Genomic DNA, 57,671 nt, shown 5'->3' with positions numbered 1-57,671 from the left:
TTTGCAATTGTTGGCCTGATAGCCGATTCAGTCGAGGCCACACAACTAACCAATGGAACAAATGTCAGCGACGTGACCAACAGTGCAGATGATCCTTATCACAGGGACTTTTACCGGGGATTACTCTGGCGTAGTCCATGGCTGGCGAGCTGTCTTGCTCTAATGCTGCTATCTCTAGCTGGAATTCCCTTAACTATTGGATTTATTGGGAAGTTTTACGTCTTTACCGCAGGTGTTGAAGGAAAAATGTGGACTCTTCTCGCTGGTGTGGTTATTGGTAGTGCATTGGGCCTCTTCTATTACCTTCGTCTTCTACTTACGATGGTACAAAGAGATGCCATTGACACTAGCAGTAACAGCGAAACGTTACAAATTACCACTTCAGGGCAGTTTTTAATCGCAACTCTCGCTGCTGTACTGGTTTTTTTCGGAATATTTCCACAGATCCTTATTAACTGGATAAATGCTATATAAAGTAGAGAGCGAGTGCTGATGTAAAAATATTTTAAAGCCCAGGCAATAGCCTGGTCATCAGAGGGTACTTACTATGAAGACTTTCAAACAAGCATTTGAAGTCATCAAGGATGCTGAGAGATTTCACCTGGAAATGGCAGCTGTTTACGAGACCTTACTGGATAAATCAGAGGACTACCGAACCCAATTGCTATTAAAACACATGCTTGAGCATGAGCAGAGAATGGCGAAAAACCTACAGAACTACAATGATGTAGCGCAAAATAAGGTGATGAAGACATGGCTGCAATACACCCATGAAGAAAGTGCCAATGACTTTATTCGCCGCCTCAACCTGAGTGATCCACCCACAATTCGTGAAATTAATAATATGGGACGAGAGGTAGATCGCTATTTCTCAGAACTCTATCAGGCGGTGTATGGGGCAATTGAGTCGATGGAGGTGAAAGAGGTGTTTGAAGACCTAAAGCAAATACAAGATAAGGAAAGAATTACCTTATCTATGGCCACAAATTCACTGTGGGATATGTAAAAATCCCGCTACTTACAGCGGGACCTAATCGTCACATAATTCTGCAGTCGGCTAACCCGGTATTAAGAAACACCAGGTTAGCCAGCTACAAAATGCCAGCTACAGCTGGGATTACTTAGAACTCATACTGCGCTCTTACGTAGTACAGAGCTCCATTGAATCCCATAGGTGCCGTTTCCGGATATTCCGCTCCGGCAACACCGGACCAGGGGTTTTTATCTGGATAGTTGTTGAATACGTTTTCCGCACCTGCGATCAAGGTCATGGAATCATTGAAGTCATAAGCAGCCTCAATATCCACAGTCCACTCATCACCGGCATCAATGGGCAAGCTGTAATCGTCCAAATGTGCTTCCCAGTAGCTACCGTAGTAGTTGAGTCGCACTAAGCCTCGCCAATTATCTCCTGTGTGATTAAAAGTGGCATTACCACGAACATTTGGCAATCCGTCTTCCAGCTGCCTAAGACGCATATCACTTATAGTCTCTTCCCTGAAATCAGTTACTTCAGTATCAGTCCAATTCCAAGCGAAACTAAGGTCCGTAGCATCGCCTACTGGATAGGTTGCTACTACGTCAACACCACGAGTTTTAGTGTCAAAATCATTAGTATAGAAGCGGAAAAAGGTTAAAGAGTCAGCGCCGCTGATACCATCAGCCACTAACTGAGCGCGTTCGTCATCGGTCAGCAATTGATCCGCAGACTGGGTAATCCTGTCATCCACAGAAATCTGGAAATAGTCAATTGTAATTTCCCAATCACCTGCTGAGAATATCGCCCCCAATGTAAAGCTATCAGATTCTTCAGGCTGTAATTGCGTTCCGCCTCTTAACTGAGCAATTGGGTTTGTTGGTGGGATAGTGCCCTTGTTCTCTAACTGGCCATTAGTAAAAGCTGTTGTTACATTGCTGATATTAGATTGTGCTGGAGTTGGTGCACGGAAGCCCGTACTCCATGTAGAGCGCAAGGCAATAGCATCATTGATTGTGTAATGACCTGACAGCTTATAATTAAAAGTATCGCCAAAATCAGAAAAATCTTCCCAACGCAAAGCTGCGCCTAATCGAAGATCATCACTTACTTCAAGCTCAAAGTCAGAGTAAATCGCTATATTGTCGCGGTCGAAAGTGCCTACGGTTTCTGGGCCAAAACCAGAAAAGCCATTAGACCCAATCAAGAAACCCTGTTCTGCCAAATCGCCAATTTGCCAGGATGCGGTATCACCCTGTTTTACTTCAAATTCTTCTTCTCGCCATTCAAAGCCCGTCGCCATAAATAGCGGCAAGCCAGCAACTTCTGTGCTCTTAGTCAAATCAATATTGAAATTGGTTTCAGTTTGAGCATAACCACCAGGACTGAACTCAGTCGGAGTATCTGGGCCCAAAGTAGCGTTTACCGTATTATAAATATTGAAATCTACTTCATTATGACCTCTACTTGCACTTACATCGTAGCCAATCCCATTGGCAAATTCTCCCCGCATGCCGAAGACCACAGAATAATCCTCTAGATCTCCACCAAATCTTGGCGTAAATCCTCCAGGGAACATTTCTGTATAAGAAAAACACTCATCGAGATCATGAGCTTCTGACACGCTCACGTTCTGGCAATCATCAATACCGTTACTGGGATCTAAGTCACCAATTAGAGGGTGGATGAATACTTCGTCGTCATCTATAACGCCATTCCCGTTTACGTCTACTTTTTCCTCATATGTAAAAACCCCAGATCGGTTCTCGGGGTTTCGGAAATAGAATCCTCCATCAGTAGAACGACTCGCGTAGTTACCAAAGGCATACAGCTCAGCGGTATCATTTAGCTCTATGGCGCTGTTAACAAAGAACTTAGTGTCGTCATTAACTTCTGGCTGGCCCCAGATCTGTGCAGGATTAGCTACATAGGTATTGCCATCGGCGATCAACTGAGCAGCATCATCTCTCTGGACACTTCGACTGGTAGAATCCTGCTCACGGTACTCAAGGCTGACATTCACAAAGCCGGCGTCTGTCAATGGCAAGCCAAAGTTAGCTGCAACGGTGCTTTGATCACCATCCCCCTCAGCAGTGGTTGCGTGCTTGACTTCAACACTTCCACCCTCAGCTGCACCCTTTAACTGAAAGTTGATAACGCCGGCAATCGCATCGGAGCCATATTGGGCTGCGGCACCATCACGCAGGACCTCAACCTGTTTCAGAGCAATCGCCGGAATTGCAGAGATATCTGGCCCCTGGGCACCATCTGAAACACCACTTCCGAGGAAGGAAATGACGGCAGCGCGATGGCGACGCTTGCCATTCACCAGAACCAGTGTGCTATCGGGTGGCAGTCCACGCAGGTTTGCAGGGCGAACGATTGAGGCAGCATCAGAAATTGGCTTTGCATTCACGTTGTAGGATGGAACAACGTTTCTAAGCAGGTTACTTAGATCTCCATCACCCTGGTTTACAAATTCTTCTCCGGTCACGATATCGATGGGAGCAGAGGAATCTGTAGCGGAACGCCCTTCAACACGGGTACCGATTGTTATCACTTCCTCAAGGAGTGCATCTTCAGCAAAAGTGGGACTGCTTAATGCAGCAATCGAAGCTGCCAGCAGAGAGGGAGCGCCACAGGCCGTAAGCCAGCGCTTCTTTTTTTCATTCATAGGAGAAATACCCTGTTTTAGTTATCTCTTATTATCTTCCGAGCCAAATCAACCAGCTTTCACTTAAACCAACTTGTACGTTACAGCAAAAATAAATTGACTAATTAAGGTAGTGCTCCAGGAGATCAATAAAATTTTTTCACGCACTTGAAAGCTCGCTTATGCAGAGGGAGGTTACCACCAATACATTCACTGCAAGAAGTGTGACAACCAGAGAAAATGCCAGAAAAAACGTAATTTGCAAGAATAAAAAAGGCAGTTTTAAAATTAAGAACGACTAAAAATGTAGATACTGACAAAACTGACAAAAATAAAATAAATATAACTAGATGATTAAATTAAACTTTATTACAAGAGGAAGCAAACAGAGTGCTCATACACAAGCAGGGTATATCCCAAATAATAACTTCTACAGAGGACAAATGAAATTTATTTGATGATTTGAGGTAAAAAAATAACCTTAGCCTACCGTAATAAACATGATAAATATCATTTCCACAAACAAATACTGTGAAGATATTTTATCTTATCAGCTCTAACTAGCAGACAAACATCCACAGAAAACCCACTTAACAAAAGAGATTAATACTAAAAAACTAATGAATATGGGACAAGAAAGCCTAACAAGAGTAGACTTGTGTTATAAAAAAACCACCCACTGATACGCTTCGAAGCTAGTAGAGTGGCTTTAATGGATGTCACAGTGGAGCATCAGTCTAACTTTTGGTTGACAAAGATATCTCTAAGTAAACCTAGCAACACTATTCAACAATCAAGTGCGAACTTTATTGCGGCTTGAGCGTGAATCTCTGTGGAGTTCATCAGGTGAGTAGAGGTATCCTCTTGCGAAAGCAACATGCAAATCTCTGTACACCCTAGGATTACACCTTCGGCACCTCGATTGGATAGCAAATCCACAAAACGAATAAATTCCATTTTTGAACTGTTAAGGACTCTCCCCTTACAGAGCTCTTCGTAAATAACCCTGTGGACTATCTCTCTATCGCTGGGCTCCGGAATCAAAACCTCAATCCCATACTTTTCCTGCATATAGCCACGATAGAAATCTTGCTCCATAGTAAAAGCTGTCGCCAACAAGCCGACGGTCTTTATCCCTCTGTTCTTAAGTGCTTCAGCTGTAGCATCACCAATATGTAAAAAAGGTACATCAACAGTCTCGATAATATCTCCAGCTACTTTATGCATAGTATTAGTGCACAATAAAATGCCCTCAGCTCCAGCTTTTTCCAGGCATATTGCCGCCTCAACCAATTGCTTACTCGCCTGAGCCCAATCACCCTCCATTTGTAACCGTGCAATTTTTTCAAAATCGACGCTGTAAAGTAGAATTTCAGCCGAGTGCAGCCTTCCTAACTTTTGAGCAATTCCTTCATTAATCAGGCGATAATAAATTGCTGTACTCTCCCAACTCATTCCACCCAAAAGGCCAATCTTCTTCATCTTTGAGCTCATCTAATATCCCTTAATACATGTTGCGAATACTAACATGAGAGACTCGAAAGACTGATTGTAAATTGAGGGCATTCAGGAATAGCGACAACTTAATTAAAAGTACCAATTTATATAAAATCGGTACTCACTTATAAATTACATACGGACGTGATTTAATACTTTTCTTATTCTTAGTGAAAGATCAATAATCAGACACTTCTGTAGGATCAACCCGCATACAGGAAGCTATTAAGTTTCTCTTACTGAAGTTGTAACCGGACACGACACTCATCAAGTTTTCCCTTCCCAATAGCCGGTGGGTAATCTCACCAAGAGGCAATCCTTGCCGGTCCAATTCCCGTGCTTCAGTTGCAAGATTTAACAAATAATCATACTTGGCTTGTAAGCGAACTTTTCCTTTTTCTACAATCCCTCTATGAGGACAAAATATAATATCAAAATCATAGGTGAGCACTTTTTTGATACTGTGCATTAAAGTTGGAATACTTTCATCTTTACGCAATAGCTTTAACTTACTAGCTACATACAGATCAGCAGTGAATATCCACCCTCGATCCTGAACCAGATAACAGGTCATGTCTTTGGCATGCCCTGGTGCGGGGATAACAACTACCTTTTCGCCGGAGAACCTTAAATCTTCCGGTAGTGGCGCAGCTTCTGCACGCCCGGCCCTCCCCCAAATCAGCATCTGTATTGGCGGTATCCGAAAACCTCTCTTTAATATCTCTACTGTCGCCTTAGGGGCTCTTGGCTGTATACCAGTAAGCTTATAAATTGCGCCGGCGTTACCACTGTGATCTTCGTGGTGATGGGTGAGGACTAATTGCCGAAAAGGTTTATTTTTTACAAACCACTTGACGTATTTCCACTGGTTACTGGGGCCGGCATCGATAATAGTGTCACCCAACCGATATACAATAAAGGTTGTATTGATACCAAAGTCGAAACGGCCGACCCTTTGCGCATCCAGATCTTGATAGTCAAAAGAATCAATAACCGACACGCCACTCTCCAGCGCAAGAGACAGACCTTTAAGGAATTATAGAAGCATATCTATAAGGGCAGCCCTCCCCGGCAATTAGGAAATTTTAACGCCAACCACCCTAGGCTCAGGGAAAGAGAGTTTGATATAAGCTTAAATACGACGCAGTGACCTTAATAGTGACAGACTACTTTGTCATCTTTAAGCGCAGCTGCAGACCCAACTTGGATGTGGCGCCAGTGGTGACCCAGGCAACACGCCCGTCAGTATCGACAATCAGCAAGGTTGGCGTCACTTTCACGCCCCATTGGGCGCTTAAAACGCCATGTGGATCATTTAGAGAAGGAAAAGTAAGTTCGTGATTCCGCATATATTCGGTAACCACTTCTTCTGTACCAGACTGCATCGCAACACCAACAACCTGGTAATCCCGAGACAGGTCAGTCACAGCGGGGGAAACTATCCGGCAATAGGGGCACCAGGTTGCCCAAAAGTAAATTAATACTGGCCCTTTGGGATACATCTGTTTTAAATCAATTAGATTTCCCTGCAGCGATTGCCCCTCTAACTGAGGGGCCTGGTTCTCAGGGATATCTCTTTGGTGGAAATAACCCACGGCAGTAACCATTAGTACCGCCAAGGTGATAAATATCAACGCCTGAACCAGGTAGCTATAACGAGCTTTTTCCACCCCAAATAAACTCCTTTAGTACTTCACACTACACCCATAAGCCCGCGATGAAGACTTGGGCACAGCCAGTCCCTTCAGTGAAGCATCCAGTGCAGCAGAAACATAATTGTGTGAACTGCCTATAACCGCAGGATTGGCTGAGTCATTATCATCAATGGCTCCAGCATATACGACTTCCCCCTGAGGATTAATGATAAACATATGCGGAGTAGTTTTAGCCCCATAAGCACGCCCCATAACTCCAGAGGTATCCAGCAAGAAGGGTACGCTTGCGCCGAGGTTATGACTCTGTGCAACTGCCATAGCCTGCTCTGGCTCCAAATAGCCCTGCTTTCCTTTAGCTGAAGAAATAACCGTGAGCCAATTTACTTTCTGTGTTGTATACCTTTTTTGAAGGGACTGCATATTACCACTGCCATAGTGTTTCCTGACATAGGGGCAATCTTTATTAAACCATTCAATAACCAACCATTGGCCTGTGTAATCGGAGAGATTGTGAGTTTTTCCAGCAGCATCCACTACTGAGAATTCTGGCGCTTTTTGTCCAGGAACGGCTGCTGCCAACACAACACTCGGCAACATCAGGAATAAAAGCAAAACTCCTCTAAGTATCGAATTATTCACGTTGAAAAATAATTTCATAATTAACCATCCTCACTATTAACAGTTAAGTGCTTACTAAACAGTGCTGCAATTAAAGACTCTTGCAGCAGTGGTGGAAGTAACTCTGGTTTTTTCTCTCCTGCAGGATACCATGCATATACAGGTACAGAGTTCCTCCCTAAATCCTGCAAAGCTTGGGTAATTTCAGGGTTATAACGCGTCCAGTCGGCCCGAATAAGAAGCACGTTATTCTTTTTAAATAATGCTTGTACACTTGGGGTATCAAGCACCAGCTTTTTATTTACCTGGCAGGTAATACACCAGGCTGCGGTATAGTCAATAAATACAGGGCGCCCATTATCCAAGGCTTCCGTCAAAAGTGCCTTGTCATAACGATGCCAGTCATACGCCATTTCTGCAGGTTGCTCACCACCCTCCATACGGATTGCCGGTAGAGATATTAGCAAAATAGCAGCGACACAAATCAGACCCGCTGCTCCCCCCTTTTTGGAAAAATTTTTTACTAGCCAGATTGCAAGAGTAACAACGAGCAACAGGATTAAACCGGCCAACCAACCAGAGTCCCCAGCTAGGCGCCCTAAAATCCATAGTAGCCATATCACCGTTGCGTAAAGCGGAAATGCCAGAAACTGACGCAACTTCTCCATCCATGGACCTGGAGCTGGCAGATGCCTCAGTATTACAGGACTTGCACACATCAAAATAAATGGCGCAGCGAGCCCTAAACCGAGGCATAAGAAGATGAGTAGAGCCTGAAGTGGAGGAATCACCACCGCTGCTCCCAGAGCTGCTCCCATAAATGGACCGGTACAGGGGGCGGCAACAAAGACAGCTAAAACACCAGTGGTAAAGGAGCCACGGCTATTGGAGCTAGCAAGCCCCATTAATCGGTGCCCAAACTCAAAAAAGCCGCTAAAAGATAGGGCCATCAGCCAGAAGAGCATAATTAACCCAATTACCACAACCGGTGACTGAAGTTGAAAACCCCAACCAACGGCCAACCCTCCCCAGCGTAGCGCTAATAAAGCAAGCCCCAGGGCAAGAAAAGTCACCATAATGCCGGCGCTATATAGGAAAGATTCACGCAAACGTTCGGCTGGGCGATTACCACCGTTAATCAGTCCAAATAGCTTTATGGACAGCACCGGGAAAACACAGGGCATCAGATTCAATAGGATACCGGCAATAAATGCTGACAGAAGTAAAAGCCATATAGAGGTCGCGCTCTTCTCAATTCCCACTTGGGATAATAGGGGGGCAGAGACTTTCCAGGCCCGACTCGAGTCTGTAATCACAAAATCGCTGCTTTCACTAATCTCGGAGCCTGGCAGGCGCTTGAACTTGTAGAGGAGAGTTTCATCTTCGCGCTGAACTTCTGGTTCAGACGCAGAGTACAAATCACCATTTACGGGGTAAATACTAGGTATTTCATCGCTACGATTCCCACTGAGCTGCAAAGTAATATGCTCACTACCTCGCGCTGAAATGGATACTGGTTGCCACGGGCTCTCACTTTCTCCCCCTGGAAGCCTGTTGGCAAAGTAATTCCTTAACGCCAGATCTGCAGCTGGCCAAGCCGCCTGCTCTGCAACCGGCCGTACAAGAATCATAGTGGCAAAGCCCGGTATGCAATCCACTTTACAAACCAACCACTCCAGGTCTGCATGCAGGGTAACCTCTTGCGTGCGCTTATCTGGGAGGAGCTGGAACAGGTAGGCAACATTCCCGGAGTACCCCAGGTTAGTAAGATGCTCTACCCGGAGGCGCGTTGGGAATGGCCATTCGATCGGCCCTAATGAAGCACCCTGAGCCTCCATATCAAACCGTGGAGCCGCCCCTGAATCTCCAGCATTACGCCAATACACATGCCATCCAGGATCTACCTCAAAGTAGAATCCAACCGTCTCTCTCATTCCTTGGCGAAATGTATCAGGTGCCAGCCAACGCACCTTGACGTGATCACCAGATGCCGTCTCCTGTGCTACAGGGAGACCCGCAACCAACAGTAACGTTAAACAGCAGATGTTGATCAGCGTGGTCTTTATTTTCAATGTGATTCTCCTTCTCGCCTAATCAACTGGTACTCCCCCTTTGGGTCAGATACAAGTTACAACATTGGCCTCACCCATCACAAAACGAAGTCTCACTATACTCCGATCATACCTAACCTAAAGAAGCGCCCAGAATGCCTGCCTTGCAGATAAGTGACGGCCGTATCCTTACTTATGATGACTATGGTGATCCAAATGGCTGGCCTGTGCTTTTCAATCATGGCTTCTCAGATTCGCGACTAATTCGCAATCCTGATAAGGACCTTACCGCATCTCTTGGCGTAAGAATCATCTCTGTAGATCAACCTGGTGTGGGGGGATCATCTCCCCATAGAGGCCGGCGAATGGTTGATTGGGGATCGGATATCGAAGAACTGGTTAATCGTCTAAATATCGAGACATTTTCGGTAGTCGGCCATTCAGGTGGTGCCCCTCATGCACTTTCTATCGCTAACAAACTTCCCCACAGAGTCTCTAAAATTGCCCTTGCAGCCCCTGTTGCGCCACTGGACTACCCAGGAATGACTGACCTGCTAAAAAACCCGGATATCAGACTTATCGCAAAGATTCATCGTTGGCAATTTCTTACTCGTTGTCTGTGCCGATTAAGTGCATACCAAGCCAATAGCAATATACAAGATTATATTCAGCTCTTTGCAAAGAAAGACGCCTCTGATGCCGCACTGTTTATTCGAGACCCGGCTCTTAAGAAAATGTTTGAAGAATCATTCTCTGCTGGAGCAACGCAGCATGGGGAGGGTTTTTTTGAAATGATAATGGCGCTTTGGGATTGGGGGTTTGATCCTCGTGAAATCACCACTTCCACCAAAATATTTTATGGTGATGCCGACGATATAATTGATATTAAAATGCCAGAATATCTCTCAAGTATAATGCCAAATAGCTCAACTCAAAGCTGGCACCAGCTGGGACACTATGCCTTTGTTAACAAGTACTGCTGGGTTGAGTTGCTCAAGTCAGCTCGCAAGTAAGCCTTGCGAACTTTACGAGCAACGCTTTTATCTAGCCATCAACAGGCAAAGCCTCTACTGCACTTACCGGAACCAGGCTTGAAATAAAATCCTCAGTGGCCACATCCCAGGAATAGGTCCTGGCATGAGTAACACAGTCCGATCGGTCCAATAATAGTGCCTTTTCTATGGCTACTTGCAGATTGCTATCCAACGCTCCAACGGGGGCATCACCAATGATATCTTTCGGACCTGTCACAGGGTAGGCGGCAACGGGCAAACCACAGGCTAAAGACTCAAGATTAACCAGACCAAAAGTGTCAGTTACCGAAGGAAATACAAAAACATCTGCAGCGCTGTAGCATTCAGTTAAGTCTTTACCCTCTTTAATTCCCAGATATACCGCCTGTGGAAACTTCCTCTTTAATTCATTGAGTTGAGGACCATCCCCCACGATAACTTTTGTTCCCGGTAACTCAAGAGATAAAAACTTATCCAGTGATTTTTCCACTGCAACACGCCCTACATTGAGCATGATAGGTCGAGTTAGGCCCTCAAAAAGTTTTGTCTCAACCGGATGGAATTTTTCTAACTCTACGCCTCTTCGCCAGCGGGTGACACGGGCAATTCCCAAGGCTCGAGCTTCCGCTGCCATACCATCTGTAGTCACCATTGTTTGCGCTGCGGAATTATGAAAGCGACGCAGGAGACCGTGTAACCACTTCAGTGGAACTTTATAGCGAATCGATACATATTCAGAGAGACGGGATAGCCAAGATGTCGTAAAACGCAAATTATTCCGCTTGCAGTAGCCACGAACAGCCCACCCCACTGGACCTTCACTCATGATATGAATAGCGTCCGGTGAAAAATCCTCAATAATTCGGGCAGCTTTCCCACCGGGAAATACTGCAATTTTCACTTCTTTATAGCCTGGCCAGGGGAAATTAGTAAAATCAGTAGCAGAAACAATTTTTACTTGGTGCCCCCGTGTTGTGAGTTCTTTTTCAGTTTTTTCCAGCACTCTGGAAACACCATTTAGTTGCTCCGGATAAGTATCCGTAGCAATCAAAATCTTCATATTTTGCACTCTTCAGCTATAGACATTAAACCTCACCTTCCACAGGCAGCCTTGATTTCATATAAAACCAGGACCATTGAAGTATAAAAAAATCACCACTTCGACACACAAGGGATTTTAGTTTGGTCACATCGATGTGAATATTTTTTGGCAATACCCTCAACTTCAGTGAGAAGATTATCATTCAGGGTTATAGGCTTGAGCCCCATCTCGATAAGCTGATCATTATTTACCAACAAATCATTTTCTGCTGACTCTTTTCTGGGGTTGTCCAAGTAGGCGATTCCTACCCCTGTCTTGCTGGAGATTATATTTGCTAGATCCCTGATACGATGCGTCTCTGTCATTTGATTCAGAATTTTGACTCTATCGCCTATCTCTGGAGGATTTTCAATAGCTAACTGAATACATTGACAGGTATCCTGAATATGAATGAATGCCCGCTTCTGGCCACCAGTGCCATGAACGGTAAGTGGGTAATTAATCGACGCTTGCATCAGGAATCGATTGAGGACTGTTCCATAATCGCCATCATAATCAAATCGATTAATCAGAGATTCATCCCTCTGTGTTTGTCGGGTCTGGGTACCCCAAACGATCCCTTGGTGTAAATCAGTGACACGTACCTGGTCGTTCTTGTTATAGAAGGCAAATAACAATTGATCCTGTGCCTTTGTCATATGATAGATAGAACCTGGATTACTAGGGTAAAGAATCTCCTGTTCACTCAAATGCCCTTCAGTCTCTACCTGAATTTTTAAATATCCTTCGGGAATAGTGAGACCAGCTGTTCCATACCCGTAGACACCCATAGTACCCAAGTGAATCAAATGTATATCCAATCCGCTTTCTACTATAGCCGCCAGGACATCATTGGTAGCATTCAAGTTATTATCAAGGGTATAACGTCTATGCCGGACAGATTTCATCGAATAGGGTGCAGCACGCTGTTCAGCAAAATGTACAATCGCGTCTGGTTTTTCCTCTTTTAAGAGATCGAGCAATCGCTCAAACTCCTGTCCGAGGTTAATATAAACATGCCTGATGGACATACCGGAAACTTCACGCCATACACGAAGCCGCTCTGACAGATGCCTGATTGGTATCAATGAATCAACTTCAAGCTCAATATCAATTTTTCGCCGTGATAAGTTATCAACAATAATAACTTCATAACCCGCCTCTGAAAGGTGGAGAGATGTAGGCCAACCACAAAATCCATCACCTCCCAAAATCAATACTTTTCTCACCCTACCCCCTAAAAACTCTTAGGAATTTATACAATTCGAATACACTAATATTTTTATCAGCTTCGAATTAACCTACCTCATTCAAAAGTACCAGCCACAGTTAAACGAAGCCATACGGGCAAATTTATTCGATTTTTTGTGACATTGTCGTGACAATCCATATCACTATCCATGTTCCTTGTACGCCACAATGAGAAAAAACGAACCACTCGTTAAAAATATCTCTCAGCAGCTTTGTAGTTGATAGTAAGTTGGGGGCTTCCTCGCCTACAGGCGCAATGATAGAACTATCTCATTGTTTCTATATTGAAATATATGGCGACAAAGATCTTTATCGCGCCATTCAAATGAATAGTGCGCCAATTTTACTTTAAGCCTAAATACATTGAGCACTCGAACGGAAACACCATTGTTTTAGACCGATCACTCTATCCCTCTACTAGAAAGGAAAATACGCCAATAATGTTTTCAATAAAGCTAAACTTTTTTGACAGTTATACGGTTCACATTAGTCGCCCCCCCAAAGCACCTTTCTGTAAGTAAGAGAGCGATCAAATACCCTTCATCTCTGTATCTACGCTCACAAGCGCATGCTGAAATTTGATCTGGTATAACGAACTGGCACGCACCGAAGGTAAGAAGTGTTTCCATAAACCCTATCTACAAAGGTGATATTAAATTCCACAAACAGATAAGTTATTAGCCTCCAAACCATGTGTCACCTGAAGACAATACGAATTCACAATTGGGGAATTCACTCTCAATCGAAAATAATTATAAGTTTTTCAAAATATCCATTGCCTTCAATAACGTTAATAACCAGCACTTTTTCCTAAATCTAATGTCACAACCACCAGGAATAGGGACTTTCCGTGAAGTAGGAAAGCCTGTCACCGAAAGGCAAATATGCAAATACCTACCCTTTCAAAGGAACTTATTTATCACAAACGGCAACTAAAAAAGCCGAAAAACAAAAACATAGCCGCGTACTAGCGCGGTAGGTTATGGGCAAAATCGACACAATCGGGATCGCATTTTAGATCTTTAGGTCAGTTAATCTGAGCTTTAAAATCTGCTATCGCAATACTGTATCTCCCGTGGTCTTGACGCCTGCCATAAGTGGCAGAACAGGCACAGTTCTACCTATAAGAAGCTTGCAAGGATGCTGTTAAACCTTCACTGGATGCACTTTGCGAGATAAAAATGTTATTACCAAAATCTCTATCAATTTTTCCTTGTAGCACAACTGATAATCAGTTTTTTGGGGAATCGTGCTTAAAAGAAAAGTGTTCGAGTGTCTCCGCATCGAGTGCATTTTCGTAGAAAAACTCACCTTACGTCCGCTCAATATCAGTACCCGGAGATATAGCTGATGATACTTAAAAAACACCTGTTGCCTGTCGCTATGGCAATATCGGCTTTAACATTTAATGCCACTCCAGCGCTTGCCGACTTTGGTTCCAAGCACGATAAAAACCGAGTTCCCAAGCACGCAAGAAAAAACCAAAGACAGCAAAGGACCACTCCTTTCGATTTTAGTGAAGTCTTCGATACCGTACAGATATTGCATGCTGGGGCAATTGAAATTCACCTGGGTGGACATTTAGAGCAATCTGATCTCGAATCCATGGATACCTTGGAAGCCTATGTTCACGCTTTTGAGGAGGGCGATGAGTTATTCGAGATGAATTACAACGCTCTCGACGGGGTCGGGGTCAATGTGGGCAACGGCAAAAGATTTACCAGCTTCCCAAGGCCCGACCTGAAAGGACCTAATGCATGGGCGAATGTCCTGCCCCATCGTGCGACAGGCCCCAACGGTGATTCCTGCATCAGCTGTCACAACGTACCGGTAGCCGATGGCGGTGGTGGCGTGAACGATAATGTGATTCGTATGGACCCTGAACGCAAGCAAAAAGGCTTTATCGAGCGCCAGTCGCCCCACCTGTTCGGTATGGGGGCTGTACAGTTGGTAGCGGAAGAAATGACTACCGAGCTGCACACTTTGCGGGATGAGGCTATCAGTGAGAGCTGCTCATCCGGCACAGATACGACTGTCGCACTAACCGCAAAAGGCGTTAGCTTTGGTGAGATCTCCGTCTCCTGTGATGAGGTCAACTACGATAACGTCGAAGGCCTCAATGCTGACCTTGTAGTCAGGCCCTTTGAATGGAAAGGCCTAACCGGATTTGTACGCGCATTCGTTCGTGGCGCGGCACACCAGGAGCTGGGCATGCAGGCCACTGAATTGGTCGGTGATGCAGACAGCGACTTTGATTCGATCACTAACGAGCTCAGTGTTGGTGACATCACCGCGTTAACTATCTACAACGCAGCGCAACCCCGCCCGGTAACAAAGATCGAGCTTAACAGCGTAATCGACTCCCTAACGGAAGAGGAGCAGGAGACATACGGCCTACCCTTAAGCAATGAGGAAATTGCCAGTATCGAAAATGGCGAAGAGCTATTTAGCTCCATTGGCTGTGCCTCTTGCCACTCCCCCGAGATGGAAGTTGCATCGCCGGTATTCTATGAACCCTCTCAGCACGCCAACTACCGCGATGAGACTTATCCCGCAGGCGATATAGCCGGCCTACCTAGCAGGTCCCTGCAATTTAACTTGCTCACAGAGATCATGGATAACCCCCAGGAGCTTCCATCCGGACAAACGCTGGGGCAATTTGAGGAATCGGAAAATGGCGGGGCTATAGTCCGCCTATATGGTGACCTTAAGCGTCACGATATGGGAACAGCCATGGCCGAGGAAATTGATGAAGGCAATGTGGGAGCCTCAGTATTCCTTACAGAAAACCTCTGGGGCGTTGGCTCAACACCACCTTACTTACACGATGGACGCGCCACCACTATGACTGAGGCGATTGTCTATCACGGTGGTGAAGCTGAATCCAGCAAGGAACAGTTTGATGCGCTGAGTGACACTGAAAAGGCAGACCTGGTCAACTTCCTGGATAACCTGGTGCTCTATCTTGCGGAAGAATAAACGCAAGATTAACTCTATAAACCTGAAGCGGGGCGGCCACAGGCTCGCCCCGCCTCTCTTTATCCCCTGCTAAGCACTGGGAATATTCCGCTGGTGCCATTCAGCCAGGGACTCTTCAGGGTAGCTTCCAAACATTTCGTCCCCTTCCCGTATATCTGGCTGCACCCAACTCGGAGCATAATCCAGCATCATGTGGCTACGCACTGGCGGTACCGGCAACTCAGAATCAATCGCAGAAGCGAAGGGGTGTACCAGTTCTGGCCAGCGCGGGTCCCAAAGCCATAACGCACTGCCACACTTTGAACAAAAATGTCGCTGTGCCGGACTCTTCCCGCTACTTTCCCGACTCCGAATCCCAGTTTCAGCCTGATAGACACTCAAAAACTCCTCGCCCTCCACTTTCAGGGTTTGGAAATCTGCCCCCAGGTTAATAGCAAAGCCCCCTCCTCCAGCAGTTTTTCTGCATATTGAGCAGTAACAACGGTTGAAGGGATAAGGTTGCCGGGAGTTCAGACTGAACTTAACCGATTGGCAGTGGCAAGATCCTTTGAGTTTCACAGTACTTTTCCAGACTTTTACCTTTCGTTCCGCAGGTGGTCAGAATGACGGTTTTACGAACTGCACAGTTTCTTGTGCCAAATTTATCGATGACTGAAATTGCTACACAGATCATAAGTGTATCCGGGCTAAACTGATTCACCCATCCCCAATGAGACTCAGGGCGTCACACCAATGAATGAACCTATCAGGCATGATAAGTGGCAGGCTCAAGAGTACGTAAACGCCTCTGACATGCAGTGGCGCCACGCTGTGGAAGCCATACATCGCTGCGATTATCGCCAAGCTGCCACTATTCTTGATGTGGGTTGTGGCGATGGCAAGGTAACCCGCTATTTAGCTGAGCGTATGACAAATGGCAGGATTATCGGTATTGATCTAACCGAGGATATGATTTGTTATGCTAATAAAAATTACGCCAATATACCCAACCTATCCTTCGAGCAAATGAGCGCAGACGAAATCCAGTTCGACTGCAAATTCGACATTATTTTTTCTTTTAGTTGTTTACACTGGGTAGCGGACCAAGCTCAAGTCTGGAATAGTTTTTATAAATATTTAAAAGTTAACGGTAAAGTAGTTTGTGGTTTTCAGGTTGATCATGAAAATTTCTGGGAGACCGTATACGAGGAACAGGAAACAGCTACATGGAAACCCTATTTTGAAAGTTTTTACGATCCTTATAATCACTATACGCTAGAAGAAATGCGGAACTATGCCGAAGAAGCAGGCTTCTACTTACCAAGATTCGATGAAATCTATCATGTTGAAAATTTTCAAACCTGGGAAAAGCTCACTACCTTCTTTCTATCATGGGTTCCCCAGTTCCGTCATCTAGGCCACCCAGAAAGAGAGCAGTTTGCCGACCAGGTAATGAACAAATACTATAAGAAAATCCACCCGGAAATGCGAAAGGATGCTGGGGTAAGAATCAAACGATTTATTATTGAAGCAGAGAAATAGCCTCTATTCAGGCTTTCCTCACAGCACCAACACTCTCACCTGCTGCCACAGAGGATTCTGATATATTTTTATAAATAATAGTTGCACCAATTATTAACATAATTAACTCAATCAAGTAGTGAGTGCCACTTAAAGTTACCTAATTACCACTCTTGCTAAGTTATGCGTAACTGTATATAAATACAGCTATCTCGTTGATCTGCAAGGGAATACGCCATGGCTCGCAACAAGGTACAGTTTCAGAAGGGTATTAGTTTGACCCAATTCCTCAAAATGTACGGCAGCGAGGAACAGTGCTTCGATGCACTGTCGCAGTGGCGTTGGCCCAATGGCTTTAGTTGTCCTCACTGCGGGCATGACAAGCATTGCGACCTCGCTTATCGCAAGCTTAAGCAATGTAACCATTGTCGGCGTCAGACATCGATTACCTCTCGTACAATTTTTGACTCCACGAAGCTCCCCCTCACCACCTGGTTTCTCGGTATTTTCCTGATTACTCAGGATAAGAAGGGCATTTCCTCTATGGAGCTATCTCGACATCTAGGTATCTCTTACAACGCAGCATGGCGTATGAAGCAGAAACTCATGCAAGTGATGATGGAGCGAGACCAACGATACAAACTGTCCGGTTTTATTGAACTAGATGATGCCTATCTCGGTGGTGAGCGTACTGGATGCAAGCCCGGGCGCGGAGCCAAGGGTAAAACTCCCTTTGTGGCGGCCGTTGAAACAACCAAGGAGGGACGCCCAACCCGTATTAAGCTCTCAATTATCAAGGGCTTCAAAAGCAGTGAAATTTCAACCTGGAGTAAAAAGTACCTTTGCAGTGGCAGCACAGTCATCTCAGATGGTCTTCCATGCTTCAATGCCATTAAGGAGGCCGGTTGTGTACATGACAAAATTGTTTGTGGTGGTGGCCGAGCTTCTGTTGAAGAGCCTGAGTTCTATTGGGTAAATACAGTACTTGGTAATTTAAAGAGTGCGCTACGTAGCACTTACCATGCTATTAGGCCGAAATATGCACAGCGCTATTTGGCAGAATTTCAATATCGCTTTAATCGGAGGTTTGATTTGTCGGCACTCATTCCAAGATTGATTTACGTCTCTCTTCGGACACCACCGATGCCAGAAAGGTTGCTAAAAATTGGCTTAGCATAAGTGGTAATTAGGTAAAGTTAAATACACAATAGATTCTTCAGGGAATAGTGGATAAATTGATACACCTAGATAAGCTACCACCAGACTAACACACAACCAACGCTTTAGCCGCCCCGTTATCATCCGAGTCAATATAAAGAAGGCATAGGCAAAAGCAATAGATATCAATGTAAAATAGGGATAGATAATATCTATCAAACTAGGTGCAAGCCCCTCAGAAGATTCATCATAATTTAGTGCTATCAGGAAAGGTTTTAAAAAACTCAATATATTGCTTAGTAATGGCCAGGCAAGCAACCCAAAAATAAATACCCTTAGCGATTCCCTGATCACAAAACACCATTCTTCTGCAACTCTTAATCCAGAAGCAATGATCATCTTAACAAATAACTTTGCATCGAAATTGGCTACTGCCTAGAAAGTAATGAAAACCTAGAATCTAGGCATCTCATCCAAATTAACCTGTAAGCATGAAGCAATCAAATTTCTCTTGCAGAAGTTATAACCAGTCAAAGCGCTGAACAACCCTTCTTTGCCTAATAAACGCAAAGTAGTCTCTTCTAAGGGCAGCCCTTGTTGTTTCAACTTCTGCGCCTCTCCAGATAGATTAAGCAGATACTCATATTTTTTATTCAACTGCTGCCAACCATCCTCTACCACACCTCTATGAGGGCAAAGGATAACGTCAAATGAATGATCCAGGACTCCCTTTATACTTTTCATTAATGTAGGGACATCTTCATCAATACGCAGGAACTTTAAGTAGTTGGCAATAAATAAATCAGCACTAAACAGCCAGCCACGCTCAGGTAACAAATAGCAGGTCATATCCTTTGCATGCCCAGGACTAAATACTGGTAATACTTCTTCTTCACCAATGTAGACCTCCGCTGGGAGAGGTGCCACCTCCGCTTTTCCCGCAGTTCCCCAGAAAAACTTCTGCATCGGGGGAATTCGGAAGCCTTTTTTTAATATACCAATAGTCAGATCCGGGGCCACCGCCTGCACACCGGTAAGTTTCTGGATAGCGCCGGCATTGCCACTATGGTCTTCGTGGTGATGAGTCAGCAATAACTGCTTTAGCGGTGCGCTTTGTATAAACGGCTTAACATACTTCCACTGATTGCTGGGACCCGTATCAATTACGGTTCCATTGAGGCGATAAACAACAAAGGTTGTATTAACACCCATATTGACTCGGCCGACGCGAATAGCATCTAAGCCTTGATAATTAAAGGTTTCACGTACTGGCATAGCTGTGCCCTTGGATAGCTAGGCGTTATTTTTAGGCGAATGCCGTATCTTGGGGAATTGTATTTCCCATGAAAATGAATGACATATCCTTTCCGAACCCTAGACAGTTACGGAGGAGACACATCCTGACTTGCTGTAGAATACTGAAACTCGCTGGTCGAGGGTTATTCCAGTGCCACCACTTCTATTCCGGCATCGGTATAGCGCCAACGCAAATTGAATTCACACAATTGCATGCCATAAATGCGCTGAGGATCGGTCTTTTGGTATGCCGGTCTTGGATCCTGGGATAACACCTGTTCAATTAAACGGGGGAGATCTGTACCCCAGTCATCGCGGTAGGCTTTGGCTTTATTCAGAACTGGCTCGGGGATAGTAACGGGAATTTGCACTGGCGCTGCGTCAGCAAATTCACTTTGCGCATGCGTTAACGCATCCGCATAGGGAACATAGGGTTTAATATCCAATACTGGCGTACCATCGACCAAATCTGCCCCGGCAACTATCAACTCCACTTTAGGAGAGGTGCGCACCTCCAGAAGACGAACTACTGACAGCCCGATATTATTGGGACGAAAGGGCGAGCGAGTGGCGAGTACACCCAGTTTCTTATTGCCGCCCAAACGGGGCGGGCGCACTTTAGCTGACCATTGCCCAGCGGCTTGGTGAAATTGGAACACTACCCAGATATGGCTATTTTGCTCCAGACCGGCAACTGCATCTGGCGTATCCAGGGGAGGTAACAACGCAATACTGGCGCGACTGGCATCCGCCAATAGTGGCTGGCGGGGTACTCCAAACTTTTCTCCAAAGCAGGAATGCACCCGCGCAATAGGCTCTACAACCATTTAAAATCCAAACACTTTAACAAACTACTTATCAATACCGCCGACACACAGATATTTTATTTCCAGGTAATCCTCAATACCGTATTTTGAGCCCTCGCGCCCCTGCCCGGATTCTTTTACACCGCCAAAGGGTGCCATTTCGTTGGAAATAATACCCTCATTGATACCGACCATACCGTATTCAAGTCCCTCTGCAACACGCCAAATACGACCGATATCCCTGGAGTAAAAATAAGAAGCCAGACCAAATTCCGTATCGTTGGCCATTTTAATGACTTCCTCTTCAGAGGAGAATTTATATAGCGGAGCTACCGGACCGAAGATCTCTTCTTTGAACAAGTGCATTTGATCGGTGGCCCCACCCAATACTACGGGAGAATAAAAGCATTCCCCCATAGTACTGGGACCACCAGCAACTAGGGTTTGCGCGCCTTTTTGCAGCGCATCTTCCACCAGAGATTCCGTTTTCTTCACTGCTTTGATGGTAATCATAGGGCCCATGTCGACACCGCTATCAAAACCACTGCCCATGGAAAGCTGGTTTACCGCAGCGGAAAATTTCTGTGCAAATTCATCGTAAACACCTTCCTGCACGAAAATGCGATTGGCGCATACACAGGTTTGACCGGCATTGCGATATTTACAAACAATTGCGCCCTTTACAGCTTCGCCAATGTCAGCATCATCAAAAACAATAAATGGGGCATTACCGCCCAATTCCATAGAGGTTTTTTTCATGGTTGCTGCACACTGGGCTTGCAGCAATTTTCCGACAGCAGTAGAACCGGTAAAAGTAAATTTCCGCACTAAGGGATTGGCCGTCATTTCTGCGCCAATCTCCGGTGCCTTATCCCCTGCGACAATATTAAAAACACCTGGGGGAATTCCCGCTTCCTCAGCGAGAACTGCGAGAGCCAGTGCGGATAGAGGTGTTTCGGAGGCGGGTTTGGCAATAAATGGACAGCCTGCGGCAATAGCGGGAGCCATTTTGCGTGCGATCATAGCGCTGGGGAAATTCCATGGCGTTACAGAACAGGTCACACCAATTGACTGCTTGATAACCAAGAGCCGTTTATCACTGGAAGGCGGGCTAATAACATCCCCGTAGACGCGCTTGGCTTCTTCCGAAAACCATTCGACATAATTAGCACCATACACAATTTCGGTACGGGACTCTGTCAGTGGCTTGCCTTGCTCTGCGGTCAAAATAATGGCTAGATCATCGGCGTTAGCAATTATCAGCTCATACCAGCGCCTGAGTATTTTCGCTCTTTCTTTTACCGGAGTATCGCGCCAGGTAGGCCAGGCTTTATCAGCAGCTTCTATAGCACGGCGAGTCTCATCGGCCCCCAAGTTGGCGATACTGGCAACCGCCTTGCCAGTTGCCGGGTCCAACACATCGAAGGTATCGCCAGAATCAGCGTCAATCCACTGGCCATTGATATAGGACTGGTTGCGCAGCAATGCAGGATTCTTCAGCTTCAACATCGTATTCTCCTTGTGGTTTCTTCCCTGGCCCCGTCAAAAACGGGATCACTGGTACGATAGAAATCCCACAATGCCATTCCACTGTGGGTTAAAGCTGGAGTGGTGCGAAAACCGGCAGTATCCCTTGCCGGCTTACAGGTAACCTAAGTTACCGCCTCTTATTTTTTCTTCTTTTTAACAAACTTCATCAGGCGGCGTTTCTTGGCCTTCTGGCGGTCACTCAGCTTGTTCTTTTTGTCCGCGTAGGGGTTAGCACTCGTGCGGAACTCAATTTTCACCGGAGTACCGTGCAAATCCAGAGCCTTGCGGAAAGTCTTCTCCAGGTAGCGCACATAATGTGCCGGTACCTGCTCAGTCTGGTTACCGTGGATCACAATAACCGGCGGATTTTGTCCACCGGCGTGAGCGTAGCGCAATTTGATACGATGTCCGTGCACCAAAGGTGGTTGGTGCTCACTTACCGCCCACTCCAGAATACGAGTGAGGTGATTAGTGGACAGTTTGTCTGTAGCGCTCTGGTAAGCACCCTCAATGGACTCATACAGATGCCCAACACCGGTGCCATGCAATGCAGAAATAAAGTGCACATCAGCAAAGTCCACAAAGCGCAGGCGGCGCTCCAACTCGGCTTTCACATAGTCGCGATGATCCGCTTCCAGCCCATCCCACTTGTTCAGGGCAACTACCAGCGCGCGTCCCGCCTGTACCACGCTGCCCATCAGGTGCATATCCTGGTCCACCAGGCCTTCGCGGGCATCGATCACCAGCACCACCACGTTGGCATCTTCCACCGCCTGCAAGGTTTTGACGATAGAGAACTTCTCCACCGATTCCTTGATATTTTTCCGGCGGCGAATGCCCGCAGTATCGATCAGGGTATAAGGCTTTTCGTCCCGTTCATAATTGATATAGACGCTATCGCGGGTTGTGCCGGGCTGATCGTAGACAACAACCCGGTCCTCACCCAAGAGGCGGTTAACCAGGGTGGATTTACCCACATTGGGGCGGCCCACAATGGCAATCTTGATTCCGGTCGCTTCTTCGGCTTCCTCTTCAATCTCCTGCTCGGGCAGGTCCTCGATGACCCGCTGCATCAGGGAGCGAACACCGCGCCCGTGGGTAGCAGTCGTCGGGAAAAGCTCACCAATACCTAACTCATAGAAAGGTGCCAGGGCAATATCCGGGTTTACCCCATCAACTTTGTTGGCCACCAGGAAAGTGGGCTTGGAGCGGGTGCGCAAGCGCTCGGCAATCATCTCGTCGGCTGGGGTCAGGCCGGCGCGGCTGTCCACCAAAAAGAGTACGAAGTCTGCTTCTTCAATGGCCTGCATAGATTGTTCGGCCATAGCCGCATCGATGCCTTCTTCGCCACCGGAAATACCACCGGTATCGACCAGTAACAGCTTGCGCCCGTCGATCTCCGCCTCACCGTACTTGCGATCGCGGGTAAGCCCGGCGTAGTTGGCCACCAAAGCGTCGCGAGACTTGGTCAACCGGTTAAAAAGTGTGGATTTGCCCACATTGGGGCGCCCGACCAGGGCAATTACTGGCAGCATACAAATTCTGGTTTTAGCCGTATAAAAAAATACAAAAGCCCGCGCGAGGCGGGCGATTTCAACTTGCCTGCACAGCAGGCTCCATTTGCGGGCTCTAAGCCCTAAGGCGGACAGCCTGTCCGCCTCTCGTCAGTTGGCTGCGATTATCAGGAATCAGCGAGGCGTAGAGCTGATAACTTGCCGTCATCCGACAGCACAAATATCAGATCGCCATCAACCAGAATGGGGATGCGAATCGCATCACCGTCCACCTGCTCGCGGCCAATAAATTGTCCGGAATTGGGGTCCAGCACATGCAGGTAGCCTTCCAGATCTCCCACAACGACCACGTCCTGGAAGAAAGCCGGTCCGCTCAATTCGCGGCGCAATAGTTCGTTATTACTCCACTCGATCTGGCCGCTGCCCACATTGTAGGCATAGACGCTACCGGAGGCATCACTGAGGTAGACATGGCCACCACCTACTGCCACTTCGTGGTGGGTAGAGGCATCGCGAGCCCAGAGGCCGCGGCCATTATCTTTGGACAGGGCGACAACACGGCCCTGGTAGCTGGCGGCAAACACCAAATCACCGCGCACTACTGGAGCACCGTCGATATCAACTACCCGCTCCAGCTCCGCAGAGCCCTGGGGAATAGCGACTCGCTGTTCCCAGCGCTGAATGCCATCGCGGGCGTCCAGGGCCAGCAGTTTGCCGTTATCCAGGCCGGCAATCACCATACCACCGCTAATAACAGGTGCTGCAGTACCGCGCAGGGTCAGTACTGGTAAATTGGTATTGTGGCTCCACAACTCTTCACCGCTGGTAGCGTCGAGGCCAACCAGCTTGCCATCTACGGTCTGCAGGACAACCACGCCAGCACCGATCGCTGGAGCGGCAACTACTTCGCCGGAGACCTGGTAATTCCATAGCTCAGCGCCGTTTTCGAGATCCAGAGCCACAGCGCGGCCGCGGTAGTCGGAGACTACCGCCATGCCCAGGCCAGTACCCACACCACCGCTCAGATCTACATCCAGATCTGTCTCCCAGAGCTTGCGCCCGGAGCTGCGATCAAAAGCACTGATTTCACCATCGCTGCTGGCAGCTATCAGGCGACCATCGATAAGGCTCGGCTGCAGCATCGCGTAACGCTTTTGGTCAATACCGCCAATATCGGCAGACCACACCTCTTGCAGGGCAACAGTGGAGTTAATATCCACCAGTTCGACGGGGTCGACATCTTCCTTCTCGTCATTAGAGGCACAGGCAGCCAGGGCCACCGCTAGCGCCACCGCTGCAGTGCGACCCGCAGCGCGATTCAGAAATCCCATTACTCGTCTCCCTCAGATACAGGCTCGGTTTGGTTCTGAGCGTCACTGCTCTCGGTTACCGCCAGGCTTTCAGCCTTCAGGCGCAGAAGTTGGGTGTTGCCCGCTTGCTCTGGCAGAAGCTCTGTCAGTGCTTGCTCGTACGCGGCACGCGCACCGGCGATGTCACCCTTTTGCTTCAGGATATCACCACGAGTCTCAGAATAAAGGGCCGCGAATGCCGGGGGTATAGTGCCCTCGAGCAATTTCAGGCCTTCATCGGACTCACCACGGGCCGCCAAAACAGCGGCCAGGCGGCGTTTAGCGAGCAACTCCAGGCTTGCTTCACTGGTGTTGTCGAGTACCCACTGCAGCTGCTGCTCGGCAGCTTCCAGGTCATTGCTCTCCGCTGAAATAGCCGCGAGACGCAGTGCAGCCTGGCTGGCGTAGATACGTTTGGCAAAATCGTCTTTCAGCTGCTCGGCCACATTCTTGGCAGTGGTAAGCTGCTTGTTGTCCGGTTGATTGTTGTTGGCGGAGACCGCTTCAACGAAAGTCTGGTACAGGTCAGAGGCCGCTTCAGCCTTAGTGCGCTGATCTCCCTGCCACCACTGATAACCGAAGTAACCGGCCAGGGCCAGCACAACGCCAGTCACAATTCCCTTGCCATTTTCCGCCCACCAGCGCTTCAGCGTTTCTATTTGTTCTTGTTCGGTAAGATGCTCAGCCATTGGGTAATTTGCCTTTCCTGTAGATTACTAACTTTCCCGGCGGGGGCCTCCGCCTCCCTCAGTGTTTCTTTCAGCCTTGCAGCAGTGCTGCCAGCTCTTTCGGTGCCAGCGTTTGCTGCGGTTGGTCAGCGCGAAGGTACTTCACAGTTATCTGACCACTTGCAGCCTCATCTTCGCCGATAATCAGCGCATAATCGGCGCCGCTCTTATCAGCTTTCTTCATCTGGCTTTTAAAGCTTCCTCCACCACAGTGCAACTGCAGTCGCAACCAGGGCAGCTCGTCGCGCAATTGCTCGGCGGCTGTCATGGCAGCTGATTGTACATCACCAACGGCAACCAGGTAGGCATCTACCTGCTGCGAAAGGGACTCAGGCAACACTTCTAGGGTTTCTAGCATCAATACAAGACGCTCAACACCCAGGCCAAAACCCACTCCCGGAGTGGCTTTGCCACCCATCTGTTCTACCAGGCCGTCATAGCGGCCACCGGCACATACAGTGCCCTGGGCACCGAGGCTGTCGGTCACCCACTCAAATACAGTTTTTCCGTAGTAGTCGAGACCGCGCACCAACTTGGGATTGATCTCATACTTAACGCCTGCCCCGTCCAAAAGTGCCTTTAACTGACTAAAGTGGGCGGCGGATTCCTCATCGAGGAAGTCCAGTAGACAGGGCGCATCCGCCAGCAGTTCCTGAGTTTGCGCATTTTTACTGTCGAGAATTCGCAGCGGATTGCGCTCCAGGCGGCGCTGGCTGTCCTCATCCAGCTGGTCACGACGCTCACTTAAATAAGTGACCAGCGCATCCCGATAAGCAGCGCGGCTCTCGGCGTTACCCAGGGAATTGAGCTGCAGGGTCACATGTTCGCTGATACCCAGCTGACGCCACAGTCGCGCAGTCATGATCAGGATTTCTGCATCGATATCCGGCCCTTGAATGCCAAACACCTCGACACCAAACTGGTGGAACTGACGCAGGCGCCCCTTCTGTGGGCGCTCATAGCGGAACATAGGGCCGAAATACCACAGGCGCTGTGGCTGGTTCAGCAGGTTGCTCTGGATTGCTGCACGCACAGTGCCCGCTGTGCCCTCAGGGCGCAGGGTAACGCTGTCACCGCTCTTGTCATCAAAGGTGTACATTTCCTTCTCGACAATATCGGTAGCCTCGCCCACCGCACGGCAAAATAACTGGGTCGACTCCAGGTAGGGAGTACGAATTTCGGTGTAGCCGTAGCGACTAGTAAGTTCACTCAGTGTGGCTTCCACGTACTGCCATACCGGGGACTGTTCCGGTAGCAGATCGTTCATGCCGCGAATTGCGCGAAGCTGTTTCAACGCTGTTCCTTAATTTTTCACTCAATTAATTGGGTCTTGCGCAGGGAGCTGTTGCCCTCTACGCCTTGGCGATGATATCCGCTTCGCGCTCGGCCTTGGCGGCCGCCTTCTCGCGAATCAAACGCTCTAAATCATCCACCAGATTTTCATTCTTAAACTTGCGGTCTGGCTGCCCATCCACATAGATGGCATGGCTCGGGGTACCACCAGTCAGGCCTACATCGGCTTCTTTCGCTTCGCCGGGGCCGTTGACGATACAGCCAATTACTGCCACATCCAGCGGTGTGGTCACATCTTCCAGACGCGTCTCCAGCTCATTCATGGTTTTCACCACATCGAAGTTCTGGCGCGAGCAGCTGGGGCAGGCAATAAAGTTAATACCTTTACTGCGCAGACGCAGGCTTTTGAGCAGATCCCAGCCCACTTTGACCTCTTCCACCGGGTCTGCAGCCAGGGAAACCCGCAGGGTGTCACCGATACCGTCGAGCAGAAGGGCACCGAGACCAATCGCCGACTTCACTGTGCCGGCACGTAAGCCACCAGCTTCGGTAATACCCAAGTGCAGAGGTTGCTCAATCTGCTGGGCCAGCTTGCGATAGGCAGCCGTGGCCATAAAGATATCGGATGCTTTTACACTGACTTTGAAGTCCTGGAAGTCCAGGCTGTCGAGGATCGATACATGGCGCAGCGCCGACTCTACCAGAGCATCCGGCGTGGGCTCGCCATACTTTTTCTGTAGGTCTTTTTCCAGGGAGCCCGCATTGACACCGATACGAATCGGGATATTCAGATCGCGAGCTTTATCCACTACGGCCCGAATACGCTTCTCTCGGCCAATATTGCCGGGGTTAATACGCAGACAATCCACCCCCAGGTCTGCGACCCGCAGGGCGATACGGTAATCGAAGTGAATGTCTGCGACCAACGGGACATTCACCTGCTTTTTAATTTCTCCAAACGCCTCTGCGGCATCCATGCTGGGCACAGAAACCCGAACTATATCGGCTCCAGCCTGTTCCAGGCGCTGGATCTGGCCAACAGTAGCTGCTACGTCGCAGGTTTCGGTGTTGGTCATACTTTGCACCGAGATCGGGGCATCCCCTCCGACCGGTACATCACCCACCATGATCTGGCGCGACTTGCGGCGGACAATGGGAGATTCAAATTGCATAGGCTGACCTGGTGGTATTACTGATAAAAATCGAGGGGAGATTATAGAGAGATTGGGCGCAAACCTACAGAGTTCGCGCCCAAACGGGGAAGATCATCTTAATCGCCGACAATCAGACGACGAGTGCGGCGGTCGCCAATAGGCTGGCTGTCGATAGTTTCATCGCGGTAAACCACATGGGTTGCACGGGCATTTCCCAACATCAGCTCAAATGGAGCATCTCCATCTAAAGATTTGGCACTGCCAGCAGCTTGGACCCCGGCCAGTAAAATCACACCTTGTGCGTCTTTCACCTCAACCCAGGCATCTTCATCAAAGCGAAGCCGCAATGCGCCTTTCAGGGCCTGGTCCAACTGGGCTACTTGGACGGGAACAGGCTCAACCACTTTTTCCACAGAAGCAGCGGGTTTATTCTCCACCGTTTCAGCACTACCAACCTCAAGCTGAACATCAGCAACTCCATTTGATGCTGGTGCAAATGGCTCTGAGCTCAACTCTTCAACTGCAACTTCCTGCCGCTCTACTTCAGCAACCGGATCAGTTACAACTTCACTGGCAACGGGGGCTTCGGCAACCAGGTCCGCAGTATCCTCACCCATGGGCATACCGGGAATATTGACTGGGGTACCGTACTTCCACCAGAAGACACCACCCGCGAGCAACAGGGGAATCAGGGCCAGGGCACCATGTCCACGCTTGCGCTCAGGGCGAAATGCCTCGGCTTTAGTGGTTCGCCGGGATTCACTGCGCTGTGCTGGCTGCGGCCGATCCCTATCATAGGCTTCCAAAGCCTGCTCAGCAGGAATATTCAACTCGCGACAAATATTGCGGATATAGCCTCGCGTGTAGACAGCTTCTGGCTGCTTTTCGTAATTATCGCTTTCAATCCACTCAACTGTGTTATCAATAATACACAGGCGCTGCGATAACTCCTCTCGGGACAGCCCAGCCGCTTCCCGAGCCGCCAGCAAAAGATTGCCAGCGGAACCCTTAGAAGTTTGCGTATTGGATACGACCTCACCACCTTCGCAGTGTTCGGGACTACTATCCGTCATTACCACTCAACTCCTGATATTTCAGTGTCTCCGCAGAGTACGGGTACAAATTCTTCAAAGCAAGGGCGTAACTCCGCTCCTTGTCACGATTACCAAACACCTTCTCGATACGAATCCCAAGCCACAGTGACTGGGGTGTCTGGCGATTCTTTTCACTAAATTGATCCAGGTACGCCTTGGATTTTGCATAATCACCGGCGTTAAATTTCAGCTCAGCCATTTCGATCAACGCCAGCGGCAAATCGGAGTTCAGCGCTAACGCCCTGGCATAGGCCCCTTCCGCCTTGTCAGTGAGGCCGAGTCGCGCGGCCGTACGACCGTAGTTAACCAAGGCAAAAGATCGACGATTATAGGTGAGGTCTGTAGAGGCGAGCTCGAATTGCTTGAGAGCCTCTTTATAGCGCTCTTGTTTATAGAGAAAAACGCCGTAGTTAGTGTGGGCCATAGAAAACCCGTCGCTATAGCGCAAGGCTTTCTTGAAGTGAGACTCCGCAATATCCAGCTCACCATCCGCTTGATAAAGCAGTGCCAGACCGTGGTGCGCCAGTGGGTTTTTTTTACCCAACTCCAAGGCGCGGTTAAAATGGCGACGGGACTGCTCCCGGTTGTTCGGGTCCCGCAAATAGCGAATCCCCAGCTGAACATGGGTCTCCAATGCCTTATCCAGATCAACTTCCTTGCGCTCGGGTCCCCCAGAAGTTACACACCCCCCCAGCAGGGTACCGAGCAGTACCAGGAGCGACAGGCTCTTAAATTTCGCGGACACTACATCACCTGTATCTTTATTTTTCACTTATCGGCCCAGCGAGATTGCGCGGGTGTCACCAATACACCAATGAGTGCTAACGCCAATCCCTGGACAAAGCAAGCCCGCAAAACACAGCAAAACCCAACATCGACCACCGGCATCCACTGGCAGTGGTAAAAGTACATATCGGTATTTTGTGTGAGAAATCTGATTCCGCCTCAGCTGGCACTTTCCAAATCCCTATACTGCCGGAAAGCCTTGCCAGTTGCAGCCCTAAAACCCAATCAATTCCATTTAGTGATGACTTTGTCGAGTATTGTCAATCCGCCAGTACCGGTGTACCGGCGGAATAAATAAAAAGGGCTTAGAAGAGTTAGAGTTGATTACCTTCCTGGTCTACCGCATCCAGCTGCATGCCATCTGGACCAGTGTCCCGCGGCGGAATCAATGACTGGACTGCATTGGAGTCAGCATTTGCCGCATCTGGATCAGTTAGGGTTTCGAGGAACGCTACCAGTAAATCAACTTCCTCGTCGTCCAAATTCACAGCGCCGTCGCCATTTTCAGCCAACAGTGCTTCAGTCAGTGCCTGGCCATTGGGGGCAACTTTCGCGGCACACTCATCCACCTCTGCAAACTGATCCAAATCGCACATCTCACTGTTGGTGAAATACTGGGAAACAGAGTCGGCTCGACCAGTGTAGTGCTCGACATTTCTTTTCAATGTACCGAACTGACCTGCGTGCCCCCAGGGGCCAGTGAGCGCCACGTTAAGCAACGTTGGCGTGCGGAAACTGCCACTTCCATTACCACCCAAGTCAGCACCACTACCACTCTCATCTTTACCAACACCAATCTGTGGATAACTGACAGCTCTCAGCCCCTGATTAGAGAAAAAGGCTCCTGAGTGACAATTTGTACACCCTGAATTTCGTGTCATAAAGGTAATTGCCCCTCGCTTTTCATCGTTATTGAGGGCCGCAAGGTCTCCATCAACATAATCAAAGAAGGGGTTATCGATAAAAATTTGCACCGCTTCGTAAGAGGCAATTGCCTCTGCAATTCTGCTGAAGTTAATTGCCGAATCGCCAAATGCTGCGGTAAACATTGCACCCCACGAGTCCTGGGTTAATTTTTCAGCGAGAATATCCTCACGATAATCAGTAAAACCATCATCGCTGGTATCGTCGTAACCGAACTGGGTGATATCCCCCATCTCTGCAGCTTCAGTGACCGGGAAGTGGGCTTGGGCCATCATCAGTGCGAGGGTACCAGTACCCACGGCCGCCTCTGTGTTGCGAGTAACATCCCGGGAGTCTGTCCTGAGCCCTCCATTACCATTGATCGCCACTCGGTTATCCCAGAACAAGCCATTATCCCAAAGAGCTACATTGCAGATAGGCTGGGCATTTCGAGGTACCAGCGGAACTTCATTCTGGCCGTCGGAGCGACCGGGACCGACTAATTCAGCATCCACGGAATCAACGCCAACTGGCATGGACAAGTCATCGCCACCACAACCTATTGCCGGGTGGTGGCAGGAAGAGCAAGATGCATCGCCATCAGCGCTCAGGTTTTTATTGTGAAACAAGCGCATACCCAGCTCTACCATGGCAGGGTCCTGTTCACTTCTGACCCGGGCAGCAAAGGCGCGCAAATCTTCCAACTGCTCGGCCATGCCAACGTCATCCAGCACTGCCTGTAAGCAGCTATCGAGACTGCCATCAGCAATATTGACCGCTGAACGCGCATTTTGACATTCATCAAAATCGGAAATTCGGCTATCAGAACCATCTGCATCAGAACCATTACTGAGCCCGTCATTAGTATTATTTACCAATGTTCTGGCAGTGACGCTGGCGGTCTCATCTTCGCTGTCGACATCGCCGGTGGTTACTGAGTAGGTATATTCAGTGTCTGATGAGAGACCTTCATCGACATAGTATCCGCTAGTCGTCTCAGCAATTCGCTCGCTGCCACGATAGATAACATAGGTCGCACCGGTGCTTTCCCAGGAAAGACCGATACTGGTACCGGAAAATGCGTTACCGATCAGTTCTGCAGGAATAATTCCCTGACCTGAGCCTGTATCGCCATCGCCATCGCCATCGCCATCGCCATCGCCATTATCATCATCACCTGAACCAGAATCGCCATCACTGCCAGTATCAGAAGTTTCAGTAGGCGTGTCATTGCCACTACTTGAGGAACCACCTCCTCCGCAGCCCACCATCACAAGAAATAGAGGTAGGACCAGCAGCTTTACCAGAGCCGTTAGCGATAGTGTGATTTGATTTTTATCAACATTCATAGTTCTTGACCTGCCCGTCAATGACCTTTTCTTATTCCGAGTTCTGGACAGCAAATACAGACCTAAGTGCCAGCGCTGGCATCAAAGGGTAAGGAAACACTTACTATATCTAAGAATAAATTCTGCGTTGCAACCTAATGAAAGATCTAGGGAGCCTCGCAGTGATTGCGGACCGTCCTGAAAATCAGCGGCATTGCGAAAATACCCAATTACTCCCAGGGCCTACTGTAATGACTTAAAACGGGAATAACTGCTAATAAGGTCGCAGTAAGCTACTACATCCGTTCTCATAGTCAGGAATTTAATAAAAATTAGTAGTTTCAGTGTTTGCTTAAGAGAATATGTAAATTCAATCAATGAAATTTGGGCGTTAACGCCCAAACCCCAATGAAAATATTTTTGCGCCGTTGAATCAGAGGTGGGAAAAGCAAGGAAAGTTTGTAAAAACAAACTGTGTCAGGATTATTTCAGATAGATTAAAAAAAGCTGCCGGCAATAACCGACAGCTTTTTAGTGGTGACTACCGACAAATAGCCGGCTAATCCAACTTAGGAGAAACGCAAAGCGCTCTTGACGCAACCATTTCCCAAAGAGTTATGGAATGAAGGCTATAAACTTTTACCATCGCTATCTTTTGCATCTAACTGCTTTCCATCTGGTCCACCATCCCGAGGAGGAATCAGAAACTGAATCTCATTAGAGTTGGTATTCGCGGCCTTGGGGTCAGTAAGAGCTCCCAGAAATACCACTATAAGGTCCATCTCTTCTTCGCTCAGGCGATTTATACCCCCACCCTCATTTCCATCTAAGATCGCCTGAGAGTGTGCCAAACCATTGGGAGCCAGTTTACTGGCGCAACTTTCAAGATCTTTGAATTGAGCGAGATCACACATCTCACTATTCTCAAAGTACCTGGAAATGGAGGCTCCATGATCACTATAGTGTTCAACATTTCTCTTCAGCGTACCAAATTGCCCGTTGTGCCCCCAGGGACCAGTGATCGCCACATTCAGTAAGGTTGGTGCCCTGAATGCTCCGAACCCTAAGGAACCCTCTCCACCCAGATCTTCCCCACTGCCACTCTCATCGGTTCCTATACCTATCTGCGGATAATTTGCGGCCATCAAGGCTTCAGAGGTGAAGAAAGCTCCCTTGTGACAGAACGTGCACCCAGCATCCTTTGACATAAAAGTAATAGCACCACGCTTTTCCTCTACATCGAGCGCTTCCAGGTTACCGCCCACATAGTCAAAGAAGGGGTTATCGATAAATATTTGCACGGCTTCATAAGCTGCAATTGCTTCAGCAATACGACTGAAATTAATTTCAGAATCCCCAAAGGCAGACGTAAACAGGGGAGCCCAAGCTTCGACATCCAGATTAGCCGCTAATATATCTTCGCGGTATGCAGTGAAATTTTCATCGACAGAATCATCGTATCCAAAGTCCGCGATGTCACCCATTTCTGGCGGGGCCGTTACCGGGAAATGCGCCTGCGCCATAAGTAGGGCTAACGAACCAGATCCCACAGCATCATTCGTATTATCGGTAACATCTCTTGAATCCGTACGGAGAACGCCATTCGGACTCAGTGAGACCCGGTTATCCCAGAACAGTCCACGAGACCATAACGCCGCATTACAAATAGCTTGTGAATTTCTCGGCACTAAAGGCACTTCATTAGTTCCATCAGATCGACCTGGCCCGAGCAAAGCGGTATCTACAGCATTCACTCCAACCGGCATCGAAAGGTCATCTCCCCCACAACCAATCGCAGGGTGGTGACAAGATGAACAAGAAGTATCTTGATTAGCACTGAGAGACTTGTTGTGAAACAGACGCATGCCCAGCTCCACCTTGGCAGGATCCTGCTCACTGCGGACCCGTGCGGCAAAAGCCCGAATATCTTCGACAAGAGAAACCATGCGATTGTACTCGAGCATGGCTGCCAAACAATTGTCCAAGTCCTCTTCGAGTAGATCTAGTGCCGTCGCAGTATTTTTACACTCTGCAAACGTGGAGATACGCTCATTCAAAACATCATCTTCTGTACCGTTATTCAGGCCAGCATTGGTGTCATTAACTAATGTCTTAACCGTAACCTGCGAAGTTTCCGATTCGTTTGCAGCATCAACTGTACTGACAGAGTAAACATATTCGGTGTTAACTGAGAGGCCCTGTTCGACATAATAGTTATTGCTGGTTTCCGCGACCTTTTCACCGTTTCGATAGATAAAGTAAGTCTCACCATCTCTTTCCCAGTTAAGACCGATACTGGTTCCCGAGTGGGCATAGCCAATTAGCTCAGCGGGTTCACCGGCTTCTTCAGGCTCAGGATCAGGATCAGGATCGGTGCCCGTCCCTGAGCCAGAACCAGAACCGGAACCGGAACCGGAACCGGAACCGGAACCGGAGCCATCATCACCCTGAACGGTATCTGCAGGCGAATTATCCTCACTACCAGATGACCCGGAGCCGCAACCAACTAACAGCGAAAACAGCGTGAGGAAAAAGAGTCTAAGTAGGACTCTGGGAAAGACTTTTTGATCGAACTTCTGAGCACTCATAAGAATCCTAGTGGTCCCTTCCATATATTTTTAATAGTTCATAGGTGATAACGCGACACCAATAGATTTGGTTGACCAATTAAGGAAGAAATGTGAACAAAAGTCCGGAGTGAATCCCGAAGGGAACGACCAACTCACCAAAATTTCAGGGGATAGAGTTTTTTTCCAGCAACAACTGACTAAAAACTTCGCAATCCAGACGATGACTTATACCTAGCCCTGATCGCAGGAATTCACTCTCGGATCAACTTCGGCCTGGCTCTGGAAGCAAAGTAAGAATGAAACTGTCGTGAATTTTAAGGCAGAAGGCGGTTGCCTGAATAATGAATGCGAATAAAGGTCGCTAATGAAGAGTTGGCATCTCACCAGTAAGTCAATATTAGTGAGATGCTCAAATAAAATGCAGGAATGTTAAAGTTCGTTGCCGTCCTGATCCCAGGCATCCAGCTGCATTCCATCGGGTCCGCCGTCACGGGGAGGAATCAGGGATTGGGTTGCATTTGAATTTACATTCTCTGCATCCGGGTCAGTGAGCGCCTCAAGAAATGCCGCTAACAGCTTCACTTCATCGCCGTCTATCGGAAGTGCTGCATCACCATCTATCTCCAGAATTGCCTCGGTCAACTCCAGACCATTGGGCGCAACTTTCGCTGCGCAGTCTTCTAGCTCGGCAAACTGATCCAGGTCGCACATTTCACTATCTGCGAAATACCGGGATACCGAATCTGCTTGCCCGGCATAGTGCTCAATATTTCTTTCTAAGGAGCCAAACTGCCCGGCGTGCCCCCAGGGACCAGTAATGCCTGCATTGAGCAGTGTTGGAACACGAAAGCCACCGAGTACTGCCCCTCCCCAATCAGCGCCATCATCCTCTTTTCCGACACCAATTTGAGGATAGTTAACGACCCTCAAACCCTGGTTAGTAAAGAAGGCGCCCGTATGGCAAGCAGTACAACCAGAGCCTGGCGTAAAATAAGTAATTGCTCCCCGCTTCGCATCGTCATCCAGCGCTGTCAGGTCACCGTCGATATAGTCAAAGAAGGGATTATCAATAAAAATATATACCGCTTCATAGGCAGCAATCGCCTGTGCGACCCTACTGTAGTCAATACTGTTGTCTCCATAAGCGGCAGCAAATAAGGGGCCCCAGGACTCCTCATTGAGCTTTGGTATAAGATATTCCTCACGGTAGTCAGTAAGGTCATCGTCGCTACTTTCGTCGTAGCCAAATTCAGAAATATCCCCCATCTCAGCAGCATCTGTCACCGGAAAATGGGCTTGGGCCATCATAAGTGCCAAAGTACCAGTACCAACCGCCGCTTCAGTATTATTGGTTACATCCCTGGAGTCTGTTTTAAGGCCACCGTCGCTCGTGAAAAGAACGCGGTTGTCCCAGAATAATCCATTATCCCAGAGCGCCACATTACAAATAGGCTGGGCATTGCGTGCAACCAACGGCACTTCGTTTTCACCATCGGAACGCCCTGGGCCAAGCAAATCGGGATCAACGGCATTAACCCCAACAGACATGGAAAGATCATCACCAGCGCAGCCTATTGTCGGGTGGTGGCAAGAAGAGCAGGCGGTATCACCGTTAGCACTAAGACTTTTACTGTGGAATAACCGCATACCCAACTCAACCATCTCCGGGTCTTGCTCACTTCTAACTCGAGCAGCGAAAGCGCGCATATCCTCCAATTGCTCTGCCATTCCCACTTCATCCAGCACAGCCTGCAAGCAACTGTCGAGACTACTATCGTCAACATCTACGGCTGAGCGCTCATTTTGACATTCATCAAAATCAACAATGCGCTTTTCAATGGCCTCTGCTTCAGTACCATTGCTCAGGCCATCATTCGTGTTATTAACCAGTGTTTTTGCAGTAACACTATTAGTATCACTATTAGTATCACTATCAATACTCCCCACACCGACCCAATAACTATATTCAGTATTAACTGAGAGGCCTTCATCCACGTAATGGTTATCTGTAGTTTCTGCGATCAATTCGCCATCGCGATAGATGCTGTAGGTCTCTTCAGAGACCTCCCAGGAGAGCCCTATGCTGGTGCCGGAGAAGGGATTTGCAATCAGTTCAGCAACCAAGATCCCCTGCTCTGAATCGGATTCATCATCTGACCCAGTATCACCATCCGAACTACCATCAGTATCACCGTCCGAATCGTCACCATCGTCTGAGCCAGAGCTATCCCCAGAGCCGCTATCATTTTCAGTAGTTTCTGTCGGTGAATCATCCTCACCGCTAGAGGAACCACCTCCCCCACAGCCCACCATAAATAGAAATAAAGAAATGAACAGCAGCTTATTCAGCGCTACAAGAAATTGGGTTAATTGGTTTTTTTCCGCGTTCATAATGTTCGAACAGTCCCGTCGATAACTTTTCTTTTCCTAAGCCAGGCAACTCAGAGAACTCCATGCACTTCAACTCTCAACACAGCTGTGCAAGCATTTCTACACTTTGTTTTTCCTGAACCTAAGCACGCTGTAACAGCTCCAGGCCAAATGAAAATGACTGGATAGCACGCTATAGCGTCATAATGTTTTGATGGATGTTGGAGATACGGGTGTAGCTACTGCAAAGATCCAGTGCCAGACGGTCTAGTGAAGACCTCTCTCCAATGGCCAGCTATTTCATTCAAAGTCAAAATGTTGCAAGCAAAATGCAAATTAAAAAAATATGATCGTTTTGACCTAATCTCATGCATATATCCAACGCTCCCTTCCCGGGTAAATTTTCCTCGAGCGTTAAACGTTAGATAAAGCAATTTCGTTGACACGAAAAATAGAATAGAAAGGAACTTTTAGGCTAAACAGAGTTTTTTTGAGAAGGGGAAAATCGAAGCCAATAGGCTGCCAACAATTTGGCAACCTATACAAAAAATTACCAGCGACTAGTTAACAATACGAACGGGGCGCTCTGCATTGCGGTAGCGCTCGGAGCGGCGGGTACGGTCATTAACACTGCCTGCCAACTGACCACAGGCCGCATCAATATCATCGCCGCGTGTAGTGCGCACAGTCACGGTATAACCTTTGTCGAGCAAAATCTGCTGGAAGCGACGCAGTGCGTTATTACTCACTCGCTGATAGTCGGACAACTCAAACGGGTTAAAGGGAATCAGGTTAATTTTCACCGGAATCTCTTTAAGCAGCTCTGCTAATTGCTCAGCGTGCTCCGGGCGGTCGTTAACCTCGCGCATCAGCGTGTATTCAATGGTCATTTTACGGTGCGTATCCGGCATGCGGTCGATGTAGCGCTTGGCGGAATCCAGTAGCACCGCAATAGGGTATTTTTTATTGATCGGCACCAACTCGTTACGTAATTCATCGTTGGGCGCATGCAGGGAAATTGCCAGGCTCACATCGGTCACATCGGCGAGGCGGTCCAGTGCGGGCACCACACCGGAGGTCGACAGGGTGACGCGGCGCTTGGAAATACCGTAGGCGTTGTCTTCCATCATCAGGTTCATGGAATCGACCACATTGTCGAAATTGAGCAATGGCTCACCCATGCCCATCATCACCACGTTGGTAACCTTGCGCGGTCCTTTCGGGTCCAATTGACCGAAAGATTTACAGGCAATCCAGACCTGCCCGATAATTTCTGCCGCCGTTAAATCGCGGTTAAAGCCCTGCTTGCCAGTTGCACAAAAGCTGCAATCCAGGGAACAGCCCACCTGGGAGGAGACACAAAGGGTGCCGCGATCACCATCGGGGATATAGACAGTCTCGATAGCATTGCCACCGGAGACTTTAATTAACCATTTCCGTGTGCCATCGGCGGAATCCCACTGATTCAATACTTCCGGGGCACGGACTTCGGCCACTTCCGCCAGCTTTTGACGCAGGGCCTTGCTGACATTGGTCATCTCAGCAAAATCATCAACCCCATTCTGGTGAATCCACTTTAAAACCTGAACAGCGCGGAAGCGCTTCTCGCCCAATGATTCAAAAAAGGCGGCCAGCTTTTCTACCGAAAGGCCGAGCAGGTTGGTTTTCTCTGTGGTCATTCATTTCACCTCGGGGGAAGAATTGCACCGGTCCGGACAGACCGGTGCGATTTGTGGCGCGGATTAAGCGCGCGCGCAGATTTCGTCGTCGGCGAAGAAGTAGCTTACTTCGCGAGCAGCGGACTCTGCGGAGTCGGAACCGTGTACAGCGTTGGCGTCGATGCTGTCAGCGAAGTCAGCGCGGATGGTGCCAGCAGCAGCTTCTTTAGGGTTGGTAGCACCCATCAGGTCGCGGTTTGCCAGGATAGCGTTCTCGCCTTCCAGAACCTGTACAACAACTGGACCGGAAGTCATGAAGTCAACCAGGTCTTTGAAGAAAGGACGCTCTTTGTGCTCAGCGTAGAAACCTTCAGCTTTTTCGCGGGACAGTTGAACCATCTTCATGGCAACAATGCTCAGGCCAGCTTTCTCAAAACGGCTCTCGATTTCACCGATTACATTCTTGGCTACTGCGTCCGGCTTGATGATAGAAAGGGTACGCTCCAGGGCCATGGTTATCTCCAAATTGATTTTTTGTAACTTAACTTAGGAACCTCTGAACAACTCTGTAAGCCCCGCAGGGCGGGCCTTCAAGGCTCGCAGAGGTGTTGCGGGATTGTTGCGGAGTTGTTCAGAGGCTCCCTACATAAAGAAAGAGCAACCTACTCAGTTGCTCTTCCCTGATATTCCTTTCATACCCACCGGGGGTACTCAATTTTTGATCACCGCATTTCGCGGCCGGCGGATTATACGGGGTATTGATCGACTTTTGTACTCTCTTGCCAATACTGCCCCCGAAGGCCGGTCACTCCTGCTCTTCGATCCAGGCAGCCTGGATCGCTTCGAGGATTTTCTCTCCGCAGCGATCGGGATCGTCATCAAATCCGGGCAGCGCCATCACCCAGTTGCGCAGGTCGACAAAGTTGACCGTCAGAGGGTCCACATCCTCGTGAGCTTCGCTCAACTCTATGGCAATATCGTGAATATCAGTCCACTTCATGATTCGGCTTCCTCAGCGTGCAAGTCAGTGCTTTTCCGACACCTGGTTGATGGTGTACTTGGGAATCTCGACCACCAGGTCTTCATCCTCCACAATCGCCTGACAGGACAGGCGAGACTCCGGCTCCAGGCCCCAGGCTTTATCCAGCAGGTCCTCTTCAAGCTCGTCCGGCTCTTCCAGGGAATCGAAGCCCTCGCGCACAATGACGTGGCAAGTGGTACAAGCACAGGCTTTTTCACAGGCGTGCTCAATTTCAATATCGTTGGCCAGGGCCGCGTCGATCACGCTGACACCGCTCTCCGCTTCCACCACTTTGCCCTCAGGGCACATTTCCGGATGGGGTAAAAATACTATCTTCGGCATGGGGTACTGAACCTCTGTGGTCTCAATCCGACGGGGAGAAAGTAACGACTCCCCGGCCGCCGGCAGCGCAGAGTCTGCGCCTGATCATGGTTATTTATCAAATTCATCCAAGCTGTGGCCCTGCATAGCGCGCTTAATGGAGGCATCCATACGCTTGGCAGCAAAAGGCTCGGACAACTTATTCAAGGCTTCGATACGTCGACGAATTTCCTCTGCGTCGCCGCCGTTATGGGCCAGGCGCAAAGCCTCCATCGCGTGCTCAAGCTCATTTAACTCACCTTCGTCCAGCAGCTGGGCACCGTTCTCACGCAGGGCCACCAACATGCTTTCCAGGGTTCTCTCCGCTTCCACCTGGGCCTCACGCAGGGCACGCAAGGCGATATCCTCAGCGGCGTGGGTGTAGGATTCCTGCAGCATTCGCGCAATATCCTTGTCCTCCAGCCCATAAGACGGTTTAACCGTAATATCGGCACTAACACCACTGCTTTTTTCCATGGCTGTCACCGATAAAAGACCGTCAGCATCCACCTGGAAAGTCACACGGATATGGGCGGCACCGGCCACCATCGGCGGTATGCCGCGCAATTCAAAGCGCGCCAGTGAGCGACAGTCACTCACCAGCTCCCGCTCGCCCTGGACAACATGGATTGCCATGGCAGTCTGGCCATCTTTAAAAGTGGTGAACTCCTGGGCTTTGGAGACGGGGATCGTCGTGTTGCGATCAATCAGTTTTTCCGCGAGGCCGCCCATGGTTTCAATCCCGAGGGAAAGGGGAATAACATCCAACAGCAGCAGTTCTTCGCTGGACTTATTGCCCACCAGTACATCAGCCTGAATCGCGGCGCCGATTGCTACTACTTGGTCGGGGTCAATTTCCGCATGGGGGGGACGACCAAAATAACCCTCAACCCGCTCCCGCACGCGCAAAGTACGAGTGGAGCCACCCACCAGAACCACTTCCTGCACCTCATCGGCACTGATACCGGCATCGCGCAGGGCGCGCTTACAGGCGCGTAGGGTTTTGTCGATCAGGGGGTCCAGCAGTGAAGCCATGGTTTCGCGATCGAGCACACCGGACCAGTCGCCGTATTGCACTTCCACCTGCTCGACACTGGACAGGGATTCTTTCGCAGCACAGGCGCTGTCTAACAGGACTCGCTGGGTCGCGGCGTCGAGATCGGTACCCAATCCCACTTGCTCGGCGATCCAGGAAGCGATAGTGCGATCGAAATCGTCGCCACCGAGAGCGGTATCGCCGCCGGTAGACATGACTTCAAACACACCCCGGGACAGGCGCAGAATAGAGATATCGAAGGTGCCGCCACCTAGGTCATAGACTGCGATCACACCCTCTTCGCCTTTATCCAGGCCGTAGGCAATAGCCGCTGCTGTGGGCTCGTTGAGCAGGCGCAGGACTTTCAGGCCCGCCAGCTGGGCGGCGTCTTTGGTCGCTTGGCGCTGGGCATCATCGAAGTAGGCCGGCACGGTGATCACCGTACCATCCAGCTCACCGCCCGCTTTGCCATAGAGCGCTTCGCGGCCGCGCGCAGCCAGTTTTTTCAGGATTTCTGCCGATACCTGCACCGGGTTTACCGGTCCGGCTGCAGTTTCAATCGAAGGCATACCGCCACTGCTCTCAGCCAGGCGATAGGGCAGCTGCTCACCAAAACTTTTGATATCTGCAACACCTCGCCCCATCAGGCGCTTGATAGAAATCATAGTGTTGTAGGGATCTTCTGCAGCGCACGCGCGGGCTTCAGCACCCACGGTAATCGCCTCGGCTCCGTAGTGCACCGCTGATGGCAGGATCACTTCGCCCTGCTCATCGGCAATGGCCTCTGCCGATCCACTGCGCACGGTCGCTACCAGTGAGTTAGTGGTCCCCAAATCGATACCCACTGCGTGCTTGCGCTGGTGGGGAGCTGGGCTCTGGCCCGGTTCAGAAATCTGCAGTAATGCCATTAGTTATCTCTTCTTTAAGCGGGGCGCGGTACCGTCTGGCCCTCTCAGTCAGTGCTCTCGCAACTAGTCGTTGAAAAGGTCTTCTTCCAGCTCGTCAATTTGTTTCTCAAGCTTGGCCAGGAACTGAAGCTTGCGCAGAGAATCCTCTGCTGCGCCCAGATTGCCCCCGTCATAAGTTTCGGCAAAGCGCTGTTCCTCATTGGAGATCAGCCCCCGCGCCTCAGCACTGAGCTCATCCAGCGCAGCTGCAGGATCGGGCTGCTCGCGCACTTCTTCCAGGCGCTCGCGCAACATCATCTGCTGCATCAGAAATTCAGTATCTTTGGTGGTCTGCTCAGGTGGCACATCTACCCCGGCCAACTTGAGTAGGTAGGCGGCGCGCTGTACCGGGTCGCGCAAAACGGTGTGCGCCTCATTGATCTGAGCCGCCATTTTGATGGCCAACAATTGTTCGCCCTCGGAATGGGAAGCGTATTTGTCCGGGTGGAATTCCCGCTGTAACTCCCGGTAGCGGGTCGCCAGGGCACTGCGATCGACCGCGAACGCGGGTTGCAGACCAAAAACTTCGAAATGGTTCAGGTTGGTTGCCATCTGAATATACCTACTGGGGCACAGCCTGGGACGCGGCTGAAGTTGCCGCTTACTGCTGCACGGCCCCCAACTGTCCGAGGAGCCAATAAAAAGGCCGGTATGCGCAGCGCACCCGGCCTTGTGGGGCGAGAGCGAATCAGACGTGGAAACTCTCGCCGCAGCCACACTCATTTTTTACATTAGGATTCGAGAAGGTGAAGCCTTCGTTCAGGCCTTCCTTGACGAAATCCAGCTGGGTGCCGTCGAGGTAAACCAGACTCTTGGGGTCCACCACCAACTTAACGCCGTTTTGCTCAAATACCGTATCTTCGGCTTCGAACGAATCGACAAATTCCAGCACATAGGCGAGACCGGAACAGCCGGCCGTTTTGACACCGACACGAATGCCGATTCCCTTGCCTCGCTTGGCCAATTGACTTTGAATGTGGGCCTCAGCGGCCTCGGTCATACTAATAGCCAAAACAACACCTTCGCTATGTTTAGACGCTACATTTGGACGAAAAGTTAACCCGCCGCAGATTCCTTGGCTTCTACAGCGTCATCAGACTCACCGCGCTTTTCACGGATATCTCGAACCGCAGCCTTGATCGCATCTTCAGCGAGAACCGAGCAGTGGATTTTTACCGGCGGCAGCGCCAGCTCCTCTGCAATGGCAGTGTTCTTGATCTGCTCCGCTTCGTCGATCGTCTTGCCTCTCACCCACTCGGTCAGGAGGGAGCTGGAGGCAATGGCGGAACCACAGCCGTAGGTCTTGAACTTGGCGTCTTCGATAACGCCCTCGTCGCTTACCTGAATCTGTAGGCGCATCACGTCACCACAGGCGGGCGCGCCCACCATACCGGTACCTACATTGTCCGCCTTGTCGTCCATACGTCCAACATTGCGGGGGTGCTCGTAGTGGTCAATTACTTTATCGCTATAGGCCATGACTTTTCTCCTAACTCTTGCGCGCGCTTAGTGAGCGGCCCATTCAATCTTGTTCAGGTCTACGCCGTCTTTGTACATATCCCAAAGCGGTGACAGTTCACGTAGTTTCTCCACTGCCTTGCGCACTTCTGCGGCAGCGGTGTCGACATCACTCTCGCTGGTAAAGCGACCGAAGCTGAAGCGCAGTGAGCTGTGCGCCAGTTCGTCGTTAACACCCAGGGCTCGCAGTACGTAACTGGGCTCCAGACTCGCAGAGGTACAGGCGGAACCGGAGGAAATCGCCAGGTCGCGCAGCGACATGATTAGGCTCTCACCTTCTACAAACGCAAAGCTCACGTTCAGGTTGCCCGGAATTCGCTGCTCGGCGGAACCGTTGATATGGACCTCTTCCATATCCTTGATCTGATCCCAGAAACGGTCGCGCAGAGAGCGCAGACGCTCGGCTTCCTGAGCCATTTCTTCTTTAGCAATACCAAAGGCTTCGCCCATACCGACAATCTGGTGAGTCGGCAGGGTACCGGAGCGCATACCGCGCTCGTGGCCGCCACCGTGCATCTGGGCTTCCAGACGGACGCGGGGCTTGCGGCGTACGTAAAGGGCACCGATACCTTTGGGGCCGTAAATTTTGTGGCCGGAGAAGGACATCAGGTCAACCTTCATTTCCTGAAGGTCGATCGGCAACTTGCCGGCGCTCTGGGCCGCGTCCACATGGAAAATAACTTTGCGCGAGCGACACAGTTCGCCGATTGCAGCGATATCGTTGATCACCCCGATCTCGTTGTTAACGTGCATCAGGCTCACCACAGTGGTGTCCTCGCGCATGGCTTCCTCAACCTGCTCCGGATAGACGATGCCGTCTTCGCGGGGATTCAGGTAGGTCACTTCAAAACCTTCCCGCTCCAGCTGGCGGCAGGTATCCAAAACAGCTTTGTGCTCAATTTTGGAGGTAATGATGTGCTTGCCGCGACTCTGGTAAAAGTGGGCCGCACCCTTGATACCTAGGTTGTCGGACTCGGTGGCACCGCTGGTCCAGACAATTTCGCGCGGATCGGCGTTGATCAGCTCCGCCACTTGGCGTCGGGCATTCTCCACTGCTTCTTCCGCTTTCCAACCAAACAGGTGGGAGCGGGAGGCCGGATTGCCGAAATTGCCTTCCATCGTCAGCTGCTCTGCCATTTTCTTGGCGACGCGTGGGTCAACCGGACAGGTAGCCGAATAGTCCAGATAGATGGGAAGCTTCATAGTCATACCGTTTCCGCTTAGTAAATCTCTAATATCTGTCTGCTGGCCCGTTTGGGCCCCAATCACAGGCCGCCGAGTACAGCGACCCTCTCTTCCGGCGCCTCGCGCATATCTTGCCGACGCGCAACTTCCTGCACCTCAGCTCGGGAAACCAGGTTGGCCAAGCTGATACTGCTGAGGAAGCTATGAATCTGATCGCTCAAATCTGACCAGAGGTAGTGGGTCAGGCACTGTTCGCCATTGGCGCAATCCGCATTGCCGCCGCAGCTAGTGGCATCTACAGACTCATTGACTGCATCAATGATCTGCGCCACAAAAATCTCTTCACCATCCCGCGCCAGGCGATAGCCACCACCGGGTCCACGCACACTGGACACCAGCCCAGAATGCCGCAACCGGGAGAACAACTGCTCCAGGTAGGACAGTGATATACCCTGGCGCTTGGATATGTCTGCCAGACTGATCGGTCCGCGATCAGCGTGCAACGCCAGGTCCAGCATGGCAGTCACCGCGTAGCGGCCTTTGGTTGTCAAACGCATATCAGCTCCCAACTGATGTACAGCCCTTTTCCGATCGGGGCGCGAGTATGGAATAACCCACTACTGTAGTCAAGTATATAACCCAGCGGGACACTCGGGTACTCAACTAGTCGGGTCGCCCCTTACCACCAGAGCGATGAATGTAATTCTGGATTGAGGTCAACATACCGCGCAGGATACCCAGCTCCATATCATCGGGGCGCACCCGACTATACAGTCGGCGCAGGCGGGTCATTGTTTGGCGGGGGTTATCCGGGTCAATAAAGCCCAGCTCGCCCAGCGCCTGTTGCAGGTGATCGAAGTACAACTCCATATCGCTAGCCTTGGCCGGTGGGCGATCCCAATCGGTGTAATTCACAGGCTCACCCTTTTCCGCTTCCAGGGCCGCCATACGCACTTCGTAGGCAAGTACCTGAACAGCAGTCGCCAGATTCAGGGAGCTGTATTCCGGGTTGGCAGGAATATGCACATGGTAGTTACAGGCCTGTAACTCTTCGTTGGTAAGCCCTCGATCCTCGCGGCCAAACACCAAAGCAACCGGATGAGACGCGGCCTCGGCGACGGTACGCTCTCCACACTGGCGCGGGGTCAGCAGCGGCCAAGGGATTCGGCGCTCGCGAGCGCTGGTGGCCACAACAAGACCACAATCAGCCACGGCCTCTTCCAGGGTATCCACCACAACGGCGCTATCAAGCAGCTCAGCTGCCCCGGCTGCACGCCAAACAGCATTGGCTGCAGGAAATTCCCGAGGCGCTACTAAGTACAGCTGACTCAGGCCCATATTCTTGAGCGCGCGCGCCGCACCACCAATATTTCCGGGGTGTGCGCTGTTAACCAGAACCACGCGCACATTGTCGAGCGCGGCAAGTGGAGTCGTGTCTAAAGGTGACTTGGCCATACTGAAAGTAATAAATCGGTGTCATGGGGGCGCGCGAGTGTAGCAAAAACCAATCGGAATCCCTACAATCGCGTCCGTCGCAGTTAACCTGCGGCCTGCTTTTTAACCCCTTTAACCACTTTGTGCGGAATAGTTATGGAACCCATGCTAAATATTGCCCTGCGCGCGGCGCGTAAGGCAGGAGAACTGATCGAACGGGCCTGGGAGCGCGGCGACCTGATGAAATTCGAAGAAAAGACGCGCAACGATTTCGTTACTGAAGTGGATAAGGCCAGCGAACAGGAGATTATCTATCACCTGCGCAAGGCCTACCCCAAGCACAGCATCCGCGCTGAAGAAAGCGGCCTGCAAGAGGGCGCAGAGCCAGATTACGAGTGGATTATCGATCCCCTCGATGGCACCACCAATTTTATCCACGGCGTCCCACAGTTCGCTGTTTCTATCGCCTGTCGCTATCGCGGCCGCATTGAGCACGCAGTCGTACTGGACCCCATCAAACGCGAAGAATTTACCGCAAGTCGCGGTCGCGGAGCTGCCCTGAATGGCCGCCGTATCCGCGTCTCTTCACGCCAGGGCATGCGCGGCTCTCTGATTGGCACCGGCATCCCCTTCAACGGCCTGCCGCTGGATAACATCGACGCCTACCTGGCCGCCCTAAAAGATATCGCGGGGCAAACTGCGGGAATCCGCCGCCCTGGCGCCGCAGCGCTGGATCTTGCCTATGTTGCTGCCGGGCGATTCGACGGCTTCTGGGAAATGTACCTGAACACCTGGGATATCGCAGCGGGCTCCCTGTTGGTCAAAGAAGCCGGCGGCCTGATCAGCGACTTCCGCGGTGGTGAAGACTACCTGGACTCCGGCCACCTGGTCTGCGCCACTCCGAAAGTATTTAAGCCCCTGGTGAAAATCGTGGGCAAGCATATGGGGCACATACGCTAAAAGCCTGAGCGGCACTCCGGCAAATAAGATGCCGGGGTGCTGATTCCAAAAGTCCAGTTCACCTCTTCCCCGTCAAACACTCCATCAAAACTCGCGCAAGCTGCGGTCGATCAAAGTTATCCGGCAAAGCGGTTGTCACCCCCGAGGAAGCCTCTCCCCCCATAACCACCAAACAGGTTTTTTGAGTGACTTGACCCTGCTTGAGGATACTTACCAAATCCCCAACTGACATTCCCCGCAAGGCATTGGGAAACAACAGTACATCCGGCGCTTGGGTACGCGCCATAAATATGGCCTCAACAACATCTGCGGCCACAGAAAGCTGTACTTGCGGCGCCCCCTGCAAAAGTTTTTCCACCCGAGCCACACTTTCAGGACGGTTATCCACTAGCAGCAATCTACAATCGGGTAATGTTGACGGGGCATCAACAGAATTTGCAAATGACAGGAAAGACTCCGCAGCATCAACCATTGGGAATTCAACCCAAAATACTGAGCCCTGCCCTTCCTGACTGTCAAAATCGATCCGCCCCCCCATCGCCTCCGCCAGACGCTTGGCAATTGCAAGACCGACACCCGTACCCTCGATATGCCCCTTTTCCTCCCCCAAACGGTTAAAGGGTTCAAAAACTTCTTTGCGTCTCTCTGCTGCAATCCCCTTGCCGGTATCCAAAATATTCAGCCTCAACCAGCCATCGGCCTGCGGCGTAAAATTAATAATGACACGGCCATTTTCACGATTGTATTTCACCGCATTGCCCGCCAGGTTCAATACAACTTGCTTATAGCGCACAGGGTCCGCACAAATATAAGCTGACTCCCAGCCGAGAGGCTCAAACATCAAACTTACGCGACGGGTTTCAGCCAGGGGCTCAAGTAAACGTTTACATTCTGCAACCAAATCGGCCGGACGAATTAATTCCATCGAGGGGCCCAAACGCCTACTGTCGATTCTGGCCAGCTCCAATACATCGCCAACCAAATGCAATAAATGCTGCCCCGCTCGACGAATTTCTGATAAGCGCTGACGCTGGTCTGCGTTGAGACTCTGATCTAATTCGACAATTTGGCTGTAACCTAAAATTGCATTAAGTGGCGTGCGTAATTCATGGCTCAGGCTAAATAATAAATCTGCCCGATGCGCATTTTCCTCCCGCTGCAACTCCAGCTCCCGCTCCATTTGCGAAAGTCTTTCCCGGCTGCGGCTGACGTCTTGTAAAACTCCCAACACCCGCACGGGCTGACCGCGACTATTTAATTGGGCCTTGCCGCGGCAGCGAACCCAAACCACACTGCTATCCGAACGCCAGATGCGAAATTCCACATCGAGCGGTAACCCCTCGCGCACATGATCCCGCATGGACTGCTCAACCCGAGGGAAGTCCTCCGCTAAAATTCGAGCCTTCCACTGCTCCGCGGCTGAAATACCGATACTGCGTATCGGGCTCACTTCGTAACCCAGAATTCCCCAGCAGGCATCATCAAGCACCATTTCATCTGCGCGTAGATCCCACTCCCATAAACCATCGCCAACTCCAGACAGTGTTTGTAAGGGGCGCTCGCCAGGCAGGTTGGATAGGTAGCGCTGGGCCAAGGTTTCAGTGAAGTCAGCGCAACTTCCAATCACAACAAATCCACTGTCATCCTCGAGGTTTATTGCGCGTCCCCGCAATCGTAACCAGCGCAACTGACCGAAACTGTCGTAGGCACGAAAAGTAGTATCGAAGTGTCCACCTTTGTTAGTAAGACGACGCCGCACAGTGATAATTCGATCCCGCTCATCAGAGTGAACCGAACGCAATTCATCACCCGTCCACAGGGAAGTCAAAGAGAGTTCTGCAGTTTCTGCAAACAGGAGCCAAATTTCACCCTGAGCACGCTGGGCACCGGAATCCGGATGCCACTCCCACAATCCACAATCTGAATCCAAAAACAAATCTTGCAAACAAGCGGCATGGCGGGTCAGACGAGATTCATCTACAGAAGAGAGTTCGTCGCTGGTTGCCAACTGGAACTCTGCATTGGATGGATTTGGGGTTAATGACTCTGACACACAGGGCTCTACTATCGAAATTCGCTCATTAATTATATGGCTCATGCATCCTTGCCATGAAAGAGAGCCTCTCCCCCGGGCCTTTAGATTTGGAAGCTCCTCGGGAAACCATAAACTAAAGCATTATGAGCTTTGCGCAAAGTGCGGACAAAAAAAAGGCCCCGCAATGCGGGGCCGTAATCAGCGATGATGAGAGAAAACGGGAAGTCACCCAGTGTTAATGGTTTGCCATAACCCTAAGAAACTCTCCCGAAATGCGGAACCTTCGCCCCGCATGATTACCAATGCAACCCTTATGCCAACTTTATAAACAGTAAGATTCGTGAAGCTCCACACCGACTATTTCTATGCCTTGGGAAAAATGAACCAGCAAGAGACCCTTTTTTCGTTTTTTGCACCAAAAAATGGCAGAGCCACCTCATGCCACCTAGGTTTGCAGAAGTGGCCATCCACTCCGATGACTTTGTGCCACAATTTTCTAAAGGAATAGCTCCTAGCTTGAGCAGGGAACTGGCAAATATAAACTCCCTCCCTCCTTGACTCCACAATACCTCTCGGAGCCTCTGCTATAACCGGATCAAAAGATGAACAAGGCCACAACTGTACGTAAACGTTTTTGGATCCCCACTATTCTCTTTGCCTCTACAGGCTTCCTCGCTATCACGGCAGTCCCTCTGTATGGAGTCATTTACGGATATCATTGGCATCAATGGATCGCCTTTCTCATAATCACTTTTATTTGTGGATTAGCGATTTCTGCAGGCAATCATCGACTCTGGACACACAGGGCTTATGAAGCCCACTGGATCTTACGACTATTACTTTCGTTGTTTAGTGCGGCAACCCTGCAAAACACGACATTGAATTGGTGCTCTGAACATCGCCGCCATCATCGCTATACCGATGACAATGACCGAGACCCACACTCTTCTGCGCGAGGGTTTTGGCACTCCCATCTCGACTGGATGATGCACGAATACCCGTCAAATAAAACAGACCACGGCAATGTTCCCGACCTTAAACAAGATAAAATTGTTATGTGGCAACACAAAAATTACCTTCCAATAGCCCTGGGGATGAATTTTAGTATTTGCCTACTGCTCGGACTTATTACCGGGGACATTATTGCCATGTTCCTACTCGCTGGAGTTTTACGCATTGTAGTGAACCATCACTCAGCCTTCGCCTTAAATTCAATCGGACATTATTGGGGAGGAAAAAGTTATAGAAGCGACATATCTGCGTGTGATAATCCACTTATAAATATTTTTTGCTTTGGTGAGGGCTATCACAACTATCATCACGCTTTCCATTACGACTATCGAAATGGCGTTAGATGGCACAATTATGACCCCACCAAATGGCTGATTAAAGCTCTGAGCTGGTTGGGAGCCACTCAAAAACTAAAGAGAGCCCCGGACCGCAAAATAGAGGCGGCCTTACTAGAAGTTGAGTTCGAACACACTCAGAAAAAACTGCGAAAAAAAGACAACGATCCTAGTCGAATCGAAATATTAAAGAAAGAGAGGAAGCTATTTTTTAACACAACCAAAAAGTGGCGGGAAGTAGATGTAAAAATTTCCACCCTAAACAAGGTTGAACCCAAACCAGCCAATGAAATCAACTCCCTCAATGCACAAGTTAAAGAATTTAAACTGAGCTTGAAGGCGCAAAAAAAACGACTCAGAGCAATGCTAAAAGAGTCTGATAAACAGTCTTCATTGAGCAGTAAAATAAACACCCAGGAAAACGTCACATAAGAAGCAGCGGGCCCACCACCATAAAGTAATAGCCATGGAGACCCTGAATAGATCCGTGATACCTCCCCCTGGCTTGTTTGAAAAGATCAAAGACAAAGGGAGCTGGCAAGAGATCCTGGACAGTGAGATTTGCGAATTCGCCAAGTTATTGAAGAAGTGGAAATCTCTTCAATTTTTACGCCATGGAGAAAAATATGGACAGCCGCCCGGCGAGTGGGAACTTACTTCGATCCAAATGAAAATCCAAGAACTTGAATATGGACTCAAAATGCAAGGAAAGCGGCTAAAAACTCTAATTGAGAAAAATCGGCCAAACGAAGGGGCGGCCACCCCCTAACCAGACAATAAGTATTGCTTCGCAAGATAACAAAATCGACAAACTATTAGCGAACTTCCCTAGTCGCTGGCAAATTTTCGCATGGAAAATGCCACCCGCTCATCCACATTTTTCCTGAACATTTCTTCATCAAATTTTTCGATAAAGCCCAAACGTTCGCGCAAGCCAACACCGTTGGCAACTTGGATTGCCAACCCTGGACGCGCATTGGCCTCGAGTAAGAGCGGGCCACGTTCACGATCCAGTACAATGTCACAGCCCAAATAACCCAGCCCGGTCATTTCATAACAGCTGGCCGCCAAGCGGACCAGCTCGTACCAACCTGGCACATGCAATGCATCGAAAGGCACTTCAGTGTCCGGGTGCTGGTCAATTCGCAACCCGCGCATTACCGCATGACAACTTTTGCCCGTGGCCAGGTCGATACCAACACCCACAGCGCCCTGGTGCAAATTGGCTTTACCATCTGAGGCGTGGGTTGAGCAGCGCAGCATGGCCATCACCGGATAACCGCGAAAAACAATAACCCGCACATCAGGCACACCCTCAACAGAGTAGCGATCGAAGACCGGGTCAAAGTCCACCAGGGCCTCCACCATCACCCTGTCGGGTTTACCACCGAGACTGTAGAGGCCGCTGTGAATATTGCTCACGTGCCGCAAGATATCCAGCGCATCAATTTCAGCACCGGATATCTTTTTATATTTGTCACCATTGCGACCGGCAATAACGAGAATACCTTTACCACCGGAGCCCCGTGCCGGCTTGATTACAAACTGCCATAGAGGGTCAATCACCTCCATAACTCGCTTGCGGCTGGCAGGGCTTTCAAATGCCTCGATCAACTCGGGCACAGGAATTCCCGCTTTTTTAGCCGCGCGCTTAGTGTTTAGCTTGTCGTCGACGATGGGATATTTTTTGCGGTCGTTATAGCGCGCAATATAGTCAATATTACGCGCGTTCATTCCCAACACCCCCATGCGGCGCAGGGTCAGCGGAGATACCACTCCGCCGCGAACTTTATTGAAGATATGCTTAACTGAAAACTGCAGCATAACGCCCCCTAGCGAACCAGCGGACGGAAACGCATCAACTCACTGAGTCGATATCCGGTGTAGTTGCCCACCACCAGAATAAAGGCCAGCAATACCAACAGTAACTCGGGGAAGTTGAACGTCCAATGCTCAATATAGCGGTTGGTCATTACCCACCAAGCCAGTATCGCCACGAATAAGCTACCCCCGGACTGCACCACCACTTCGTAGGGACCATCCTCCTCCCACACAATCGACATACGCTCGATAGTCCAGGCAAGGATAATCATCGGGAAGAATGTCACTGTGAGAGCCTGCTCAATGCCCAGCTTATAGCTGACCACACTGATTGCCCCCATTATTATCACCACCGTCACCACGACGGCGGCGATCCTCGACACCAATAGCAAATTGAGTCTACTGAGATAGAACCTCACCCAAAGGCCGAGGATCAGGATCAAGGTAAAAATAGCTAAACCGGTAATCAGCTGGGTTTCGATAAAGGCAATTGCCAGCAGTACCGGCATAAAGGTACCGGAGGTGCGCAGGCCCACAAATACACGCAGCAGCACCACCACCAGGGCCCCCACAGGGACCAGCAGGATCAGCTTGAAAATACTCTGCTGCTCAATGGGCAAACTGTAGATCGAGAAATCCACCAGCGCATCTTTCTCATCCTTGGTGCTGCGCATAGAGACATCGCGAGCTGGGACATCATTGGCAATCACAGAGAAAGTCACTTGAGAGTTACGACCGCCCTCAAGATCTAAAAGACTCTTGCCACCGCGCTGCCAAATAAAGAAATTTTCCGGCACACCTGGCTGGCCACTGCTGGGTTCAAACACGATCCAACGCTTGCCATCATAGACTTCAAGCAGATCTTCTGGAGATAGTCGACGTCGATCATCCTCCAGGTAGAGGCCGCGAATACGGTGAGCGGGGATATCGGCTGTCGCCAGTACAAGCAAAGCGACATCTACAAAAGAGCGGTCGGCGTAATGGCGGAAGATCAGGTTGCGATCCTGATTCTCATCGTCATTCAATTCGAATAGTAATTGGGTGGTTAGAGATTCCACATCGGAAGAGCGCTCACGAGCCTGCTCAACCAGGGAGTAAATCGCCAAGCGCACCGCTTCTTGCTCACGGGCCCCCAGGAAGGGTTTTTGTATCTCAGTGCTCAGATCCAGAGGCTGCGCCAGCGCGGCACCGGGGCGCTGGTAGACATCCAGCTGATAGAAGAGAGATTGGGGGCCTCTTGCGGCCCGGCGAGACCAAATGGCCCGATAGGCATCATCTTCTCTCGCGATATAGAAACCAAAACCGGAGGAGCTGAAGGTCTCCCCCAGTATTTCCATATTGCGCTGTTCGCGCGGGAGGGTCAGTGCGGCCTTTACCGGACCGCCATCGGCATCGAAGCCTACTTTTGCTTCGATAGTCCACACAGTGCGGTACTCACCCGGTAACAGCGGAAAACCCAACTCGAGGTTTTTATAAGCAGTCAGGCCTGCTCCCACCAATGCGAGTAATGCCGCAATTACATAAACTTGGACACGCGGCGACATTCGCCATTCCCCGTAACTCTGAGGCTCCAACTAGGAACCCAATTGGATAACTGGCCTATTTAACCCCGTCTATTTGGGGCTGGCCCTGGACATTGCGCCGGCTCACATCGACAACAGCGGCATCTTTGAGGAAGTTGCGTCCCAGCAGCATCAATAAATCAGAGCCGCCCTCATCGGTCAGGTTAACTTCCACTTGGTGGGTTACATGCCCAACAGTCAGGTTAAGCTCTACCACCGGCCTGCGCTGATTATCAAAACCCAGGCGCTCCACTCGAACATGGCGCTTGATAGGCAGCTCTACCGAGACTGGGTCCATTTTACTGGACTGTACAATCTGGAACCTGATCCAGTCCCTGCCATCCCGCTCGAACGGAGTCAGCTTCCTGACCCGCAGTGTGGAGGTTGGTGAACCTGTATCGACGACAGATTCCAGGATCAGGCCGGGAGGCTCTATGGCCACTTCTTCTACCGATCCCAAAACCAGCTTGTCTTTGGCAACAGGCACTTCGACTACTTTTTCTACAGTTCGTTCGATTACCCGCTCTACAACTTTTACCTCCGGCTCAGCACAAATGACTTCCGCAGGCTCGGGGCACTGCATTGCCACATCTGGCGATTCCACTGGTGGTACAACTTCCGCTGGCTGGGCAGCCCGGTCCCGCCCCGGATACATCAGTGACTCACAACCGGCGAGCACCGAAAGCGTCAACATTAACCACAGAAGGGAAAATCTTTGCATACCGACCAATTACCTCAAGCCCCATTAGCAATGCCATTCGGACCGCTACAAACGCGCGGTGTTCGCTTAAATGACGGAGAAATTAGTCCCCGCCTCAGGCAAAAGGTCGATATTAGCTCATGAGCGCGGCCACTGCACAGAGATGTCCGCCGAGTCGCGGGACTCAACGCTAACAATGTGACATGCCGCCCAGAGTGGTTAAAAGCACTGGACCCAAGGAATTAAAGGCTGGTTAGCCCTGCTGCAGGCGCTGGTCGATAGTTTCCAAAATAGCCAGCAGTGCCGCAGCATCATCCCGCCCTTTGAAGAACTCCTCGGCAACCGGAGCAATACCACACTGGCCCGGCAGGGGCATCTCCCCTTCAATCAGCACCTGCATACGCGGCAAGAAAATAAATTGAAGCCACTGGGGCAGGGTCAAAGTATCCACACAGAATGGCTCGGTGCTGGCCAGGGCTTCTGCGGGCGGCGCATTATCCTGCCAAACCTGCAGGCTGCGCAGTTCGGACTCAAGGAACAGGAGCTGATCAGCGATTTCAGAATAAATAGGTTGCATAACTCATAGAACCTTCACATTTACAGCCGTGATAATACGCAATAGCCACCTGCCCGATCTGAGTAACAGCGCAAATACGACCAAAGATTTTCTAAATTTTTCGATTAAAGGGCGGCAGTGAATTGAGTATTGCCTGACCATAGCGACGGGTAACCACCCGGCGATCCAGCAAAGTGACTGTGCCGCTGTCCCCTTCTGCCCGCAGTAAGCGCCCGCAGGCCTGCACCAATTTTAGGGCTGCATCCGGCACTGTGATTTGCATAAATGGATTGCCGCCCTTAGCTTCAATCCACTCCGCCAGCGCAGCCTCAATCGGGTCATCGGGCACCGCAAAAGGCAGTTTCGCAATAACCACGTGGCGGCAGTAATCCCCTGGCAGGTCCAACCCCTCGGCAAAACTCGCAAGCCCGAACAGGATACTGCTGCCACCGCCGTCGATAATCTCACGGTGGCTATCCAGCAACTGCTGGCGGGATTGCTGCCCCTGCATCAGGATTCGGTTGCGCCAGGTACCAGGGAGCGCCTCGTAAACCGTCTCCATCTGGCGCCGGGAGGAAAACAGTACCAGAGCGCCACCCTCCCCTTTCAGCAGGTCTGGCAACGCATCGATAATGGCGTCTGTGTGTTGCTCTGCATTGCCCGCATCCACAGCTTCCGGGGGCACTTGCAGTGTTGCACGGGAAAAATCGAAAGGACTCGGCACCACCTGATAGCTGGCATTGTCTGGAGTACCGGCACGCATTTGCAAACGATCAAATTTCCCCAGTGCTGTGAGTGTGGCCGAAGTCAGTACCGCGCCGTAACAGCGGCGCCACAAGCTGTATTCCAGGGTTTTGCCTGCGAGTATCGGTGAGCTGCAAACCTCAAAATCTGTGGAGCCGCCCCAGTCCACCAGGGTGACCCAGCGCGCCTGAGGCAATGCGCTATCAGCATCGGCACGGGCGTAATTCGCCCACAACAGAAGATTGGCCTCAGCGCGCCCATGCCAACTGCCCAACTGGGGGTACCAGCGCTCCAGATCTGCCAGGGGTACCGGCGAGTGGCCGTCCTCCATCATGCGTTGGGCGGTCTGCAACATCTTGCTGAGCAGGCTTTCCAACTCATCAAAGTCTTCCCGCAGCTTTTCCGCCAGCTGCGACATGGAATCGGGGATTACCCCACCTTCAAAGCGATGGCGGATGGTATTGCCCCGCTCATCTTCAAATTCACACAGCTCTTCAATCAGCGGCCACATCTGCTCCAACCCCTGCTTGGCAGAGGTGAGAACCGCCGGCAGCTGCTCGCCGCAGCGGTCGATCTGGGCGCCGTCACCAATCTCACCCAGCATCTGCCCCAGGGCCTTATTGGTTTGATCCAACCAACCGGTGGAAGCCCCGACGCGACTGTGGTGAGAGAAATGATTGAGAGCCTTTTCCGGTAGATGGTGGGCTTCATCAAGTACATAGATAGTCTCTTCCGGGGGCGGAAGAATTGCGCCACCACCCAGGGCCAGGTCCGCCAGCAACAGGTCGTGGTTAGCAACTATCACCTGGGTCTTGCCCAGGCTCTCTCGCGCTCGGAAGAAGCTGCAATTAGTGACATGGGGGCAGCGGCGGCCACTGCACTGGCGGTGGTCAGTGGTAACCCGACTCCAATCATCCGTCTCGATCGTATCCGGCCAGTTATCCCGATCGCCATCCCAGGTACCCGATGTCAGGCTATCCGTCATCTTCTGGTAGAGAGCGACACTCTCCGCTTCCACCTGCGGGAGTTCATCTTCATAGAGACCAAGGGAAAGGCCGGTGCCGGAGGCAGAAAAGCTGGACAAGAGTTGGTCCAACTTGGATAGGCAGAGATAGCGGCCACGGCCCTTCGCCAGGGCAAACTCAAATTTGAGCCCGCTGTGACGAGCAACTTCTGGCAGGTCCTTGTGGATAATCTGTTCCTGCAGGGCCACCGTGGCGGTGGATATCACCAGGGTCTTGTCCTGGGCCTGGGCCAGGGGAATAGAGGCGAGAAGGTAAGCAACAGTTTTACCGGTACCCGTACCCGCTTCAACTACACAGATATGCTCGCCATCAGTCTTGTCGCTATCGCGCTCACCACTGGTATTCTGGGTGATGGAACCCAGGGAGCGGGCAATGGCGGCTACCATCAGCTTCTGCCCATAGCGGGCTTTCAGCCCTCGACCGGACAGGAATTGGCTATAGGCGCCCTGAATGGCGCTTTTGTGTTTTTCGTTGAGCACGGGGGTGAGGTCTATTCGCTAAGTGGCTGGCGCAGGGGGCGCTATTATCCACTAAGCGCCCTCTCCCCACCAGCTTCTGAACTCAGCGGGCCTTACTCATAGGCGAGGCGAGATACCACGGGATTGGCGTA

50 protein-coding genes (2 of these 50 running past the window's edge) are annotated in these 57,671 nt (G+C 50.1%); 9 read left to right on the top strand and 41 right to left on the bottom strand.

Translation table 11 applies throughout. The features are described from left to right. Positions 1–474: the 3' end of an NADH-quinone oxidoreductase subunit N gene (locus ACJJIQ_RS01015; RefSeq protein ID WP_445363423.1), read on the top strand. 1,071 nt of this gene lie to the left of the window's left edge; 474 of the gene's 1,545 nt are visible here — the last part of the coding sequence; the start codon falls outside the window, past its left edge; the stop codon is at positions 472–474. Positions 475–547: 73 nt separating this feature from the next. Continuing rightward, positions 548–1,006 (top strand): hypothetical protein, encoded by a 459-nt coding sequence (locus ACJJIQ_RS01010; protein WP_282934036.1) that lies wholly within the window; start codon positions 548–550, stop codon positions 1,004–1,006. A gap of 115 nt (positions 1,007–1,121) precedes the next feature. On the opposite strand, the gene ACJJIQ_RS01005 is transcribed toward ACJJIQ_RS01010, so the two are convergent. From ACJJIQ_RS01005 to ACJJIQ_RS00980, 6 genes are all read right to left on the bottom strand, one after another. Next, positions 1,122–3,650, bottom strand: a complete 2,529-nt coding sequence (locus tag ACJJIQ_RS01005; RefSeq protein ID WP_445363422.1) for a TonB-dependent receptor plug domain-containing protein — start codon at positions 3,648–3,650, stop codon at positions 1,122–1,124. A 765-nt stretch (positions 3,651–4,415) separates the two neighbouring features. After that, positions 4,416–5,111, bottom strand: a complete 696-nt coding sequence (locus ACJJIQ_RS01000) for an aspartate/glutamate racemase family protein (protein ID WP_445363421.1) — start codon at positions 5,109–5,111, stop codon at positions 4,416–4,418. 193 nt (positions 5,112–5,304) lie between these two features. Then, the gene (locus ACJJIQ_RS00995) at positions 5,305–6,126 is read right to left on the bottom strand and encodes an MBL fold metallo-hydrolase (protein ID WP_445363420.1); all 822 of its coding nucleotides are present in this window, start codon (positions 6,124–6,126) and stop codon (positions 5,305–5,307) included. Positions 6,127–6,292: 166 nt separating this feature from the next. Further along, complete coding sequence (locus ACJJIQ_RS00990) at positions 6,293–6,796, bottom strand: protein disulfide oxidoreductase (RefSeq protein WP_445363419.1); 504 nt, start codon at positions 6,794–6,796, stop codon at positions 6,293–6,295. Between the two features lie 15 nt (positions 6,797–6,811). Continuing rightward, positions 6,812–7,438 carry a thioredoxin family protein gene (locus ACJJIQ_RS00985; RefSeq protein WP_445363418.1) on the bottom strand — a complete coding sequence of 209 codons (627 nt, stop codon included), beginning with the start codon at positions 7,436–7,438 and terminating at the stop codon, positions 6,812–6,814. Positions 7,439–7,440: 2 nt separating this feature from the next. Then, entirely contained in the window at positions 7,441–9,471 is a 2,031-nt protein-coding gene (locus ACJJIQ_RS00980) for a protein-disulfide reductase DsbD family protein (RefSeq protein ID WP_445363417.1), read from the bottom strand. A gap of 134 nt (positions 9,472–9,605) precedes the next feature. On the opposite strand from ACJJIQ_RS00980, the gene ACJJIQ_RS00975 reads away from it, so the two are divergent. Further along, entirely contained in the window at positions 9,606–10,463 is an 858-nt protein-coding gene (locus tag ACJJIQ_RS00975; RefSeq protein WP_413664576.1) for an alpha/beta hydrolase, read from the top strand. Between the two features lie 31 nt (positions 10,464–10,494). On the opposite strand, the gene ACJJIQ_RS00970 is transcribed toward ACJJIQ_RS00975, so the two are convergent. Then, entirely contained in the window at positions 10,495–11,523 is a 1,029-nt protein-coding gene (locus ACJJIQ_RS00970) for a glycosyltransferase family 4 protein (RefSeq protein WP_444926865.1), read from the bottom strand. Positions 11,524–11,615: 92 nt separating this feature from the next. Then, on the bottom strand, positions 11,616–12,773 hold the full coding sequence (locus tag ACJJIQ_RS00965; protein WP_445363416.1) for an NAD-dependent epimerase/dehydratase family protein: 1,158 nt from the start codon (positions 12,771–12,773) through the stop codon (positions 11,616–11,618). A 1,372-nt stretch (positions 12,774–14,145) separates the two neighbouring features. Between ACJJIQ_RS00965 and ACJJIQ_RS00960 the strand changes: the two genes are divergently transcribed. Continuing rightward, entirely contained in the window at positions 14,146–15,774 is a 1,629-nt protein-coding gene (locus ACJJIQ_RS00960; RefSeq protein ID WP_444895033.1) for a di-heme oxidoredictase family protein, read from the top strand. A gap of 69 nt (positions 15,775–15,843) precedes the next feature. On the opposite strand, the gene ACJJIQ_RS00955 is transcribed toward ACJJIQ_RS00960, so the two are convergent. Then, positions 15,844–16,332 (bottom strand): GFA family protein, encoded by a 489-nt coding sequence (locus ACJJIQ_RS00955; RefSeq protein WP_445363415.1) that lies wholly within the window; start codon positions 16,330–16,332, stop codon positions 15,844–15,846. A 174-nt stretch (positions 16,333–16,506) separates the two neighbouring features. Between ACJJIQ_RS00955 and ACJJIQ_RS00950 the strand changes: the two genes are divergently transcribed. Both ACJJIQ_RS00950 and ACJJIQ_RS00945 read left to right on the top strand, forming a co-directional pair. Further along, the gene (locus ACJJIQ_RS00950) at positions 16,507–17,295 is read left to right on the top strand and encodes a class I SAM-dependent methyltransferase (RefSeq protein WP_445363414.1); all 789 of its coding nucleotides are present in this window, start codon (positions 16,507–16,509) and stop codon (positions 17,293–17,295) included. 216 nt (positions 17,296–17,511) lie between these two features. Then, positions 17,512–18,453, top strand: coding sequence for an IS1595 family transposase (locus ACJJIQ_RS00945; protein WP_445362153.1), 942 nt, complete (start codon positions 17,512–17,514; stop codon positions 18,451–18,453). Here ACJJIQ_RS00945 and ACJJIQ_RS00940 read toward each other — a convergent pair. The 25 genes from ACJJIQ_RS00940 to trmJ all read right to left on the bottom strand — a co-directional run bounded on the left by ACJJIQ_RS00940 (position 18,445) and on the right by trmJ (position 46,333). Then, on the bottom strand, positions 18,445–18,831 hold the full coding sequence (locus ACJJIQ_RS00940) for a hypothetical protein (RefSeq protein WP_445363413.1): 387 nt from the start codon (positions 18,829–18,831) through the stop codon (positions 18,445–18,447). The genes ACJJIQ_RS00945 and ACJJIQ_RS00940 overlap by 9 nt on opposite strands. Positions 18,832–18,885: 54 nt before the next feature. Beyond that, positions 18,886–19,707, bottom strand: a complete 822-nt coding sequence (locus ACJJIQ_RS00935; RefSeq protein WP_445363412.1) for an MBL fold metallo-hydrolase — start codon at positions 19,705–19,707, stop codon at positions 18,886–18,888. A gap of 164 nt (positions 19,708–19,871) precedes the next feature. Beyond that, on the bottom strand, positions 19,872–20,555 hold the full coding sequence (gene tsaA / locus ACJJIQ_RS00930; protein WP_444914571.1) for a tRNA (N6-threonylcarbamoyladenosine(37)-N6)-methyltransferase TrmO: 684 nt from the start codon (positions 20,553–20,555) through the stop codon (positions 19,872–19,874). A gap of 24 nt (positions 20,556–20,579) precedes the next feature. Further along, on the bottom strand, positions 20,580–22,043 hold the full coding sequence (locus ACJJIQ_RS00925; protein WP_445363411.1) for an NAD-dependent succinate-semialdehyde dehydrogenase: 1,464 nt from the start codon (positions 22,041–22,043) through the stop codon (positions 20,580–20,582). 158 nt (positions 22,044–22,201) lie between these two features. Continuing rightward, positions 22,202–23,599: a ribosome biogenesis GTPase Der gene (gene der, locus ACJJIQ_RS00920; protein ID WP_413664566.1), complete on the bottom strand. Its 1,398-nt coding sequence runs from the start codon at positions 23,597–23,599 to the stop codon at positions 22,202–22,204. 146 nt (positions 23,600–23,745) lie between these two features. Then, a complete protein-coding gene (bamB, locus tag ACJJIQ_RS00915) occupies positions 23,746–24,909 on the bottom strand; it encodes an outer membrane protein assembly factor BamB (protein ID WP_282934067.1) in 1,164 nt (387 codons plus the stop codon). Beyond that, a complete protein-coding gene (locus ACJJIQ_RS00910; protein WP_444895038.1) occupies positions 24,909–25,616 on the bottom strand; it encodes a YfgM family protein in 708 nt (235 codons plus the stop codon). Before ACJJIQ_RS00910 ends, bamB begins: the two co-directional genes overlap by 1 nt. 70 nt (positions 25,617–25,686) lie before the next feature. Further along, positions 25,687–26,949, bottom strand: a complete 1,263-nt coding sequence (gene hisS / locus ACJJIQ_RS00905) for a histidine--tRNA ligase (RefSeq protein ID WP_282934069.1) — start codon at positions 26,947–26,949, stop codon at positions 25,687–25,689. A gap of 58 nt (positions 26,950–27,007) precedes the next feature. Next, entirely contained in the window at positions 27,008–28,120 is a 1,113-nt protein-coding gene (gene ispG / locus ACJJIQ_RS00900) for a flavodoxin-dependent (E)-4-hydroxy-3-methylbut-2-enyl-diphosphate synthase (RefSeq protein WP_282934070.1), read from the bottom strand. A 98-nt stretch (positions 28,121–28,218) separates the two neighbouring features. Continuing rightward, positions 28,219–29,175, bottom strand: a complete 957-nt coding sequence (locus tag ACJJIQ_RS00895; RefSeq protein WP_445363410.1) for a RodZ domain-containing protein — start codon at positions 29,173–29,175, stop codon at positions 28,219–28,221. Next, positions 29,165–29,941: a type IV pilus biogenesis/stability protein PilW gene (gene pilW, locus ACJJIQ_RS00890; RefSeq protein ID WP_445363409.1), complete on the bottom strand. Its 777-nt coding sequence runs from the start codon at positions 29,939–29,941 to the stop codon at positions 29,165–29,167. The genes ACJJIQ_RS00895 and pilW overlap by 11 nt, the downstream gene beginning before the upstream one ends. A gap of 355 nt (positions 29,942–30,296) precedes the next feature. Further along, positions 30,297–32,234, bottom strand: a complete 1,938-nt coding sequence (locus tag ACJJIQ_RS00885; RefSeq protein WP_445363408.1) for a cytochrome-c peroxidase — start codon at positions 32,232–32,234, stop codon at positions 30,297–30,299. A 608-nt stretch (positions 32,235–32,842) separates the two neighbouring features. After that, on the bottom strand, positions 32,843–34,801 hold the full coding sequence (locus tag ACJJIQ_RS00880) for a cytochrome-c peroxidase (protein ID WP_445363407.1): 1,959 nt from the start codon (positions 34,799–34,801) through the stop codon (positions 32,843–32,845). Positions 34,802–35,212: 411 nt separating this feature from the next. Then, complete coding sequence (locus tag ACJJIQ_RS00875; protein ID WP_445363406.1) at positions 35,213–37,174, bottom strand: cytochrome-c peroxidase; 1,962 nt, start codon at positions 37,172–37,174, stop codon at positions 35,213–35,215. A 539-nt stretch (positions 37,175–37,713) separates the two neighbouring features. After that, entirely contained in the window at positions 37,714–38,832 is a 1,119-nt protein-coding gene (gene rlmN, locus ACJJIQ_RS00870; protein WP_444892905.1) for a dual-specificity RNA methyltransferase RlmN, read from the bottom strand. Between the two features lie 63 nt (positions 38,833–38,895). Beyond that, complete coding sequence (ndk, locus tag ACJJIQ_RS00865; protein WP_108731991.1) at positions 38,896–39,324, bottom strand: nucleoside-diphosphate kinase; 429 nt, start codon at positions 39,322–39,324, stop codon at positions 38,896–38,898. Positions 39,325–39,616: 292 nt separating this feature from the next. Continuing rightward, positions 39,617–39,811: a Fe-S cluster assembly protein IscX gene (gene iscX / locus ACJJIQ_RS00860; protein WP_282934076.1), complete on the bottom strand. Its 195-nt coding sequence runs from the start codon at positions 39,809–39,811 to the stop codon at positions 39,617–39,619. 24 nt (positions 39,812–39,835) lie between these two features. Continuing rightward, a complete protein-coding gene (fdx, locus tag ACJJIQ_RS00855; protein WP_108731989.1) occupies positions 39,836–40,174 on the bottom strand; it encodes an ISC system 2Fe-2S type ferredoxin in 339 nt (112 codons plus the stop codon). Positions 40,175–40,264: 90 nt separating this feature from the next. Beyond that, positions 40,265–42,136 carry a Fe-S protein assembly chaperone HscA gene (gene hscA, locus ACJJIQ_RS00850; RefSeq protein WP_445363405.1) on the bottom strand — a complete coding sequence of 624 codons (1,872 nt, stop codon included), beginning with the start codon at positions 42,134–42,136 and terminating at the stop codon, positions 40,265–40,267. 63 nt (positions 42,137–42,199) lie between these two features. After that, complete coding sequence (hscB, locus tag ACJJIQ_RS00845) at positions 42,200–42,727, bottom strand: co-chaperone HscB (protein WP_445363404.1); 528 nt, start codon at positions 42,725–42,727, stop codon at positions 42,200–42,202. A gap of 136 nt (positions 42,728–42,863) precedes the next feature. Beyond that, a complete protein-coding gene (gene iscA, locus ACJJIQ_RS00840) occupies positions 42,864–43,175 on the bottom strand; it encodes an iron-sulfur cluster assembly protein IscA (protein WP_444895049.1) in 312 nt (103 codons plus the stop codon). Positions 43,176–43,231: 56 nt separating this feature from the next. Next, positions 43,232–43,654, bottom strand: coding sequence for a Fe-S cluster assembly scaffold IscU (gene iscU, locus ACJJIQ_RS00835; RefSeq protein ID WP_445363403.1), 423 nt, complete (start codon positions 43,652–43,654; stop codon positions 43,232–43,234). 27 nt (positions 43,655–43,681) lie between these two features. Next, a complete protein-coding gene (locus ACJJIQ_RS00830) occupies positions 43,682–44,896 on the bottom strand; it encodes an IscS subfamily cysteine desulfurase (protein WP_444908430.1) in 1,215 nt (404 codons plus the stop codon). Positions 44,897–44,958: 62 nt separating this feature from the next. Beyond that, positions 44,959–45,435 carry a Fe-S cluster assembly transcriptional regulator IscR gene (gene iscR, locus ACJJIQ_RS00825; protein WP_282934079.1) on the bottom strand — a complete coding sequence of 159 codons (477 nt, stop codon included), beginning with the start codon at positions 45,433–45,435 and terminating at the stop codon, positions 44,959–44,961. Between the two features lie 106 nt (positions 45,436–45,541). Beyond that, a complete protein-coding gene (gene trmJ / locus ACJJIQ_RS00820; RefSeq protein WP_108731983.1) occupies positions 45,542–46,333 on the bottom strand; it encodes a tRNA (cytosine(32)/uridine(32)-2'-O)-methyltransferase TrmJ in 792 nt (263 codons plus the stop codon). Positions 46,334–46,468: 135 nt separating this feature from the next. Between trmJ and ACJJIQ_RS00815 the strand changes: the two genes are divergently transcribed. Beyond that, entirely contained in the window at positions 46,469–47,272 is an 804-nt protein-coding gene (locus tag ACJJIQ_RS00815; protein ID WP_282934081.1) for an inositol monophosphatase family protein, read from the top strand. Between the two features lie 58 nt (positions 47,273–47,330). On the opposite strand, the gene ACJJIQ_RS00810 is transcribed toward ACJJIQ_RS00815, so the two are convergent. Then, positions 47,331–49,370 carry a sensor histidine kinase gene (locus tag ACJJIQ_RS00810; RefSeq protein WP_445363402.1) on the bottom strand — a complete coding sequence of 680 codons (2,040 nt, stop codon included), beginning with the start codon at positions 49,368–49,370 and terminating at the stop codon, positions 47,331–47,333. Between the two features lie 539 nt (positions 49,371–49,909). On the opposite strand from ACJJIQ_RS00810, the gene ACJJIQ_RS00805 reads away from it, so the two are divergent. Continuing rightward, on the top strand, positions 49,910–51,085 hold the full coding sequence (locus tag ACJJIQ_RS00805) for an acyl-CoA desaturase (RefSeq protein WP_445363401.1): 1,176 nt from the start codon (positions 49,910–49,912) through the stop codon (positions 51,083–51,085). A gap of 34 nt (positions 51,086–51,119) precedes the next feature. After that, the gene (locus ACJJIQ_RS00800) at positions 51,120–51,422 is read left to right on the top strand and encodes a hypothetical protein (RefSeq protein ID WP_445363400.1); all 303 of its coding nucleotides are present in this window, start codon (positions 51,120–51,122) and stop codon (positions 51,420–51,422) included. Between the two features lie 59 nt (positions 51,423–51,481). Here the strand turns inward: ACJJIQ_RS00800 and ACJJIQ_RS00795 are convergent, their stop codons facing one another. From ACJJIQ_RS00795 to ACJJIQ_RS00770, 6 genes are all read right to left on the bottom strand, one after another. After that, the gene (locus tag ACJJIQ_RS00795) at positions 51,482–52,477 is read right to left on the bottom strand and encodes an alpha-L-glutamate ligase-like protein (protein ID WP_445363399.1); all 996 of its coding nucleotides are present in this window, start codon (positions 52,475–52,477) and stop codon (positions 51,482–51,484) included. Positions 52,478–52,485: 8 nt separating this feature from the next. After that, complete coding sequence (locus ACJJIQ_RS00790; RefSeq protein ID WP_445363398.1) at positions 52,486–54,018, bottom strand: inactive transglutaminase family protein; 1,533 nt, start codon at positions 54,016–54,018, stop codon at positions 52,486–52,488. Between the two features lie 55 nt (positions 54,019–54,073). Next, positions 54,074–54,757, bottom strand: coding sequence for an ATP-dependent zinc protease family protein (locus ACJJIQ_RS00785; protein WP_445363397.1), 684 nt, complete (start codon positions 54,755–54,757; stop codon positions 54,074–54,076). A 232-nt stretch (positions 54,758–54,989) separates the two neighbouring features. Beyond that, on the bottom strand, positions 54,990–55,313 hold the full coding sequence (locus tag ACJJIQ_RS00780; protein ID WP_282934088.1) for a YqcC family protein: 324 nt from the start codon (positions 55,311–55,313) through the stop codon (positions 54,990–54,992). 91 nt (positions 55,314–55,404) lie between these two features. Continuing rightward, entirely contained in the window at positions 55,405–57,540 is a 2,136-nt protein-coding gene (gene dinG / locus ACJJIQ_RS00775; RefSeq protein WP_445363396.1) for an ATP-dependent DNA helicase DinG, read from the bottom strand. A gap of 92 nt (positions 57,541–57,632) precedes the next feature. Further along, positions 57,633–57,671: the 3' portion of a 1-acyl-sn-glycerol-3-phosphate acyltransferase gene (locus ACJJIQ_RS00770; RefSeq protein ID WP_445363395.1), read on the bottom strand. The gene runs 1,131 nt beyond the window's last position; 39 of the gene's 1,170 nt are visible here — the last part of the coding sequence; its start codon lies beyond the right edge, outside the window; it ends in the stop codon at positions 57,633–57,635.

This window comes from Microbulbifer maximicatervae (SeqCode) (assembly GCF_052468295.1).
This window is presented reverse-complemented; position numbering and strand designations above follow the sequence as displayed.

Excerpts from the sequence above, each read along its gene's own strand:
- ACJJIQ_RS01010 (WP_282934036.1), top strand. The coding sequence starts at position 548 with ATGAAGACTTTCAAACAAGCATTTGAAGTCATCAAGGATGCTGAGAGA.
- ACJJIQ_RS01005 (WP_445363422.1), bottom strand. The coding sequence starts at position 3,650 with ATGAATGAAAAAAAGAAGCGCTGGCTTACGGCCTGTGGCGCTCCCTCT.
- ACJJIQ_RS01000 (WP_445363421.1), bottom strand. The coding sequence starts at position 5,111 with ATGAAGAAGATTGGCCTTTTGGGTGGAATGAGTTGGGAGAGTACAGCA.
- ACJJIQ_RS00985 (WP_445363418.1), bottom strand. The coding sequence starts at position 7,438 with ATGAAATTATTTTTCAACGTGAATAATTCGATACTTAGAGGAGTTTTG.
- ACJJIQ_RS00975 (WP_413664576.1), top strand. The coding sequence starts at position 9,606 with ATGCCTGCCTTGCAGATAAGTGACGGCCGTATCCTTACTTATGATGAC.
- ACJJIQ_RS00970 (WP_444926865.1), bottom strand. The coding sequence starts at position 11,523 with ATGAAGATTTTGATTGCTACGGATACTTATCCGGAGCAACTAAATGGT.
- ACJJIQ_RS00960 (WP_444895033.1), top strand. The coding sequence starts at position 14,146 with ATGATACTTAAAAAACACCTGTTGCCTGTCGCTATGGCAATATCGGCT.
- ACJJIQ_RS00950 (WP_445363414.1), top strand. The coding sequence starts at position 16,507 with ATGAATGAACCTATCAGGCATGATAAGTGGCAGGCTCAAGAGTACGTA.
- ACJJIQ_RS00945 (WP_445362153.1), top strand. The coding sequence starts at position 17,512 with ATGGCTCGCAACAAGGTACAGTTTCAGAAGGGTATTAGTTTGACCCAA.
- ACJJIQ_RS00940 (WP_445363413.1), bottom strand. The coding sequence starts at position 18,831 with ATGATCATTGCTTCTGGATTAAGAGTTGCAGAAGAATGGTGTTTTGTG.
- ACJJIQ_RS00935 (WP_445363412.1), bottom strand. The coding sequence starts at position 19,707 with ATGCCAGTACGTGAAACCTTTAATTATCAAGGCTTAGATGCTATTCGC.
- tsaA (WP_444914571.1), bottom strand. The coding sequence starts at position 20,555 with ATGGTTGTAGAGCCTATTGCGCGGGTGCATTCCTGCTTTGGAGAAAAG.
- ACJJIQ_RS00925 (WP_445363411.1), bottom strand. The coding sequence starts at position 22,043 with ATGTTGAAGCTGAAGAATCCTGCATTGCTGCGCAACCAGTCCTATATC.
- der (WP_413664566.1), bottom strand. The coding sequence starts at position 23,599 with ATGCTGCCAGTAATTGCCCTGGTCGGGCGCCCCAATGTGGGCAAATCC.
- bamB (WP_282934067.1), bottom strand. The coding sequence starts at position 24,909 with ATGGGATTTCTGAATCGCGCTGCGGGTCGCACTGCAGCGGTGGCGCTA.
- ACJJIQ_RS00910 (WP_444895038.1), bottom strand. The coding sequence starts at position 25,616 with ATGGCTGAGCATCTTACCGAACAAGAACAAATAGAAACGCTGAAGCGC.
- ispG (WP_282934070.1), bottom strand. The coding sequence starts at position 28,120 with ATGCAATTTGAATCTCCCATTGTCCGCCGCAAGTCGCGCCAGATCATG.
- ACJJIQ_RS00895 (WP_445363410.1), bottom strand. The coding sequence starts at position 29,175 with ATGACGGATAGTAGTCCCGAACACTGCGAAGGTGGTGAGGTCGTATCC.
- ACJJIQ_RS00885 (WP_445363408.1), bottom strand. The coding sequence starts at position 32,234 with ATGAATGTTGATAAAAATCAAATCACACTATCGCTAACGGCTCTGGTA.
- ACJJIQ_RS00880 (WP_445363407.1), bottom strand. The coding sequence starts at position 34,801 with ATGAGTGCTCAGAAGTTCGATCAAAAAGTCTTTCCCAGAGTCCTACTT.
- ACJJIQ_RS00875 (WP_445363406.1), bottom strand. The coding sequence starts at position 37,174 with ATGAACGCGGAAAAAAACCAATTAACCCAATTTCTTGTAGCGCTGAAT.
- rlmN (WP_444892905.1), bottom strand. The coding sequence starts at position 38,832 with ATGACCACAGAGAAAACCAACCTGCTCGGCCTTTCGGTAGAAAAGCTG.
- ndk (WP_108731991.1), bottom strand. The coding sequence starts at position 39,324 with ATGGCCCTGGAGCGTACCCTTTCTATCATCAAGCCGGACGCAGTAGCC.
- iscX (WP_282934076.1), bottom strand. The coding sequence starts at position 39,811 with ATGAAGTGGACTGATATTCACGATATTGCCATAGAGTTGAGCGAAGCT.
- fdx (WP_108731989.1), bottom strand. The coding sequence starts at position 40,174 with ATGCCGAAGATAGTATTTTTACCCCATCCGGAAATGTGCCCTGAGGGC.
- hscA (WP_445363405.1), bottom strand. The coding sequence starts at position 42,136 with ATGGCATTACTGCAGATTTCTGAACCGGGCCAGAGCCCAGCTCCCCAC.
- hscB (WP_445363404.1), bottom strand. The coding sequence starts at position 42,727 with ATGGCAACCAACCTGAACCATTTCGAAGTTTTTGGTCTGCAACCCGCG.
- iscA (WP_444895049.1), bottom strand. The coding sequence starts at position 43,175 with ATGACCGAGGCCGCTGAGGCCCACATTCAAAGTCAATTGGCCAAGCGA.
- iscU (WP_445363403.1), bottom strand. The coding sequence starts at position 43,654 with ATGGCCTATAGCGATAAAGTAATTGACCACTACGAGCACCCCCGCAAT.
- ACJJIQ_RS00830 (WP_444908430.1), bottom strand. The coding sequence starts at position 44,896 with ATGAAGCTTCCCATCTATCTGGACTATTCGGCTACCTGTCCGGTTGAC.
- iscR (WP_282934079.1), bottom strand. The coding sequence starts at position 45,435 with ATGCGTTTGACAACCAAAGGCCGCTACGCGGTGACTGCCATGCTGGAC.
- trmJ (WP_108731983.1), bottom strand. The coding sequence starts at position 46,333 with ATGGCCAAGTCACCTTTAGACACGACTCCACTTGCCGCGCTCGACAAT.
- ACJJIQ_RS00815 (WP_282934081.1), top strand. The coding sequence starts at position 46,469 with ATGGAACCCATGCTAAATATTGCCCTGCGCGCGGCGCGTAAGGCAGGA.
- ACJJIQ_RS00810 (WP_445363402.1), bottom strand. The coding sequence starts at position 49,370 with ATGAGCCATATAATTAATGAGCGAATTTCGATAGTAGAGCCCTGTGTG.
- ACJJIQ_RS00805 (WP_445363401.1), top strand. The coding sequence starts at position 49,910 with ATGAACAAGGCCACAACTGTACGTAAACGTTTTTGGATCCCCACTATT.
- ACJJIQ_RS00800 (WP_445363400.1), top strand. The coding sequence starts at position 51,120 with ATGGAGACCCTGAATAGATCCGTGATACCTCCCCCTGGCTTGTTTGAA.
- ACJJIQ_RS00795 (WP_445363399.1), bottom strand. The coding sequence starts at position 52,477 with ATGCTGCAGTTTTCAGTTAAGCATATCTTCAATAAAGTTCGCGGCGGA.
- ACJJIQ_RS00790 (WP_445363398.1), bottom strand. The coding sequence starts at position 54,018 with ATGTCGCCGCGTGTCCAAGTTTATGTAATTGCGGCATTACTCGCATTG.
- ACJJIQ_RS00785 (WP_445363397.1), bottom strand. The coding sequence starts at position 54,757 with ATGCAAAGATTTTCCCTTCTGTGGTTAATGTTGACGCTTTCGGTGCTC.
- ACJJIQ_RS00780 (WP_282934088.1), bottom strand. The coding sequence starts at position 55,313 with ATGCAACCTATTTATTCTGAAATCGCTGATCAGCTCCTGTTCCTTGAG.